Raw genomic sequence first — 56,953 nt, 5'->3', positions numbered from 1 at the left:
CACCGCCCGCGACCACCGCTCCCTGGTCCTGCTGGGCCGGCTCGTCGGGCACCGGCCGCGCCCCGGAGTGGCCGCCACCACCCATCTGGCGTACACCCTCGAACGCGACCCGCGCGCCGAGACCCTGCCGGTGCCGATCCCGCGCGGGGCCCGCAGCCACAGCGTGCCCGCCTCCGCCGACGAGCGGTCGCTGACCTTCGAGACCTCCCGGGACCTCACCGCCCGCTGGGACTGGAACGAACTGACGGTACGGCGCCGCCGGCCCTCCCTCCTCACCCCCGACGACCTCGCCCGCCGCTCCGAACTCTTCGTGGAGGGCACGGCCAACTCCCTGCGGACCGGCGACAAGCTCCTCTTCGTGTTCGGTGAACAGGCAGGCGGGGAACGGAAGCTGATCACCATCGCCGGCGTCCGCACCGACCCCGGGGAAGAGGTCACCGCACTCACCCTGCCCCAGTCGGCCCCGCCCACGCTGAAGGAGCTGGTGGCCGAGGTACGACGCTGGACCGCCGAGCCGGCCGCCCCCGGCGAACCCGGCGACGAACCGCCGACCCCGGAGGTTCCCAACCCGCGCCCGGTCAGCCGCTTGATCGAGGACTTCGACGACCAGGTCCTCGCCCCCCTGCGCACCGACCTGGACACCATCGACACACCGGAGAAGCTCGCCACCCGCCTCGGTGAGCCGGTGGCCCGCCTGCGTGAGGCCGAGGTCCTGGCGGAGCCGTACGAGGACGTCGCGGCGTGGTTCGAACAGCTGACGGCCATCCTCGCGGAACTGGCCGCGCGGGCGCGGGCGCTGGCACCCGCCCGGCCCGCCGCCGCCGCGGGCAGCCCCGCCGCCCAGGGCGACGGCACCCCGAGGACACGGGCGAGCCGCCACGCCGGCGCACAGCACGAGGCCCGGCCCGATCCCCGTGAAGCCGCCCTCCAGGCCCTGAACACGGTCCTCCCCGCCCTGCGCGCCGCCGCCCCCGCGCCCCGGCGGGAGACCCGCACCCGCCGTCCCGGCACCGACACCGCCCGCCTGCTGACCGCCCTCGACCCAGGGCTGGCCGGCCTCTACCCGGCCTGGCGCACCGCCGGCACCCCGGCCACCGGCCCTCTGCTGCGCGCCCTCCTCGCGATGCGCGTCACCGCCGCCCCCTTCGGCGCGAACGCCCCTCTCAAACCGGTCCAGGACGCCCGCGGCCGAGTCATCCGCACCGCCGACTGGCCGCTGACCGGCGCCGCGCTGGCGAGCATGCGCGTGGTGTACGACCCCGCGGGCAGGACGCCGGTCCGCGCCGAGTTCCAGTACGTCGAGGGCAGCGGCTCCGACCAGCGCGCCGAGAACCTGCCCGTCACCCAGCCGGTCACCTTCACCCTGGGACCCGGCCAGGTCGACCTGTCCGCACGGGCCCTCCGCGGCCAGGAGCCGATCCGCCCGGCCGCCGACGGCGAACCCGGTGTCACCGCCCGCCTCCACGCCGGCCTGCCCGAGGGCAGCCTGTTCGTCTCCCGGCCCGAGGACGACGGCACCGTACACATCGCCGTGACCGGCGGCACCACCGAGCGGTTCTCCCTGGAGCCCGGCGGCAGCAGGCAGTTCACCCACGGCGAGTACCAGGTGAGCGTCACCTACACGGTCGGCAGCACGGCACCCAACGTCGAGATCGTCATCGCGAGCAGGCCCGCCCCCCTCAACCGCCGCATCCTGCAACTGGACAGCGTCCACGACACCATCACGGCCGGCAGCTGGGTGGCGATCGAGCGCCCGGCCAAGGGCACGGGAGTCCCCGGCGACGCCGCACTCCGCCTCGTCACCACCCAGGTGGTGGCCGTCCGGACGGCGGCGTACTCCAACTACGGCATCACCGGCCGCGGCACCGAACTCACCCTGGCCGACCCCTGGCTGGACGAGTCCGACGTCCTGCTCTCCCACATCCGCGACACCACCGTGCACGCGGCGGGAGAGCCGCTGCGCCCGGCCGACGAGCCGCTCGGCGAGGACGTACACGGCAACGAGATCGAACTCGCCGAGCTCCACGACGGGCTACGGCCCGGCCGCACCCTCGTCGTGAGCGGCGAACGCACCGACGTACCCGGCGCGAGCGGGGTCACCGGGAGCGAGGTGGTCACCATCGCCGCAGCCGACCCGGCCATCGACCCCGACCTCCCCGGTGACCACGTCCACACCCGCCTCACCCTCACCACGAACCTGGTCCACCGCTACGACCGGGCGAGCGTGCGCGTCCTCGGCAACGTCGTCGAGGCCACCCACGGCGAGAGCCGCGAGGAGGCCATCGGCAGCGGTGACTCCGACCGCGTCAACCAGACCTTCGCCCTCTGGCAGTCCCCGCTGACCTGGCTCGCCGCGGACAACCCGCTCGGCGCCACCCCGGTCCTGGAGGTCCGCGTGGACGGCCTGCTCTGGCACGAGGTCGACAGCCTCGCCGGACGCGGCCCCACCGAACGCGTCTACATCACCGGCACCGCCGCCGACGGCCGCACCACCGTCACCTTCGGCGACGGCGTCCACGGCGCCCGGCTGCCCAGCGGACACGAGAACGTGCGCGCCCGCTACCGCTTCGGCACCGGCAAGGCCGCCGACGTGCCCGCCGAACGGATCACCCAGCCGCTCACCCGCCCACTCGGCGTCACCGCGGTCACCAACCCGCTCCCGGCGACGGGCGGTTCGGACGCGGACGGGCCGGGCCTGACCCGGCGCACGATCCCGCTCGCCGTCTCCGCCCTGGACCGGCTGGTCTCCCCGGCCGACTACGCGGACTTCGCCCGCTCCCGGGCCGGCATCGGCCGGGCCGCCGCCCGCGAACTGTTCGACGGACGGCGGCGCGTACTCCACGTGACGGTCGCCGGCACCGACGACGTGCCCCTCGCCGACGACGACCTCCGGCCGCTGCGCCGCGCCCTGACCGAGTACGGCGACCCCGGCCTGCCGGTCCGGGTCGACGCCCGCGAACTCGTCCTGCTGCTCATCGCCGCCAAGGTGAAACTCGCCCCGGACCACACCTGGGAGACCGTCGAACCCCGGCTGCGCCAGGCCCTGCTGCGCCGCCTCGGCTACGAGGGACGGGAGCTCGGCCGGCCCGCCCGCCTCTCCGAGGTGCTCGCCACCGCCCACTCCGTGCCCGGCGTCGACCACATGGACGTGGACGTCTTCACGGGCGTACCCGCCTGCGCCACCCCGGACCGGCTCACCGCCCTGCTCGCCGCCCCCGGTACCCCGCGGCCCACGGTCCCCGCGCACCCGGCGGCCTACGACGAGCGGACCTACACGGTCCGCGCCGCCGACGGCGAGACCCTGACGTCGGTCTGCGCCCGCCACGGCATCCCGCTCAGCCGGCTGCTGCACCTCAACCCGGACATCACCGACACCCGGCGCCTGGCCGAGGGCCGGACGGTGGTCGTCTTCCGCGGCATCCGCCCGGCCCAGCTCGCCATGCTGTCGGCGCGGGCCGCGGACACCCTGATCCTGACGGAGGTCAAGTGATGTCCCCCGACGCCGAACCGCGCACACCGGCCGACCGGCACCCCGACGAACTCGCCGAACTGCTGCCCCGCCGGCACCGGTTGCGCGACGCGGAGGAGGGCGAACCGCTGCGGGCCCTGCTCGCGGTCATCGGCGAACAACTGGACCGGGTCCGCGACGGCGTGCGCCAGGGCTACGAGGACCTGTTCGTGGAGACCGCCGCACCCTGGGTGCTGCCCTACCTCGGCGACCTCGTCGGCTACCGCACCCTGCCCGGCTACGAGCACGTCCTGACCCCCGGCCTGCACGGCGGTGGCCGGACAGCGCTCGCCGAAGCCGTCGCCCCCCGCCGGGACGTCGCCGCCACGGTCGCCCAACGGCGCCGCAAGGGCACCCTGCACCTGCTGGAGGAACTCTCCGACCGGGTCGCCGACTGGCCCGCCCGCGCCGTGGAACTGTCCCGGCACGTGGCCCACACCCAGCCGGTCAGGCTCCACGGCACCGGCCGGCGCACCGAACGCGGCCGGCTGCTCGACCTCAGGGACGGCTCGGCACTCGCCACCGCGGGCGGCCCCTTCGACACGACGTCCCGCACCGTCGACGTACGCCGCGCGAACTCCACCAGGAGACAAGGAGGCTGGACGCCGGCCGGGGTCGCTCTCTTCGTCTGGCGGCTCAAGCCGTACGCGCTCACCGCGTCACCGGCCTACTGCGTCGACCGCGCCCGCAACCTCTACACCTTCTCCATCCTCGGCAACGACACCCCGCTGCTCACCCGCCCGGTGCCCGAACCCTCGCCCGCGCACATCGCCGCCGTGGACAACGTGCCCGCGTTCATCACCCGCCGGCTGCTGCACGACCGGCTCGCCGACTACTACGGCCCCGGAAAGAGCCTGTGCATCCGGCGCGACGGCGAGGACCGGCCCGTGCCCCCGGCGGACATCGTCGTCGCCGACCTGTCCGACTGGCGCTACCGGCCCGGACGCGGGCAGATCGCCGTCGACCCGGAGCTCGGGCGGATCGCGTTCGGGGCCCGCCGCGCGCCCCGCCAGGGCGTCTGGGTCGACTACCACCACGCCTTCGGCGCCGACATGGGCGGCGGCCAGTACGAGCGCCCCGACCGTGGGGCCCGCCCCGACGCCGACCTCTACCGGGTCGGCCCCGGCGGTCCGTACCGGCGGATCATGGACGCCTACCGGGCCTGGCAGGACCACCGAGGCCCCGGCCGGACCGGCATCATCGAGATCACCCACAGCGGCGCCTACCAGGAGCAGCTGGACTTCGACCTCGTCCCCGGCGACCGCCTCGAACTGCGCGCCGCCGAGGGCACCCGGCCGGTGATCCGGCTCCTCGACTGGTACAGCAACCGTCCCGACGCCCTCAACATCCGTGCCGTGGAAGCCGATTGCGCCCCGCACGAACGGCCGCGCATCGTCCTGGACGGACTCCTCGTCGCCGGGCGCGGCATCAACGTCACCGGCCCCGTCGGTGCCGTCGTCGTGCGGCACTCCACGCTCGTGCCCGGCTGGTCGCTGGAGCCCGAGTGTGCGCCGCACTCGCCCGACGAACCCAGCGTCGTCCTCGAACGCACCACCGCCTGCCTCCGCGTCGAGTACAGCGTCCTCGGCACCATCGAGGTCATCGGCGACGAGGTGAGCCAGGACCCCCTCGTCATCCAGGTGCACGACAGCGTCCTGGACGCCACCGGCGACGACCGCGCGGCCCTGTCCGCCCCCGACTGCCGCCACGCGCACGCCGTGCTGCACCTGCGCCGCACCACCGTCATCGGGGAAGTGCACACACACGCCGTCGAGTTCGCCGAGAACTCGATCTTCACCGGCCGGCTGCACGTGGCCCGGCGCGGCATCGGCTGTCTGCGCCACTGCTACGTGCCGCCCGGCTCGCGCACCCCGCGCCGCCATCGCTGCCGGCCCGACCTCGTCGGCACCGGACAGGCGCAGACCGTACGGCCGTTGTTCGTGTCCACCCGCTACGGGACGCCCTGGTACGGCCAGTTGGCCGACCAGGGCCCCGAGCAGATCCGGCGCGGCGCCGACGACGGAGGTGAACTCGGCGCCTTCCACGACCTGTACCGCCCCCAGCGGGAGGACGCGCTCAGGGCGCGGCTCGCCGAGTACACCCCCGCGATCGCGGACGCCGGGATCTTCTTCGTGACGTGAGCGGTGCCGCCGTACGACCCACCCGCAGATTTCCGAACCAGGGGGACCCCCTTCATGCACGCCGACCTCTCCCGCGCCACCTTCCGCCCGGAGCGGCACTACTCCGCGGTCCTCGCCCAGCAGGGCCGGGTACAACTGGACGCCGACCTCAACGAACAGACCGCCATCCAGCTCCACCAGGCCCGCACCCTCGCCGCCGACCTCATCGGCCCGCACGGCGGACCCGCCGGCGCCTGCGGCTTCCGCATCGAGTACGTGGGCGGCAAGCACGACATCGACACCCTGCACATCCACGGCGGCCGCTACTACGTGGACGGCATCCTGTGCGACGCGGACCGCCCCGCGCCCGGCGTCCCCGTACCGGACGAGGGCACCGAACAGCGGCAGCCGGCCGGGACGGACGCCCACTGGGACTACTGGAACCAGCCCGACGGCTTCCGGGACCCGGAACGGCCCGGCGACCGGCTGCCCTCGCCCGCCCAGTCGCCCTTCCTCGTCTACCTCCAGGTGTGGGAGCGGGCGGTCTCGGCGGCCGAGGACCCGGCGCTGCGCGAGGTCGCCCTCGGCGCCGCGCTGCCCGACACCGCCGTGCGCACCAAGGTCGTCTGGCAGGTGCTGCCGCTGTCCCTGACCGCGCTGGACCTCGGGGACGCCGAACCGTCCCCGCGAGCCGTCCGCGAGGCCTTCGAGAGGTGGGCCAAGGCTCAGGCGGCGCCCTCCGCCCGGCTCGCCGCCCGCAGCGAACGGCCCGAGCACGCCGACGACGACCCCTGCCTGGTCCGCCCCGACGCCCGCTATCGGGGCCCGGAGAACCAGCTGTACCGGGTGGAGATCCACGCGGGCGGCGAGGCGGCCGACGCCACCTTCAAGTGGTCCCGCGAGAACGGCTCGGCCGTCTTCCCGGTGGACGAACTCGACGGCACCTGGGTGCGGCTGGCCACCCTGGGCCCCGACGCCAAGCTCGGTCTGGAGGTCGGCGACCACGTCGAGGTCACCGACACCGCGTACGCCTCCCGGCTGGAGGCGCTGCCCCTGCTGCGGGTCGAGGAACTGGACCTGCCCGGCCGCCGCGTCCGTCTCTCCGCCGAGCCGGACGCGCGCGTGGGACGCCTGCCGCACCTGCACCCCTTCCTGCGCCGCTGGGACCATCGCGAAGGGCCCCGGCGCAAGGGCCGCACCGGCTCCCTGAAGGGCGGCGCCGTGCCGCTCGCCGAGGGGCGGTGGCTGCCGCTGGAGGACGGCGTCGAGGTCTACTTCGCCGAGAACGGCACCTACCGCACCGGCGACCACTGGCTGATCCCCGCCCGCACCGCCACCGGTGGCGTCGAGTGGGACACGGACGCGGCCCGCCGCCCGCTGCTGAAGGCCCCGGCGGGCATCGACCGGCACCTCGCCCCGCTGGCACTGGTCACCGGCGAGGGCAGCACCGCCGACCTGCGCCGGGCCTTCGGCGCGCTCGCCACGGACATTCCTCCGGCCGACCAGGCGGCCCTGGACGCCGAGGCCCGCGCCGCGCACGAGGAACGGACCGCGGAGGCCGGTCCCTCCCCGACCACGGCGGCGGGGGCCGCCGCGGAAGGAGACGAGTGATGGCACAGCCGATGAGCGCGGCCAAGTTGCTGGCGGTCCTCCGCGCGGAGGGCCTGACGGTGCACGAGGTACGCGACTGGCGCAACCACAACCGCAACAGCAAGGGTCCCTGGGGCCCGGTGAACGGCGTGATGATCCACCACACCGTCACCTCGGGCACCCAGAACTCCGTGAACATCTGCTACGACGGCTACGCGGGCCTGCCCGGGCCCCTCTGCCACGGGGTCATCGACAAGGAAGGCCACGTCCACCTCGTCGGCAACGGCCGCGCCAACCACGCCGGTCTCGGTGACGGCGACGTGCTGCGGGCGGTGGTCGACGAGACCGCGCTTCCGCCGGACAATGAGGCCGACACCGACGGCAACCGGCACTTCTACGGCTTCGAGTGCGTCAACCTGGGCGACGGCAAGGACCCCTGGCCCGAGGTGCAGAAGGAGGCCATCGAGAAGGTGTCCGCCGCGATCTGCCGGCACCACGGGTGGTCGGAGCGCTCCGTCATCGGCCACAAGGAGTGGCAGCCCGGCAAGCAGGACCCGCGGGGCTTCACCATGGACGGCATGCGGCGCCGCATAGCCGACCGGCTCGCGGGCAAGGGCGGCAAGGAGCCGGGCGGCCCCAAGCCCGGACCCAAGCCCGAGTACGCGCCCTTCCCCGGCGCCGGTTTCTTCCACACCGGGCGGAAGTCCCCCCTGATCACCGCCATGGGCCGCCGCCTCGTCGCCGAGGGCTGCGGCCGCTACGAGAAGGGCCCGGGTCCCGAGTGGACCGAGGCCGACCGCAAGTCCTACGCGGCGTGGCAGCACAAGCTCGGCTACCGCGGCAAGGACGCGGACGGCATCCCGGGCCGCACCAGCTGGGACAGACTGAAGGTCCCGTCGGACGACTGACCACCTGCTGAGCGCGGACGCCGACGGACCCGGCGTCCGCGCTCGTGCCTAGAGCCGGGCCGCCTCGCTCGGGGCCGGGTACGGGGCGCGGAAGGTGAACGCCTGCGGGCCGGGGCCGTTCTCGCGCAGCATCGCGATCCGCTCCATCGCCTCGTCGACGGTCGGGCGGTGGCCGGCCGGGATCCACCACAGGGCCTGGTGTGCCTCGGTCATGCGGCGGAACCACTCCCGGCGGCGGCTCAGTACGCGAAGGTGATCGCTGTGGTACGTGAACCTCTGGAGCGCCTCGACCGATTCCCAGACCGAGCAGTTGAACAGCAGCAGGGCGTCGTTGCCGGCGGGACGGATGCCGGTCGCGTCCATGCCGTCGGCGTCCACCATCCGCCAGACGAACCCGGGGCTCTGGTCGGCAAGCGCGTTGATCTCCGGTTGCAGGGCGACGAAGTCGGCCAACTCGGGGCTGTCCAGCGGGGCGACGATGCGGCCGATGTTGACCTGTGCCAGGTGAGAGTCAGTCATGGGCACAGCATGGCCCCGCCGGGCTTCTATCGTCAATGAGTTTTCTTTTTAGAAAGAGCGACACAGCAGCCGCCGGGGCACGGATTCAACGCCGGTGACCACTGCCCGGGCGCCAGGCCCTCGATGAGCGCCAGGTTCATCCCGCAGATCAGGGCGGGGAACTCCGTGGCCAGCGCGTGATAAGGGCAGTTGCGCAGCCGCAGCGTCTCCCCGTCCCAGAAGGGTTCGTAGCCACGGGCCCGTAGCACCGCCTCCACGTCGTCGGCACGCCCGTCCGGTTGTGCCGCGCCCGCCGCCCTCGCCGCGGCCTGCAGCTCCCGGTCCAGCCCGGCGTTCTCCAGCACCTCGGCGAGCAGCCGGCCGACCGCCTCGTACGACCGCGGCGGCACGGAGACGGCATGTTCCCCCTCGGCGCGCCGGTACAGCTTCGCCGGCCGCCCCGCCCCGGGACCGGTGCGCCCGGACAGCCGCCGGAAGGAGACGGTGAGCAGCCCGGCCTCGACCAGCTTGTCCAGGTGGAAGGCGGCCAGCGACCGGGAGATCCCGGCCGCTTCCGCCGCCGCGTCCCGGCCCACTTCCTCGGGAGCGGCGGCGACGTATCGGTAGAGGCGGCGGCGCACGGGGTCGCTCAGCACGGCCAGCATGTCGAAGGTGGCGTCTTCGTCAGTCACACGCCGACTCTATGACCCGGCAAGGCTTGTCACCGATGTCGAGGAAGCCGGAAAGTACGGGCTGCCGGCCGGTCCGGACGCAAGGCTCCCGCGCGGACCGTCGCGTGGTGCGGGTGTGTCTCTCCGGTACCCGTCGCAACCGACCACTCCCCACGCCGCACCGGCACCGCCATCATGGGAGCGCTCTCGTACTCGTCGCACGCGCAGATCTCCCGACGACCGGAAGGACCGCTCATGCGTACCGCTCCCCATCTCTCCCGGCGGGCACTGCTGACGGCCGCCGCCGCGAGCGTCACCGCGGGCGTCACCACCGCGGCGGCCACCCCCTCCCAGGCGTCCGGCGCCCACCGCCACCCGCCGTCCCCCGCCTTCGCCGGGTTCCGGACGGTGGGCCGGGTCAAGGAGGCGGCCGACGGCTGGGTGCGGTACAGCTGGCCCGGCATCGTCTTCGAAGGCCGGTTCCGCGGCAGGGACGTCGGGATCGTGCTCGACGACTCCGCCAACGACTACGACGTCCGGATCGACGGGACGACCGTGAGCACCCTGGTGACTCCCGGGCGCTCCACGTCCTGGGTCACGGGCCTCGCCGACACCGAGCACACCGTGCACCTCGTCAAGCGGACGGAGTGCCCGTGGGCCGTCGGCCGCTTCGGCGGGTTCGTCGCCGCCCGGGGAGGAAAGATCCTCGCCGCCCCCGCGGCGCGCGGCAGGCAGATCGAGTTCATCGGCGACTCCTACACCGCCGGGTACGGCAACGCCTCGGACACGCGTGACTGCTCGGCCAACGGCGGAGTCGACCGGAACAGCGACGCGGGCCTCGCCTTCGGCGCCCTCACCGCCCGGAAGCTCGGCGCCGACTACCAGCAGAACGCCTTCTCCGGCCGCGGCATGGTCCGCAACTACAACGGCGGCGACCCCGGCACCGATTACCGCACCTACTACGACCGGGCCCTGCTGAACGTCGCCGGCGACGTCTGGCACCGGCCACGCGGCTGGCGGCCGCAGGTCGTCGTCATCGGCCTCGGCATCAACGACTTCTCGACCCCGCTCCACCCGGGCGAGCCGTGGGCCACGCAGAGCGAGCTGATCGCCGCCTACACCAGTGCCTACCACGGCTTCCTCGACAAGCTGCGGGCCCGCTACGGCAGCCGTACGTTCCTGGTGGTCAGCGCCACCGCGGTGTCCGGCTCCGCCTTCGCCGACACCGCCCAGGGCATCGTCCGGGACCGCAACGCGCGCGGGGACGACCGGGTGGGCTACTGGTACTACGACGACCCCCGCCTGGACCGGCTCGGGTGCGACTGGCACCCCTCACTCCGGGACCACGAGATCATCTCCGGCCTGCTCGACCGGTACCTCGCCACCGTGCCGCTGGACTGGTGACAGGGGGGGGCCGGGCCGGCCGGGTCGGTACCGTCCGCCGCAGTGCGCGTCGGCCGGGGAGGTCCCGGTGCGGCAGCGCGCACAGCAGCAAGACACGGAACCGCGCGGCCGCGTCGTAGGGCCTGCCCTGCGGAAAACCACAGGGCAGGCCCTATGGAGAACGGCATGTGGTCCGATGGCAACCCCCATACCGCGGCTGAACCGTGATTCCTAGGTTGGGAGCCGTCGGGGAGACAACCCGCCCCCGCGACCGCCACCTTGGAGACCGACCATGCCTCATCTGACCCTGGCCTTGTCCACGCAGCCCGCGGACGGGATCGCGGGATGGGCCGCCGACCTCGTGGACAAGATGGGCGGCCCCGGCGCCGGTCTGGCCATCGCCCTGGAGAACCTCTTCCCGCCGCTGCCGAGTGAGGTGATCCTGCCCCTGACCGGTTTCGCCGCGGGCCAGGGCGTGCTCAGCCTCGGGGCGGCACTGTTCTGGACGACGTTCGGCTCGGTGGCCGGCGCGGTCGCCCTGTACTGGATCGGCATGCTCTTCGGCCGGGAACGGATGTTCGCGCTGTGGGCGAGGCTGCCGCTGGTGAAGACCTCGGACCTGGAGCGCACCGAGGCGTGGTTCGCCAGGCACGGCACCAAGGCGGTCCTCCTCGGCAGAATGGTGCCGATCTTCCGCAGCCTGATCTCGGTGCCCGCCGGCCTGGAACGGATGCGGATGCCCCTCTTCATCATGCTCACCACGCTCGGCAGCCTGATCTGGAACAGCGTCCTGATCCTGGCCGGTTACTGGCTCGGCGACCAGTGGGGCGTGGTGGAGACCTCCATCGGCATCCTGAGCAAGGTCGTTGTGGCCCTGGTGGCCGCCGCCCTCGCCACGTACCTGGCCGTACGGCTCAAGGGCCGCCGCAAGGCCCGGCACCGCCGCGTCTGACGCGCCCCGGCCCGCTCCGAGAGGACTCCGTCGTGTCCCTGCCGACAGACCTGGGCGATCTTGTCCCGGGCCGTCCGGCCGCACTAGGCTCGGGGCCCGTGCACCAGGACCTGAGAGGCGCCGCGTCCCGCGGCCTTGCGGGAGCCCTCGGCACCCCGGGTCCCAGTGCCGGGACGAGCGCCGTCCCGACACCGTCCCGGTGGCGCCGCGGCACGGGCATCCTGCTCGGCTGCCTGACCGCGCTGCCCGCTTCCCTGTACTTCCTCGTCGCCGGTGCCGCCCTCGGCCCCTTCCTGCTGTGGCCGCGCACCCGGGCGGACGCCCTCGGCCTCCTCATGACCGGTGCGCGCACCCTGACGGCGCTCGAACGCGGCCGCCGCACACTGTTCTTCGCGGACCGCTTCCCCGAGCACTACACGGCGTCCGACCAGAAGATCCTGCGCTACCTCGCCGTCCGCTGCTACACCGGACTGCTGTGCGCGGTCGTCATCGCGCTGCTCGGCTTCGGCACCGTACTCGCCGGACTGCTGGCCGACGGCGTCTGGCGGGGCAGCCTCGGCTGGGAGGAACTGCTGACGCAGGCGGGGCTGGGCGGCGTCCTGCTCTTCCTCGATCTCCAGGGACTGCGCTCACTGGCCGCCCTCGACGCCCGCTCCGCCGTCGAGTGCTTCGGCCCCTCCGAGCGGGAACTGCTCCAGCGGCGCATCGACGAACTCGCCGCCAGCCGGGCCGCGGTGGTGCGGGCGGTGGACGCCGAGCGACGGCGGATCGAACGCGATCTGCACGACGGCGTCCAGCAACGCCTGGTCGCGCTCGCCATGCTGCTGGGGCGGGCCCGGCGCAGCCGTGACCCCGAACGCACCGACGCGCTGCTGCTGCAGGCGCACGAGGAGTCCCAGGGCGTGCTCACCGAACTACGCGAAGTGGCCTGGCGGGCCTACCCCTCGGCGCTGGACAGCCTGGGCCTGCGGGAGGCGCTGGGCGGCGTGGCCGAACGGTGCGGCATCCCGCTGCGCATCCGGTACGAGGTCGACACACCCTTGTCCCGGCCGGTGGAGACGGCCGCGTACTTCGTGGTGTCCGAGGCCGTCACCAATGCTGCCAAGCACTCCTGTGCCACCGCCGTCGAGGTGCGGGCCGCGGTCCACGGCGAGCGGCTCGTCCTGCGGATCGAGGACGACGGCAAGGGCGGCGCGGACCCCGCCGGCAGCGGGCTGAGCGGACTGCGCGGCCGGGTCGACGCACTCGACGGTGTCCTGGACGTCGAAAGCCCCCTCGGGGGACCCACCATCGTCACCGCGGAGCTGCCATGCGCGTGATCCTGGCCGAGGACTCCGCCCTGCTGCGGGAGGGGCTGGTACGCCTGCTCGCCGACGAAGGCCACGAGGTCGTCGCGGCTCTGGGCGACGCGGTGACGTTGCCGGAGCAGGTCGACGAACTCCGGCCGGACATCGTCGTCGTCGACATCCGGATGCCCCCCACTCACACGGTCGAGGGACTGCGCGCCGCGGTGGAGATCCGCGAGCGCCGGCCGGAGACCGGCGTGCTGGTGCTGTCACAGCACATCGAACGCACCTACGCGGTCCAGCTGCTGGCGTCCAACGCCGAGCGGGTCGGCTACCTGCTGAAGGACCGAGTGGCCCAAGTGGAGGAGTTCCTGGACGCCCTGGAACGCGTGCACTCGGGCGGAGCCGTGATCGACCCCGAGGTCGTACGGCAGTTGCTCGTCCGCACCACGCACGCCGATCCGCTCGCCCGGCTCACGCCGCGCGAGCGCAGCGTGCTGGAGGCACTGGCACAGGGATACACCAACACGGCCATCGCGGAGAAGCTGCACATCTCCGTCAGCGCGGTGGAGAAGAACCTCAACGCCGTCTTCGACAAACTCGACCTGAGCCACACCACCGGCTACAACCGGCGCATCCTCGCGGTGCTGCGCTATCTCCAGTCATGAAGAGCCCCGGCCCAGTGCCTGTCGGCGTCAACCTGCCGCGTTCACCTGACTCGTCGGAGGGACTTCACGGCCGACGGCACATATCCCGGGCCGCCCGCGGCAATTCAGGACGGCATGCGAAATTCTCGGGTACGAGGCCGACGGCGCCTCGCGGTCGCGACCGCCGCTGTGGCCGCCCTCTGCGGGGCCGGCCTCATGCAGGGCGGTGGCGCGCACGCACAGAGCGAGCCGGCGGAGACACCGTGGGTGGTGTCGTTGGGCGACAGCTTCATCTCCGGCGAGGCGGGCCGCTGGTCGGGCAACAGCAATGACAGCGACAGCGGCTACTCCGGCACCGACCGGGCCTTCGACCCCGCCACCGGCGTGACGGACGAGCACCGGGTGTACGGCGCGTCCTACGACAACGGGTGCAACCGCTCCGACAGCGCCGAGGTCAACTCCGCGCCCGTTCCGGCCGGGGCCCGTCGGCTCAACCTCGCCTGCTCGGGGGCCACCTCGACCGCGATCCTGCTGCCGGGACACGGCGGCAGCCCCTTCAAGTCCGAGCCGTCCCAGGCCCAGCAACTCCAGAAAGCCGTCACCGGTCACCCGGTACGGGCGGTCGTCGTCTCCATCGGCGGCAACGACCTCGGCTTCGAGGACGTCATCGTCTCCTGCGCCAAGGCCTTCCTCAGTCCCTTCGGCGCGACGCCCTGCGCCCCCACCCAGGCACCGGAGGTCAAGGGCCGGCTGCCCACGATGCGCACCGCGGCCGTCAACGCGCTCGCCGACGTCACCACCGCCATGGACCGGGCGGGCCACCCGGCGGGCAGCTACCGCCTGATCCTGCAGTCCTACCCCTCACCACTGCCCGACGGCGCACGGGTGCGCTATCCCGGCGAGAAGTACGACCGCCTGACCGAGGGCGGCTGCCCTTTCTTCGACAAGGACCTCACCTGGGCCCACGACCAACTCGTCCCCGACATCAGCGCCACCCTCGCCTCCGCCGCCCGTGCGTCCGGCGCCGAATTTCTCGACCTGTCGCGCGCCTTCGACGGCCGGGAGGTCTGTTCCACCGCCACCGTCCAGGCCGGACCCGGCCAGCGGCCCTCGGGGCGCACCAGCGAATGGGTCCGCTTCGTGACCACCGGTGCCGGCCAGGGACAGCGCCAGGAGTCCCTGCACCCCAACCACTACGGCCAGCTCGCCCTCGGCGCGTGCCTCGGCCTCCAGCTCGACCGGGCCCCCGGCGACCACCGCTGTGTCAACACCCCCGGAGAAGGCCCGCGCGCGATGCGCCTGAGGCCCGCGTCCACGACATGAACAACGGCATCGGATGTGGTGACCTGCCGGCGTGAGGACGAGGAAGCCCGGCTCGCTACGGCACGGTCTCCAAGCGTGCGGTCGGCCCAGCCGGCGCGTGCCGGCGTCCCGGTGATGCGGACATCGTCATCACCCGGATTCACCGCCGACGTCGTGCGACAGCGCTTCGGCGATCTCGTGCACACGGTCCATGGTGATGCCCGCGCGCTGTTCGACAGCGAGCGGATGGTCCGTGGGTTCGAGCTCCACGAGGGGACGCTCGCCGACCGGGCGGGTGTGGACGCGGGTCTTCAGGTCGAGGGTGCTGGGGGAGTAGAGCGGCAGGTCGGTGGTGAGCCAGCCGAAGTACGGCTTCTCCGCCTCGCGTCCCGGCGTGTCCCACAGGTCGGCCGCGCGGGAGAAGTTCTCACGGCTGAGAGAGACCCAGACGCCCCATGAGAACACCTCGTCGCTGCCTGTGACCGGTATTTCGATCAAGCCCTTGACGAAGTAGTGCTGCGCCTTGACGACGCACTGATCGGCTGAGAGGAGGCAGTCAGGGGCATCGGCGAAACTCGCGTCCCAGACGTAGGGGGCGGCGACGGAATAGTTCATCGGCAGCTCGCCGTGATGCCTGCCGCAACAGGTACAGGTGAATCCAAGATCGTTGGCCATGGGTGGCAGCCTAGGTGGCTTTGCCGTCAGTGACCCGGGACCCGCTTTCAGAAGGCGTGCGGTCATGTACCGCGGGCCGTCGCGCGGAAGGCCGTTGGCGTGGTGCCCGTGCGTTGCCGGAAGAACGTGGTGAAGTCGCTGGCGTCGGTGAAGCCGAGACGCGTGGCGAGGGCGGTGATGGTCAGCGAGCCGTGGGCGAGTTCCCGTTTGGCCTCCAGCACCACGCGTTCGTCGATGTAGCGTTTGGCCGGCATACCGGTGGCGGTTTGCGTGGCCCGGGTGAGGGTGCGGCGGCTGTAGCCCAGTGCCGCCGCGTAGTCCTCCACCCGGCGGGTGACCGCGAAGTCACGCTCCACGGCCGCGTGGAAACGGCGGAACGTCTCGTTCACGGCCGGCCCGCCGGGCTCTGACCCGTACCCCCTGGCCAGGCGCACCAGCAGTACCGCCAGCAGATGCCGCAGCACCTGCACATGGGACTCCAGGGGCAGCTCGGCCATGGCCCGGTACTCGTACCGCAGATGCTCCAGCGCCCGGCGCAGCCCTTCCGCGTGCGGGGCGTCCGGCTGGAGGGGCGCCCGGGCCGTCGCCAGGCCGGCGACCGAGGCGGTGGCCGTCTCGGTGTCGGGGAATCCCGGGGGGAAGGCGATCACCAGCCCCTGGGCCCGGGGGAGGTCCGTGCCCCAGCGCTGCACCTGTCCGGGGCGGATCCACAGCCAGGCACCGCCGGACAGCTCGTAGCAGGTGAAGTCCACCGAGACCGTCAGACGGCTGCCCGGCCGCACGGTGACGATCTGGTGGAAGGCCGGGCGCAGCGACGCGTACGGATCGTTGCCGTGCCGGCGGGCGCGCTCGGCCAGTCCCGCCAGCTCGACCAGCTCCAGTCCCGGCGGGGACCCGGCCGTACGCCGCAAGGCGAGGTCCCGGATGACCGACCGCCGCGCAACCTGTCCGTTTTTCCCCATGGCGAGTCCCGAGTGTACCGCCGCACCCCGTCACCGCGCTCCTAGCGTGAAGACGTAAGGGCAGATCAGCGCGGTGCGCGCGGGAAGGGAGGCCGGTATGAGACTGGTCGTGGGGATGACCGGAGCCACCGGAGCGGTGTTCGGTGTCCGGTTCCTCCAGGTGCTGGCCCAGATGCCGGACGTGGAGACCCATCTGGTCCTCAGCCGGTGGGCGCGCACGACGATCGAGCTGGAGACGGGCCTGTCCGTGAACGAGGTCGGTGACCTGGCCGACGTCGTGCACCAGCCGCAGGACCAGGGCGCCGCCATTTCCTCCGGGTCGTTCCGTACCGACGGCATGGTGATCGTTCCGTGCTCGATGAAGACCCTGGCCGCGATCCGCGCCGGCTACGCCGACACCCTGGTCGCTCGCGCCGCCGACGTGATCCTCAAGGAGCGCCGCAAGCTCGTCCTCGTCCCCCGCGAGACACCGCTGAGCGAGATCCATCTGGAGAACATGCTCGCGCTCAGCCGGATGGGAGCGCAGCTGGTGCCGCCCATGCCCGCCTTCTACAACCACCCGCGGTCGGTGGACGACATCGTCGATCACGTCGTGACCCGCGTCCTCGACCAGTTCGACCTGCCCGCCCCCGCCGCCAAGAGGTGGGAGGGCATGCGCGCCGCCCGCCAGTCGCGGCCTGCTTCCTGACGCCCGCCCGGCCGCGGTCCGCTTCCCGACGTCCCACCCTCCCCCCTTCGAATCCCACGGAGCACCCATGGCATACGACGACCTGCGCGGTTTCCTCAGCACGCTGGAGAAGGAAGGCCAGCTGCTGCGCATCACCGAGGAAGTCCTCCCCGAACCCGACCTGGCCGCGGCGGCCAACGCCGCCGGCCGCATCGGCGAAGGCGCGCCCGCCCTGTGGTTCGACAACGTCAAGGGCTTCACCGACGCCCGTATCGCCCTGAACGTCCACGGCTCCTGGGCCAACCACGCCCTCGCCCTCGGTCTGCCCAAGCACACCCCGGTCAAGGAGCAGGTGGCGGAGTTCGCCCGGCGCTGGGACGCCTTCCCCGTCGCTCCCGAGCGGCGCGAGGACGCCCCGTGGCGGGAGAACACCCAGGAAGGCGACGACGTCGACCTGTTCTCGGTACTTCCCCTGTTCCGCCTCAACGACGGCGACGGCGGCTTCTACCTCGACAAGGCGGCCGTCGTCTCCCGCGACCCCGAGGACCCCGGCCACTTCGGCAAGCAGAACGTCGGGACCTACCGTCTCCAGGTCATCGGCAGGAACCGGCTCGCGATACAGCCCGTCCCCGTGCACGACATCGCCCTCCACCTGCGCACGGCGGAGGAGAAGGGCGAGGACCTCCCCATCGCCATCACCCTCGGCAACGACCCGGTGATGGCCATCGTGGCCGGGATGCCCATGGGATACGACCAGAGCGAGTACGAGATGGCCGGCGCCCTGCGCGGCGCGCCCGCCCCGATCGCCACCGCCCCCCTCACCGGCTTCGACGTGCCCTGGGGGTCCGAGGTCGTCATCGAAGGCGTCATCGAGAGCCGCAAGCGGCAGATCGAGGGCCCGTTCGGCGAGTTCACCGGGCACTACTCCGGTGGCCGCCGGATGCCCGTCGTCCGCATCGACCGCATCTCCCACCGCACGAACCCCGTCTTCGAGTCCCTCTACCTGGGCATGCCGTGGACCGAGTGCGACTACCTCGTGGGCCCCAACACCTGTGTCCCGCTGCTGAAGCAGCTGCGCGCCGAGTTCCCCGAGGTCCAGGCCGTCAACGCCATGTACACGCACGGGCTGCTGGCCGTGATCTCCACCAGGAAGCGGTACGGCGGATTCGCCAAGGCCGTGGCCATGCGCGCCATGACGACCCCGCACGGCCTCGGCTACATCACCACGGTCATCGTCGTCGACGAGGACGTGGACCCCTTCGACCTGCCGCAGGTCATGTGGGCGATGTCGTCGAAGGTCAACCCGGCCGACGACGTCGTGGTCCTGCCCAACCTCTCCGTGGTGGAACTCGCACCCGCCGCCCAGCCGGCGGGCCTGACCAGCAAGATGATCATCGACGCCACCACGCCCGTGCACCCCGACGCGCGCGGCAACTTCTCCACGCCCACCAAGGACCTCCCCGAGGCCAAGGACTGGGCGGCGAGGCTCCAGCGCCTGCTGTCCGAAGCCCGCGGCTGACACCCGTCCGAGCACCCACCCGGCTTGAAGCAAGGCTCGTACCAAGGAAGGCATCCCCATGACCGACTGCTGCCCCCGCTGCGCCCACGAGAGCGTCGGGACCCTGTACTCCTCGCCCGTCCCCGGTGTCTGGGACGTCGTACAGTGCGCGCGTTGCCTGTACACCTGGCGGACCAGCGAGCCGGACCGGCGCACCCGGCGCGCCGCCTATCCGCAGGCGTTCCGGCTGACCGTGGAGGACCTGGCGAACGCGGCCGAGGTGCCGGCCGTCCCGCCCCTGCGCACCGACGGCCTCCAGGAGCGGACCGGACAGGCGACCGGACAGACCTCCGGCCCGGCGGCGGCCGAGGCGGACCGGCCGCGGTAGACCGTGCGCGGGCCGTGACCGCGACGACCGGAGTGCCGGAGTCCGGCAGGGCAGCCGACTGTCATGAGTTTGTCACACGCGGCCGGAATGCCGGTCCCAGGTGGGCCGGTTGCCCGTACATGACCATCGGAGTAGCGCTCTCTCATCTGCACTCGATCGAGACCACCGTGCGGCTCGCCCGGGAAGCCTCCGAAGCCGGGCTGACGTCCGCCTGGTTCGGGCAGACCTTCTCCTACGATTCCCCGACGCTGGCCGCGGTCGTCGGCCGTGAGGTGCCCGGCCTCCGGGTCGGCACGTCGGCGATCCCGGTCTTCGGCCGCCATCCGCTGATCGTCGCGAGCCAGGCGCAGACCGCCCAGGCCGCCACCGGGGGCCGCTACCGCCTCGGGCTCGCGCTCGGCACCAAGCACCTCACCGAGACCGGTTTCGGCATCCCGTACGAGCGTCCCATCGCCCGGCTCCGCGAGTTCCTGACCGCTCTGCGACCGCTGCTGGAGACGGGCAGCGCCGACTTCCACGGCGAACTGCTGACCGCCACCACCCCGCTGCCGGCCACCGTGCCGGGCGCCGAACCGCCGGTACCCGTCCTGGTGGCCGCCATGGGACCGCAGGCCCTGCGTGTCTCCGGCGCCCTCGCGGACGGCATCCTGCCGCTGCTGGCCGGGCCGCGCGCGCTGGCCGAGCACATCGTCCCCGCCGTCACCGCGGCGGCCGAGGCGGCGGGCCGGCCGGCGCCGCGGATCGTGGCCTTCGTGCCCGGCGTGGTCACCTCCGATGCCGAAAAGGTGCGGCAGACGGCGGCCGAGACGCTCTCCTTCTACGAGAGGTTCCCTTCCTACCAGCGGGTCATCGAACTGTCCGGCGGCACCCGGGCCGCCGACATCGCCGCCATCGGCGACGAGGAGACCGTCGCCGCCGAAGTACGCCGCTACCGCGAGGCCGGAGCGACGGAGGTGGTGTTCATGGCGACCGAACTGGGCGGGGAGGCCGACCAGCGCCGGACGTTCGCGCTGCTGGGCGAACTGGCCGGCGGCTGAGCCCGGGCCACCGTCCGGGGCCTGCCCGGCGCCCTGTTGCCGCACGAGGAACCGTACGGGCCGCCGGGGCCGGTGACCGGCCCGGCCCCGGCGTGCCCGTGTGCCGGGGGACGGACGCGCCAACACCCGTCGCAGGAGGTGCCGTCACCTCCTCGACCGGTGTCCTTCCTCGACCGGTGTCACCGGGTCACAGTCCCCGGGGGCGCCTCGTCGAGGGCGAGTTCGGTGAGTGTGGGCAGTCCTTCCCAGTCGCCGTCGGTGGCCACCGACCAGGCGGCGACACGGGTGGCCAGGGCCAGACAGCCGGTGGTGTCCCGGCCGTTCAGGCGGGCGGCGAGATAGCCGGCGACGAAGGAGTCGCCCGCGCCGACCGGGTCGATCTCCGGCACGGGGTGCGCGGCGGTCCGCGTGGTGCCCTCGGCCGACACCGCGACCGCGCCGTCGGCGGCCAGGGTGACCACGACGGTGTGGGGGCCCGCGTCGCGCAGCGCACGCGCGAGTTCCGCGGCCGGCGGCGGGGGATCGCCGGGGCCGTGGCCCAGCAGCATCGCGGCCTCCTCCAGGGAGGCGAAGAGTATGCCGACGCGCGGCAGCAGGGCGCCGACGGCGGCTGCCGCCTTCCCGGTGGTCCACAGGCGGGAGCGGTGGTTGACGTCGAGGCAGACCGTGGTGCCGCTTGCGGCGGCGCGGTCGACGGCCGCGTGCACGGTGGCGGCGGCGCCGGCGGACAGGGCGAGGGTGATGCCGGTGACGTGCAGGATGCCGGCGGTCTCGACGAGGCCGTCGGGCAGGTCGGCGGGGCGCAGGCGGGAACCGGCCGAGGCATCGCGGTAGTAGTGCACGCGGCGCAGCACGGCGGTGCGCCGCTCCTTGATCAGCAGGCCGGTGGGGGCGCCCGGATCGATGACGGCGTGCACGTCGACGTCCTCGGCGCGCAGCCGGCCGGTGACCAGGGTGCCGAATTCGTCCGCGCCGACCCGCCCCACCCATGCGGCGCGGTGGCCGAGCCTGCGGACACCGACGGCGACGGTGGACTCGGAACCGGCCGTGGTCAGGGCGAGGGAGCGGGCGTGGCGCAGCGGGCCGATCCGGTCGGGCACCAGGGCGGCCATGGTCTCGCCGAGGGTGACCAGACGGGCCGGCCCGGTGGGCGGGGTTCCGGCCGGGGCGCTCATACGGCCGCGTCCTCGGTCGTGGCGCGGGTCGCGAGGCGGACGAACCGCTCGGCCCGGCCGCGCAGTTCGGTGAGCGGGCCGCCGTCGAGAGCGTCGCCGAGCAGCGGGGAGCCGACGCCGCAGGCGAGTGCCCCGGCCGCCAGGTACCGGGGCAGTGCGTCGAGGCCGATGCCGCCGGTGGGGACCAGGGGTATGTCCGGCAGGGGCGCGGTGAGGGCTCGTACCGCCCGGGGACCGAGCGCCTCGGCGGGGAAGAGTTTCACCGCGCTCGCCCCGCGCCGCCAGGCGGCGAACGCCTCGGTCGGCGTGAGGCAGCCGGGCAGCGAGCCCAGCCCGGCCGCTCGGGAGGCGTCGACGACGGCGGGCTCGTACACCGGGCCGACGGTGAAACGGGCACCGGCGGCGGCAGCCCGGGCCACGTCACCGGGGTCGGTGACCGTGCCCACTCCCAGCAGGGTGCCGGGCGGGAGTTCGCCGGCCCGGTACCCGGTCAGCTCGCGCAGTGCCTCCAGCGCGCCGGGCGTGGGCAGGGTGATCTCCACACAGCGCACTCCTGCCTCCAGCAGGGTCAGCACGACGGGCACCAGGGGTGCCGGACGGCGGGCGCGCAGGATCGCGATCAGGCCCTGGCGGGCCAGGGAGTGGAGCAGGGCCGCGTCGGCGGGGCTCGGCTCGGGACGGTTCTTCCCGCGGGGCGCGTCCACGGCGGGCGGGTCCCAGCCGGGGGCGGGGGAGGGGGCCGGATCGGTCATGGTGCCTTCCCTGGGTCACGGTCACGGTTTCGGAGAGAGGGGCGGGCAGACGGGGTCAGGGGATGTTGGTCTCGGGCAGGACGGCGAGCGCGCCTCCGTCGACGGGCACGGCCACTCCGTTGACGTACGAGGAACGCGGCCCGGCCAGGAAGGCCGCGACCTCGGCGATCTCCTCCGGCACGCACAGCCGGCCGAGCGGATAGGCGGCGAGGACGCGCCGGCGTTCGGCCGGGTCCCGCCAGCGGTGCGCGTTGCGGTCGACGGCGACGAATCCGGGTTCCAGCACGTTGCAGCGCACGCCCGCCGGGCCCCACTCGGTCGCCGCCGCGCGCGCCAGCGCGGTCAGGCCCGCCTTGGCCACCGCGTACGGGGCCATGCCGGGGGCGGCTCCGTGGGCGTGCACGGAGCCGATGAGGACGATGGACGCCGGACCGGCGCACCGGCGCACCAGTTCCGCGCCCCACTGCCAGGCCGACACCAGACCCAGGTCCAGGACCTCACGCCACTGCTGCGGGGCGAGTTCGGACAGCGGGGCACGGGCCTCGGCCAGCAGGGCGTGGACGAGCACGGCAGGGCGGGCGGCGCAGGTGTCGTAGGCGCGGGCGAGCAGCGACGGGTCGGTGGCATCGCCCACCACGGCTGCCACGCCCGGCAGGTCGCGTACCGCCGTATCCCGGTCGACGGCGACGACCTGGGCTCCGCAGGCGGCCAGGCGCACGGCACAGGCACTGCCGATCCCGCCCGCCGCACCGAGCACGACAGCGGAGACCCCGGCGAGCTCCGCGGACGAGGCGCGGGGGTGGGGCGGCGTCCCGCCGGGGCCGGGAGCACCGGGTGCGTTCCCGTCACCGGGGGTGTCCGGTGGACGGTGGGCGGTCTCGGCCGGGGGGCGGGTGGTCACGGCGTCACACCCCCGTCGGCCGACAGATCCCGTGGAGCGGGGAGGGGGGCCAGGCCGAGACCGGGGCCGGACGGCAGCACGTACGCGCCGTCCACGAGGAGGTGCGGGGGCGTGCCCCAGCCCGCGGGGCCGTTCCGCTCGCCGAACATCACCTCCAGGGGCAGAGCGCTCCCGGCGAGCAGCGTGAGATGGGCGGCGGCGGCCGTGGCGACGGGGCCACTGGGGTTGTGGAAGGAGACGTCCGCTCCGTACCGCTGCGCGAGGCGGGCCAGCCGCAGGGCGGGCAGGGGCCCGCCGGCGTGCTTGACGTCGGGCAGGAGGACATCGAGGACCCCGCCGCGCAGCGCCGGCAGCACCTGCTGTTCCCGCCCGGTGAACTCGCCGCCCGCCAGGGGGACACCGAGTGCGTCCCGCAGGCGCCGCAGTCCGGTGACGTCGTCCAGCGGGGCCGCGTCCTCCAGCCAGCCCGGTCGCAGCGCCGCGAACTCCTCGGACCGGCTGAGCATGTCGGCGACCGTCACCAGATGGTGGGCGTCGAGCAGGACATCCACCTCGGTGCCTACGGCGTCGCGGACGGCACGCGCGATCTCCAGTCCCGCGCCGAGCCGGTCACCCGCCGGCAGGCCGTCGAACGGCGCACACTTGACGGCGCGGAAGCCCGCGGCGACCGCACGGGCGGCGAGCCGTGCCGCGGCTTGCGGGGTGCGGGTGGTCATGGCCCGGTTGATGTTGGCGTACAGGGCCACCCGGGGTGCTCCGGCCGGCGGGGCGGCGCATGCGGGTGACGGGGGCGGGGCGGCCCGGTCCGGTGGTCCTGCCGGGGCCGGCGGGGGTGCGGCCGCCCGCCGGATCCAGTGGCCCAGCGGCAGGGCCGCCCGGCGTGCGGCGGCGTCCGCGACCGCGGTGGCCAGGCCGCCCAGTACGGTGCGCCGGGCGAGGCGGGCCGTGGCACCGGCCGGTGCGTCGGCCCAGCGCTGCCCGTGCGTGTCCAGCCATGTGACGGCCCGCCCCCAGGTCGTGCCGGTGATCCCGGTGGCGAGCTCGGACAGCGGGGCGGCCGGATCTCCGCCCGGCAGGTCGGACAGTTCGCCCCAGCCGGTGGTGCCGTCGCTGCCCCGCACTTCGGCCAGCAGCCAGGTGGTGCGCCGGGTGACGGCAACGGTGTGCAGCCGGACCGCGGTGACGCGCTCGCTGCCGGTGGCGCGCTCACTCCACGTGCCGCGCCCGGCCGGGGAAGGCCGTGCGGCAGGGGCCGGCGGCACCGCGGATGACGCCGCCTCGGTCACGGCGGCCGGTGTCACGGTCGGTTCTGAGGTCACGAGCGGTCCCTTCGTGTGGGAGCGGTCCCTTCGTGTGGGAGCGGTGCCTTCGTGTGGGAGCGGTGGTGCCCTGCCACGGCCGGGCACCCAGCGCACCCCGCAGGGCGCGTGGGACGCACCGTCGCCGCGGCCGAGGGCACCGGAACGACGGGCCCCGGCGCATCGGCGGCTCGGGCGGCGGTCAGCCGAAGTCCTCGAAGGACAGCGGGTCGTCGTAGTAGGCGCGCAGCAGCAGCGCGGCCGAGGCGGCGGCCAGGCTGTGCGGGCCGAGGGCGGTCGGCTGCACGTGCGCGGGGTCCCAGGAGGGGCCCAGGCGGGCCGCGGCGGCCCGTCGTACCTCCGACAGGTGAGCGGCGACGGCCAGTACACCGCCGGACAGCACCACCAGGTCGGGGTCGAGCAGGTCCACGAGGTGGGCGACGGCGCCGCCGATGTGCCGGGCGCGGGCGCGCAGCAGGCCGTCGGCGCCCTCGTCGCCCGCTTCGGCCAGCGCGGCCAGGCGTGCCAGCCCGTCACCGGTGCCTTCCGTGCCGCCGGGCAGCAGCCCCTGGCGGGCGGCCGAGGCGAGGACCGCGCGGTCGGTCGCCACCGCCTGCAGCACACCGCGCCGTCCGCAGGCGCAGGCGGCACGGAGGTCGTCCGGGGCCGAGGAGTCCAGGGGCGTCGTGACCGGAAGATGCGCCACGTTCCCGGCGGCGGACCGGGCGCCCACATGGACCCGCCGGCCGATGGCGACGGCGGCGTCGATGACGTTGCCGGTGAACAGGTGTACCGAGCAGCCGGCGGTACGGGCGCTGCCGAACCAGACCTCGGCGGTGGCGTGGGCGCGCGCGCCGGAGTCGACGCGTACGGGCAGTCCGGTGGCCTGGGTGAGGAGCGTCCCCAGGGGAACGTTCCGCCATCCGAGCGCCTCGTTGTCGATGACCGTGCCGCGCTCCGGATCGACCCAGCCTCCGGCAGCCGCGCCGATGCCCAGCACCGGTGTGCCGCCCGCCTCGGCCAGCAGCCGGCGCACCAGGCCGGCGGCGCCCGGGAGCAGGTCGGCGGGGGCGGCGGGACCCCGTTCATGCGTGGACCATGCCTGTACGGTGCCGCGCAGGTCGACCAGTCCGGCACTGGTGCGCTGACGGCCGATGTGCAGGCCGATGGTGAGCCGGGCGGCGGGGTCGAGATCGAGCGGCACCCGGGGACGTCCGCCGCCGCCGCTCCGGGCGGGCAGCTCGCGCAGGACGCCCGCGGCGACGACAGGGCCCACGATCCGGCTGATGGTGCCCTGTGCCAGGCCGAGCCGCGCGGCGAGGTCGGCGCGCGGGATCGGCCCTTCGTCCAGTACGGCCCTCAGCGCCGCGGCGGTGTTGGCCCGCCGCAGGTCCCGGGGAGCGCCGGAGCGCGGGTGCTCGGTCACGTGGTGCGTCCTCACTGTCTCTTCGGGTGCCGTACGCGGGTGTGCGGCTCAGGTTTTCACGGGCCGCTGCGCGTGGATCTCCTCCAGCTCGCGACCGCTGGTGGCGAGGAACGGGGAGAGCGCCACGATGAGGGCGCAGACCAGGTAGGAGCAGGCGTACAGGACGATGGTGCGCAGCCCGAACCGGTCGAGGAGGGTGGGCACCAGAACGACGTTCAGCGCGATCATCAGACGCGTGACGGCCTGGGCGATGCCCGAACCGAGGCCGCGCACCTGCGTGGGGAACGCCTCCGAACTCCACACCCAGGCGAGCACGCCGGGCCCGAACCAGGTGAGGAAGGAGTAGGCGACGTAGGCGATCAGCAGGACCACGGAGCTCCGGCCGCCGAACAGGCCGAGGACGACACCGGCGGCGAACACGCCGAGGCAGGCCCGGATGCCGAGGGCGCGGCGGTTGATCCGGTCGATGACCGTGGCGCCGAGCGCGACGGCGACGAAGCCGACGGCGAACCCGGCGAGGGAGAAGTACAGGGAGTTCCCGGTGCCGATGCCGGTGGACTCGATGACGAGGGGACCGGCGACGGTGGCGACCGCGCCGCCGAAGGACTGGAGGGCGAAGAAGCACGTGACAGCGGCGAGCCGGATGGCGGCGCGCCTGGTGAACAGGTCACGGTAGCTGCGTGTGCCGTGCGCGACCGCGGTGCCGGGCTCCTCGACACCGAGGGCCTCGAACACTGCCTTAGCGTCCTCGTGGCGGCCCTGGGCCTTGAGCCAGCGCGGCGACTCGGGCAGGAACTGACGGGCGATCAGTACGCCGAGGGCGGGCACGGCTGCCAGGCCGAACAGCCAGCGCCAGGTGTCCTGTCCGGTCAGGGGGCGCAGGGCCAGGGCGATGACGACGCTGGTCATGGCACCACCGAGCCACATCAGGTTGGGCAGGCTGCCGGCCACCCTGCCGCGCCGGGCCTTCGGGGCGATCTCGGCGAGGAAGGCGTGCGAGGTGGGTATGTCCATGCCGACCGCGACGCCGATGAGGAAGCGGGCGATCATCAGCTGCCAGACCTCGGTGACGAACGCGGAGGCCACCGAGGCCACCACGAAGAAGACCAGGTTGACGACGAAGATGACCTTCCGGCCGAAGCGGTCGGACAGATCACCGAAGACGACCAGGCCGACCGCGGTGCCGATGAAGGCGATCGCCCCGAGCCAGCCCACTTCGAAGGAGGTCAGTGCGAAGGCCGGCTTGAGGAACAGCAGCGCGGCGCCCATGACGAGAAGGTCGTATCCGTCGATGAACTCGCCGAAGGCGACGAGCCGGGGCGTCCAGACACGGGTGAACGCGGCTCTGACACCCGGCTGGGCCGACGGCGGCGCGGGCGCGGCGTCGTGCTCCTGGCTGGTGCTGGTCATGAGATGACCTCGTCCTTCCGGGGAAGAGCGGGCAACGGCCCACGAGATGGGGACGGGAGGGAGCCACCGGCCGCCTGGCAGAAGCGCGGTTTCGGCGGTCCGTACGGTCTCAGTGGTCGTGGAAGCCGATGCCCGGCGGCGTGCCGATCGCGTTGCCGAAGAAGTCCCGGCCGCCGTTGTCGGTGACCGGGGTGCCCGCACCGCGAGCGGGGGAGCCCGCACCCAACCGGTAGTCGGCGGGGTCGTCGGTGCCGGGCCCGGGGGCCGTGAGCAACGGCGCGGTGCTCAGCGTCGCGGTGGCCCGGGCGGGAGCCGGGACGCCGTACAACAGGTTGTGGTCGACGACGAAGGAGGAGTCGTCCAGGACCCAGTCCACGGTTCCGGCCGTGCCACCGGTCCTGACGATGTTGTTGCGGAATCCCACGTCCAGTGCGCCGTCCTTGGTGGCGCTCTCCAGGACGACGTGGTGCGCGGTGCCCGCGGGAACCTCCGGCAGCTGGATCGTGTTGTTGTGGATCCGGCCGCCCCGCAGACCGCCGCCGCACACCTGGAAGGTACGGGCGCGGTCGTCGACCGACAGGTTGTAGCGGATCGTGAAGTCCTTCACGTTGCCGGGGACGTCCGCGCCGTAGGGGCACAGCAGGAAGAACCCGCCGTCGTTGTGGGAGGAGACGTTGTACTGGAACGTCACGTGGTTCGTGGAGTGGTCGACGTCGTAACCCTGCCCGTCCCGGGTGGTGTTGCCGCCTGAGGAACGGTTGTACTGGAAGGTGACGTAGTCGCTGTTGGCCGTCCACATGCCCGCGTTGACCGACCCGGCGCGCATGTTGAAGCCGTCCAGGGTGTTGTGCTGGACCAGGACGTCACTGCTGCTCTTGACGACCAGCCCGTCTCCGCCCACGTCGGACAGGGTGTTGTTCTCGATGAGCAGCCCGGTGTGCGGGTGCCAGGCGGCGGTGCAGTAGTTGTTCCAGAAGGTGGCGAGGTCGGGGCGGCGGCACCAGTTGGACCACAAGTAGATCCCGGCCCGGTCGACGGAGCGCACGGTGTTGTCCCGGATGGTCAGCCCGTGGAAGGCCGACGGCGTCGTGCTGCCGAGGGCTTCTACGACGATGCCGCCGGAGGCCCCCGCGTACTTGCCGTTGCCCGCCGCGCCGCCGGTGGCGGAGGGCAGCACACCGCGCACGTCGTGGATGTCGAGCCGCTCCAGTGTGACGCCGTTCAGGTCACCCGAGTCCACGGCCTGAAGCCACACGCCGCGCCGGGCGGTGGTGTTGTCGCCCGGGGCACTCAGTTCCAGGTCGGTGACGTGGACGTACGAAGCGTTCTTCAGCCATACGGCGGCGAGGTTGCCGTGTGCGTCGATCCGGGGCCTGGCGTCGCCGGCGCCGTACGCGCCGACGGTGATCGGTGCGCCGGCGGTCCCGGAGGTGTGCAGATACAGCTGCCCCGTGCAGGTGGTTCCCCGCCGGAACAGCACGCGGTCGCCGGGGCCGAGGACGCGGGCGTTGACGGCGGGCAGGGAATTGAGGGGCGAGGCGCTGGTGCCGGTACCGGCCGAAGCGCGCGAACAGTCGACGTAGTAGGTGCCGGGCATGGCGTCCTCGGCGGTCGCCACCGCGGCCGGCGTGAGGAGCCCCGCGATTACACAGGGTGCGAGTACGGAGGTGATGCGGCGTATCGGGAGGATGAACACCTGCGCTCCTTACTTTCGTTCCGCAAGAAACTAATGGAGCCGGGCGGGGAGTCAAGGGTGTGCGGGCCCGAGTCCACAGAGCCGTCATGCCGCTGAAACAGTCCGGCAGAGAACGCGCTCGGGCGTTGGCGCTGCGCCGGGCCACCCTGCGTGCCGCGTTCGAGACCGCGGTCACATTCGACCGTCCCGGACGCTGACCCAGCGCGCGAACCCACGCACGCGTCGTGAGCGAGCCGGTGAAGGACCCCACATGACGCACGTCACCTACGACCCGACGCCGTAGCACCTTCTGCCGGATTCACCCCATCCCGTACCCCCTGTGACCTGCGGATTGAGACGCACGCCACATACTTCGCGTCCCTCATGAATCTGGCCACCACTAGTAAAGGGGGTCATTGCGGGCCCCCGGCGGGCCTGCTTATCTGGATGACGTCGCCAGGCGCCACGAGCCCGAAGCGGGCCGCGGCGCCCACGCATGCCGGCCACACCACGTGGCCCACCACATGCGGGCGATCCCCTGCCCCCGACGCAAGAGGTACTTCGTGACCGTCTCCATCATCCGCCGCATCGCCTCCCCGAAGAAGGCCCTCACCACCGCCGCCGTGGCCGCCGCCACCGCCGGGATGGCGCTCACCGCCGCTCCGGCTCACGCCGCCCCGGCCTCGGCCTCCTCCGCCCAGGCGATCGCGCACAAGATGATCCCGGACGCCGCGCAGTTCAACGCCTTCAGCAAGATCGTCTCCCACGAGAGCGGCTGGAACCCCCACGCCACCAACAGCTCCTCCGGCGCCTACGGCCTCGTCCAGGCCCTCCCGGCCTCCAAGATGGCCTCCGCCGGCGCCGACTGGAAGACCAACCCGGCCACCCAGATCAAGTGGGGCCTCAACTACATGAACTCCCGCTACGGCAGCCCCGTCAAGGCCTGGGACTTCTGGCAGGCCAACGGCTGGTACTAAGCCCGGCCGACAGCACCCCATAACGCTTCCGCGCCCCCGCCCACCCGGCGGGGGCGCACGCGTATATGCACGGAAACGCACCCACCACCCGCCAGGGGCCGCTGCACGCTGAAGTAGTCGTCCTGGCGGACGCGCGTTCCATCTTCCAGCGGACCAGGATGTTGTACGCCTTGCAGCTGTGCGTCTTCATCGTGGTGCAGAAGGCGTTGTCGGTGTTCGACTTCTTGCTGCGGTCCAGGTGGTACTTGTAGCCCTTGTACGTGTTGCCGATCAGGCCGTAACCGTAGTCGTGGGTGTCGCACGCGGCCCGGAAGTTGAAGCCGCCCGGGCGTGCGGCAGAAATCTCCCATGCCAGGAGCGGCACCGCGCCCCGCTTGGCCCACCGGCCGGACCGGACACCCGGCCGTCGGCGAGGGGTGCTCGGCGCACGCGTCACCGGATCTGCTTAGCTGGCGCAATGAGCAACTCAACTTCCCCGTCGAGGCCGGCCGTTGACCCGGGTGAGCTGTTCGAGGACCCCTATGGCGTCTACGGCCGGCTGCGAGAGGAGGGGTCGGTCCACCGGATCGCCGGCACGGACGGGCTTCCCGCGTGGCTGGTCACACGGTACGACGACGTCCGCCAGGCGCTCGCCGATCCCCGGCTGTCGCTGGACAAGCGCAACGCGACGGCGGGCGGCTACCGGGGCATGGCCCTGCCACCCGCGCTGGACGCCAACCTCCTCAACATGGACCCGCCGGACCACACACGCATCCGGCGCATGGTGTCCAAGGCCTTCACTCCCCGGCGCGTCGAAGCGCTCAGGGAGCCGATCCGGCGCACCGCGGACCGACTGCTCGACTCCCTGTCGGGGCAGGACGAGGTCGACCTGATCCCCTCCTACGCCGCTCCGCTGCCGATCATCGTGATCTGCGACCTCCTCGGCGTGCCCCAGACCCGGCGCGCCGATTTCCGCGCCTGGACGGACGCCCTGGTCGTGCCCGACCCGACGCGGCCGGAACGGGCCAGGGAAGCGGTCGGCGACCTGCTGTCCTTCTTCACCCGACTGATCGCCGACAAGCGCGCCCATCCGGCCGACGACCTGCTGTCCGCCCTGATCGCCGTACGCGACCAGGAGGACCGGCTCAGCGAGGACGAGCTGATGTCACTGGCCTTCCTCATCCTGGTCGCGGGGTACGAGAACACGGTGCACCTGATCGGCAACGCGGTCGCGGCACTGCTCGCCCACCCGGAACAGCTGGCCGCGCTCCGGGCCGATGCCGCTCTGCTGGACCGGGCGATCGACGAACTGGCCCGCTACGACGGGCCGGTACCCCTGGCGATCCGCCGCTTCCCCACCGAGGACATCGTCATCGGCGGCGTCACCGTCCCAGCCGGTGAGACGGTCCTGCTGTCGCTCGCCGCGGCGCACCGCGACCCGCGCCGCTTCCCCGACCCCGACCGGCTCGACATCGGACGTGACGCCGGCGGACACCTGGCACTGGGACACGGCATCCACTACTGTCTCGGCGCCCCGCTCGCCAGGATGGAGACGGGCATCGCACTCACCGCCCTCTTCGAGCGCTTCCCCGGCCTGTCGCTCGCCGTCCCCCCGCACGACCTGCGCCGACGACCGTCCATGCGCTCCCGTGGCCTGCTCGCGCTCCCCGTACGCCCAGCGGGCCGGCCGGGGCGGTCCGACGCCCTCACTCCGGCCGGATGACCGACGCCGGGACGGCGAGGGAGAGCCGGCCCGTCACCATGTGCGACGGGCCACGGGCTGCCGGGGCCCGTCGGTGGTGACCGGCTCAGAAGCCGGTGAGGATGATCTTGCCGATCGTGGTGCCGGACTCCATGACGCGGTGCGCCTCGCGGAGATTCACCGCGTTGATCCTGCCGAAGTCCTTCACGGCGGTGCTGGTGACGATGCCCGCGTCGACCAGGCGGGCGAGCTGGGTCAGGATGTGCCGCTGCCGCTGCCGCTGCCGCTGCCGCTGCCGCTGCCGCTGCCGCTGCCGCTGCCGCTGCCGGTCCTGGCCGGCCGTCCGGAACATGGAGCGGGTGAACAGGAACTCCCCGTGGAAGGAGATGCTCTTGGCCTTCAGCACGCCGATGGGCAGGGAGTCGAAGTCGTCGATGGCGACGATCCGGCCGAAGGGGCGCAGGGCCTGGGCGTAGGCGTCGAGGTTGCCGACGGCGTGGACGGTGCTGAACACGTGCGTCAGGCCCCGGACAGCGGCCTGTCCGACAGCCTCGAACGGGCCTGTAAGGCCACCGGTTTCCGCCCCGGGTCGCGGTACGCACCGAACAGGCCCCATCGCCCATCGGGTACGCGGCGGCCGGGCTCGGTCCCACACTGGTGCCCGCGAACACCATCCCGTCGCATTTCCCCGGCGCCTTCCTGCGCCCCGACCCGCCCCTGCGCCGACAACTGACCGGATACACCCGCACCAGCCCGGACCCGGTCACCGCATCCTTCCTGGAAACCCTCGGGCAACACGCCCCGCTGATGCCGGCACACGTCACCAGACGCCTGCGCACCGCCGAGCGTTCCTCCCACCACCCGCCGACGGACCCGGAGGTGAGCCGCCGGACGGGGCAGGGCGGACGACGCCCCGCCCCGGGAACGTCCCGGCCGGATCGGGCGGGGCGACACCGGTCGTCCGGCGATGTCTGCGGCAGCGGTGAATGGGCCGCGCCGCGCGCTGGGAGCCACTTGCGGACTTGCCGCGACCTCTCAGGAAACCGGCGGCCAGAGTCCGGATGGCTTCGGCCGCGAGGACAGGCCCGAGGCCGAAACCCCGCCATCCGCGTCTCCTTCTACGGACCATGTCCTGCGTGTCCTGGTGGAGACCACCGGCACACCCGTCCAGCAGGCACAGGGCGCCGGCCGCCGCATGATCGAGGACGTGGCGGCGCCGGCCCCCGTCCTGCTGCACGGCGTCGACGACACCGCTTGGCCGGTGCTCGAAACCGCAGTCCCCCCGGGCGTGGACACCCGAGTAGGTTCGGAGGGCACGCTGTACCTCCCGGACGGATGACCCGCGCGGGAACCGCGCCACTGTCCGGACCGCCCGCCGGGAGGCACGTTCCCGGAGCTGACCGGCACCGTCCGGCAGGTTCCCATCCCGCCGACGAGTCGTTCGCGTAGTTGCTCGTACGCGCGGGCATTTTCGGCTTGACGAATTATGTGAGCACGGGTTCGCTGTGGTGTTCTCCTCGGGAGGCCCTGACGGAATCGACGCGTGGCGGCGGCATCGGACTGGAGCGGGACGGTACCTGGACCGAGCGCGTCAGCGTCCCGGTCGACGCGGTCCGCGAGGTCCCCCGGGAAGCCGACGCAGCGCTCGCCGCCACCTGTTACTCACCGATGACCACCGCGTGGGCCGCCGTGGAGCCGGTGGGCCGGATCAGCGGGGGGAGCGGGTACTGGTCACCGGCGCGGCCGGCGCGGTCGGTTCGCTCTGCGTCCAGTGCGCAGGGCGAGTGTGTACGACGCGTGCAGACGCGTGCAGTCGGTCGGCGCGGGCTGCGCCGAGCTCGGCGCGGGCTGCGCCGAGCGGAACTCGGTCACGCAGCCGGGCACACACTGGCGTACACCCCGGTTACCGCCCGCCGCCTCTCCGGTCCTCTGCCACGGGGGGAGGCGCACGGCCACGGCGTCTTTGGCCACGGAGATCCAGCACCGGCTGCCCTCTTCGCCACCGGCGGCGCCGGCGAACCGGACCCGCTCCGTTGTCGACAGTCGATGCTTCGGCACTCACCGAACGACCCGTGCGGCACCGGGACTGTGTCCACCGAGACGTCGCCGTTCCGCTACTCGGTGATACCGTATAGCAGTACTCGTTATCACGGAGTACCGGAAGGGCTGAGGAGCACCCGCGTTGGACGACCTGACGGAGATGTTGAAGGGCACGCTCGAAGGGTGCGTGCTCGAAATCATCGGCAGCGAGGAAACCTACGGGTACGCCATCACTCGCCGGCTGAACGAGCTCGGCTTCGCCGACGTCATCGAGGGGACGGTGTACACGATCTTGCTGCGGCTGGAGAGGAACGGGCTCGTCCAAGTGACGAAACGTCCGTCCGAGGTCGGTCCGCCGCGCAAGTTCTACGCGCTCAATGACGCCGGGCGTGAAGAACTCGCCAAGTTCTGGGCGAAATGGCAGTACCTCTCGTCACGCATCGACAGGCTCAGGGAGGGCGGAAGATGAACTTCTGGGAGAAGGTCACAGGCAGCGATCTCACCAGGGACTGGAAGGCGTTCGGAGCCCGGGTCGAGGCTCTGCCGGACGACTACCAGGAGGCGTGGAACCAGATCATCGCCCACCTCTTCCCCTACGGGGACTTCACCGGCCGCAACCTGACACCGATCCTCGACTCCGCCCTGGGGCTGCTCGAAGTGTCGGCAGCGGACGGGCAGAGCGTCCACGAGGTGCTCGGTGACGACATCCAGGGCTTCTGCACGGCGCTGGCCGGCGCAGCCGGGGCCCGGGCTCAACGCGACCGCTGGCGCGAGCAGTTGAACAGGACCGTCGCAAGGAAATTGAGCCGGTTGGGAGGCTGACGTGAGCATCCAGGACATCATCGAAGGCAAGAAACAGTGGCGGGCGCACGTCGCCCGGATCAAGGCACTCCCGCCGGACTACCAGATCGTCTACAAGGAGATGCAGAAGTACCTGTTCAAGGTCGGACCGGTCAGCCTGTCCGACGGGTCTCTCCTCCCCGGCATCGTGGACTTCTTCGAGGAGGGCGTCGCCGCGGGCAAGGGAGTTCTGGAACTCATCGGCACCGACGTCGCCGCGTTCTGCGACGGCTTGATCAAGGACACTCCCACCTACGCGGATGTCTACCAGGCATCCATCAGCGGAGAACCCGGCGCGGCCGGGAAGTGACAGCCGCCGGACCGGTTCGCGACACTTCCGTGTTCCATCAGGCGGATAACCCTCGGTGTCCGGGCAGTTCGCGCAGCGGGTCTCGCCGGGGCCGCAGGTCACCGACTCCTACGGAGACCGAAGACCCGCCTGCGGCAGCCTACTTCGGCTTCGTCACCGAGCCGGCCGGCGATGGGCTCGATGAGGTCGTCCGGGGTGTGCAGTCGGGCGCTCAGTCGTCCGGCTCGAAGATGTACGGCCGGGTGGAGGTGACCACCTCGAAGCCGCGCTTGCGCAGGATGGGTGCGGAGGTGGGCAGCGCATCGGTGACCAGCAACCCGCGGCCGCGCTCCCTGGCCTGCCGCAGCCGGGAGCCGACCACTGCGGTGAAGAAACCCTGCCGACGGTGGGTCGTCTTGGTCCGGGCGCCCGCCAGCTCGGCGAACGGGCTGCCGGCCTGGAAGTGAACCCGTCCGCAGGAGACCGGCTCACTCTGGTCGTACGCGATGTGCACGCTCATCGCGTCAGGCTGCTCTTCGAGCAGCCGGGCCAGCTGCCGACGCTCATCGTCCGCGTTACGCCGACCGATCTGGCGGGAGATCTCGGCGTAGTCGTCGAGCCCGGCGCCATCGGTCACCCGCCGCACCTCATAGCCCGAGGTGTCGAAGAGGTCCGATGACGCCTCGGCGACCGGGAGCATCAGCACCTGCTCCTCCTCGTCGGGCTCGAAGCCCGCCGCTTCGAGCGCGGCAGCCAGGCCCTGCTGTCTGTCGTGGCCGTAGACCTTCCACTCCAGGGTGTAGCCACCGGACCGTGCTAGCTCCCGCTCACCGCGGACCAGTTCCACGACCTCGCCGTCCGCCGGATCGGCGAAGACGATCCGGCACTCCGAGCCGTCCACCGAGTATTCGCGCACCAGGCCGGCGTGGCCGGCGGCGACACCACTCGCGCGCCGTAGCGCGTCGAGTTCCGCCAGAGCCTCGGTCTTGTCTGCTTCGTTCATATCGGTTCTTCCTCGTCAGACGCCGGCGAAGGCCGGGGTCAGGGTTTCGCCCGAGGCAGTGTCCATGAAGTCGTTGCCGACGTGCGTGTAGATGGCCGTGGAGCATGGCCCGTAATCTGCTCGAACGCCCGCAGTCCCGGCCAGACGCTCCCGGCGGCTTCATCACCCGGAACGGGCCCCGCCCTCAACGTCCCCACATCTCCTGACCAGCCCGAAGTAAGTCAGATAATGCGGTGCGATTCGCCGGATGACAGGAGACGCTGGTGCGGTGAATCAGGTTCGGGAGATCGTGAGGCTGGTCGACGGTGTGCTGGGCCGGGACGTCATCGGCACCTACCTCCACGGCTCCTCCGTACTCGGTGGTCTCAGGCCGGCCAGCGACGTGGACGTGCTGGTCGTCTCCCGGCGGCGAATGGACGAGCGGGATCGACGGACACTCCTCGGTGGACTGCTCCGGATCTCCGGTTCCCGAAACAGGGCCCGCCCGGTCGAACTCACCGTGGTCGTTCAGACCGAGGTCCGGCCGTGGCGGTACCCGCCGACCGGTGATTTCCTCTACGGCGAGTGGCTGCGTGCGGAGTACGAGGCCGGGGAGATCCCCCGGCCCGAGCCGATGCCCGATCTGGCCCTGCTGATCACCATGGCGCTGGCCGGCGACTCCCCCCTCACCGGCCCACGCCCGGCGCAGATCCTCGACCCGGTTCCGCGGGCCGACCTGCTCCGGGCGAGCGTGGCGGGCATCCCCGGCCTGCTCGACGACCTGGACAGCGACACCCGCAACGTCCTGTTGACCTTTGCCCGCATCTGGACCACGCTCGCCACGGGCGTGATCAAGTCGAAGGACGCCGCCGCCGACTGGGCCCTCGCCCACCTCCCGCCCGAGCACCGCGCCGCCCTCGCACACGCCAGACAGCTCTATCTCACGTGCCCCTACTCGGAGGAGAGCTGGAGCGATGCATTGCGCGCACAGGTTCGTCCGCACGTGGACCACGTGCTCGCCGAGATCGATCGGCTGCGCACCCGAACCACATTCGACGGCCCCGGACGGTGACCCGGCGCGCGAATCCAAGCACGCGTCGTGAGCGAGCCGGTGAAGGACCCCACATGACGCACGTCACCTACGACCCGACGCCGTAGCACCTTCTGCCGGATTCACCCCATCCCGCACCCCCTGCGACCTGCGGATTGAGACGCACGCCACATACTTCGCGTCCCTCACGAATCTGGCCACCACTAGTAAAGGGGGTCATTGCGGGCCCCCGGCGGGCCTGCTTATCTGGATGACGTCGCCAGGCGCCACGAGCCCCAAGCGGGCCGCGGCGCCCACGCATGCCGGCCACACCACGTGGCCCACCACATGCGGGCGATCCCCTTATCCCCGACGCAAGAGGTACTTCGTGACCGTCTCCATCATCCGCCGCATCGCCTCCCCGAAGAAGGCCCTCACCACCGCCGCCGTGGCCGCCGCCACCGCCGGCATGGCGCTCACCGCCGCTCCGGCTCACGCCGCCCCGGCCCAGGCCTCCTCCGCCCAGGCGATCGCGCACAAGATGATCCCGGACGCCGCGCAGTTCAACGCCTTCAGCAAGATCGTCTCCCACGAGAGCGGCTGGAACCCCCACGCCACCAACAGCTCCTCCGGCGCCTACGGCCTCGTCCAGGCCCTCCCGGCCTCCAAGATGGCCTCCGCCGGCGCCGACTGGAAGACCAACCCGGCCACCCAGATCAAGTGGGGCCTCAACTACATGAACTCCCGCTACGGCAGCCCCGTCAAGGCCTGGGACTTCTGGCAGGCCAACGGCTGGTACTAAGCCGACAGCACCCCATAACGCTTCCGCGCCCCCGCCCACCCGGCGGGGGCGCACGCGTATATCCACGGAAAGACCACTGACTAAGGGAGCGGGTTGCGTCTGTGTGGGACCGGCAGCCTCGTCCGTACGATGAGACAGCGCCAGGTGTACCGGGTATCGCTACAGGGTCGACACGTCGTTGACGGCAAACGACCGGTGTACGGCGCGAACCGGATCCGAGGCGTTCGAACCCGCTACCCTGGGCGCCCCGAGATTCAGGGGGTTCCGGGGGTGCAGCGGTGCTCGGGTCCGGGTATCCCCATCGAACCTCAATGTCCGATGAGGCCGATGCGACGGGGGCGGAGCACATGGGCAGACGGGTCTGGACAGGCAGCGCGGGGGTGGAGGCCGCCGACGCGGTCTTCGCGCTGATGAGACGGCTGATCGACGGTTTCAGGGCGAACCCGCCGGTGACCCCGCTGGTGGTGCTGCAAGCCACCGAGGAGGACGAAACCGGCACCCTCGACCGACGGGTCGCCCAGGTGGTGGAGTTCGTCCGCCAGAGCCAGCAGCCGCGGGGGCTGATCGCCAAGCGGCTCGACGGCGGGGGCGCCCCGGACCCGTACTCCTCGGCCATCGACATGGTGCGCCAGCTGTGCGAGCACTCCTGGGACAACGCACGGCAGTCGCAGTACAAACCCTTCAGCTTCCCGCGCTCGCGCCTGCTGCGGGCCATCGAACAGGCCGCGCCCGAGGTCGGCGCCGAGGTGACGACGGTGTGGACGGCGGCCGAGCGTCGCGAACGCCTGATGCGCCGGCTGGCCGAGCTGCGCTGGCGTCCCGACGGTGGCTCCAGCGGCGAGGAGGGCCGGCGCCGCGTTCCGGCACTCGCGGAGGCCGTCGGCGCCGTCGTCAACCCCTCCGGATTCGCGGGGGCCACGTTCATCGCCTGCCTCAGCGTGCTGCTGGGCGCGGGCGGTTGGCGTACGGCGTTAGGGGGCGGCGCCCTGGCCCTGACGGTGTTCTGCCTGCTGCACCTGCTCGCGCGCAGCGCGCCGCCGCTGCTGTGGTTGCGCCGGGCCACCCGCTGGTTCGCGACGACCACCTTCCTGGCCCCGCTCAGCGACCGGCCGGCCGCCGCCGACTGGTCGCGCTGGCGGCCGACGAAGTCCTGGGAGACCATCCGGGGCCGCGCCTTCGCCGTCGCCCAGCAGGTGGTCGCGGCACAGGCGGGCGACTCGACGGCACGTCAGTTCCACCTCGAACTGCGCGTGCTGGCGCTGCTGGAGGACCTGCGCGAGAACTTCCGCCCGCGGGCGTTGGACCTGCGCCGCCGCAAGCGCACCGTGCCGCCCGTGGTGTATCTGCCCAGGGCCACCGAGGAGGACGGCGGTCTGCTCCTGCTGCGCACCATCAGCGACGTGCGCAGCCGCCGCAGCGAGGTCGATCCCCTGCTCGTGCTGGCCGCGGTCCCGGCGGCCGAACGCCTGCGGCCGCAGATTCCCGCCGCCCCGGTGCCGGCCACCGCACCCGGCCACCCCGACGCCGACGACGAGGCATTCGGAGCGGACACCAGGTACCAGCGGTGGGTGACCAACCTCAGCGCCGGCCAGTCCCCGGGCCGGGCCGCCACCCTGCCGTGGATCCTGCACATCCCGATATCCGGCGACGCGCTGCGCCACCGGCACTCCGCACAGCACTCCACGGACCGCATCCGCCGCACGCCCGCCTGGCTCCTGTGGTCCCGGCCCTGCCTCGCCGTGGTCCTCGCCCTCGGCCTGGCCGCGGGCTTTCTCGGCAACCACTACCTCGCCGGACGCTACTGCGAGGGCCGGCTGCTCGGCTCCAACACCGACTCCGGCCTCTACGACGGTCAGTGCGTCGGCGTCGCCACCGGGAACGTACGGCTCGCGCAGGGCAACACACTGAGTCTGTCCGGCGCCGGCAAGGGCGTCACCTTCGACGCGGTGGAGCGGGCGATCAAGGCCGAGAACGCGGCCATCGGCCCGAGCGACGCGTATGTGACGATCGTCTACGCCGGTCCGGTCACCGCCGCCAGGCAGGCCGACACCCGCAAGGGGCTGGAGGAGGTCACGGGGGTGTACCTCTTCCAGCACTACGCCAACGTCAGCACCGATCAGCCGACCAAGATCAAGGTCCTGCTCGCCAACGCCGACGAGGACATGCTGCACGTGGTCCCCATGGCCCGGCACATCGCGGACCTCGCGCGCCGCGACCGCTCCGTCGTCGGCGTGGTGGGCATGGGACGCGACACCACCGAGACCGAGCAGGCCGTCCGGATCCTCAAGGGGGCCGGTCTGCCCGTCGTGGGCACCACCAACTCCGGCAGCCACCTGGCGCGCAGGCTGTCCAACTGGTTCGGGCTGGCCGCCACCGACGAGGAGGAGGCGGACGCCCTGCTGGTCGTCGCCCGTCAGCTGGCCGCTCGGGAGAAGGGCGCCCAGGGCGCCGTGCTGTCCCGGTCCGTCGGCAGTGAGAAGGACTTCTACACCACCGAACAGGCCAGGGTGGGCAAGCAGATGCTGGCCGAGGCGGGCTTCGCCCCGGCGCCCTCGCGGACGTACCGGCTCAGTGCCAAGGGTGAACCCGAACTGACGACCCCCATCGGCGACATCTGCGGCAGCCGGCCCGTGCCGAAGGCCCTCTACTTCGCCGGCCGGGTCGAGGACGTCCCCAACCTGATGTCCCAGCTCGGCTCCACCCCCGGCTGTTCGGGACACCGCATCACCGTGTTCACCGGCGACGACCTCACCAAGAGCAACTACGAGGAGGGAGAGTCCCTCCGCATCCCCGACGAGGTCACCCTCTACCACTTCGCCCTCGCGCCCATGGACTGGCGGCGAGGACCGGTTTCTACATCGACGCCCACCGCGTCCTCACGCGTTTGCTGCCGGCCGGAGCACGGCGGACGGCGCTCGCCGATGCCACCCGGCCCTGGACCGACGCGCTGTTCTCCAGCGGCCAGACGGTGCTGTCCTACAGCGCCACGGCCGTCCTGTACCGGGCCGCGCGGAACGGTGACGTCCCGCAGACCGCCGCGGAGACCTGGGCCGACCTGCGCTGGCACCCCGTCCCGAACCTGCCGGTCGGTACGGTCGGCTTCGCCGGCAGCCGGCCCTACGCCGACCAGCGCGGTCACGCTCACGCGATCGTGCGGGTGAGCTACGACGACGGTGAGGTGCGGTCGGTGAACGTGTGCGGGCGGCCCGCGGGCAGCGAGGCGCCGCTCGTCGCACCCCCCGGCCCCAAGGGAGCCGACCCGGACACGATCTGCCGCCTGCGTTGACCCTGGTCGGCTTCAGCGGTTCACGGGCGGTGCGGTGACGCCGGGGCGGTGCGGTGGACGGAGACGCGGTGGATGGAGTGCGAGCGCGCCCTGCCCGCGGTGACCGCCCACGGCGTCACAGATCCCTGCGCATGCACACGCGCGGCCACCGGTCCAGGCCGTGGGCCGCCTCCCGCTCACGGATCTCCCGCAGACCAGGCGTGAGCATGCTGTCGGCCAGGACCCGGAAGCCGCAGCGCGTGTAGTAGGAGGCGTTCCACGGGACGTCGGCGAACGTGGTGAGGGTCAGGGCGGGCGCCTGCCGGCTCCTGGCATGGCCGGCCAGATGCTCCAGCAGGGACCTGCCCACCCCGCGCCGCGCACTGCCCGGATGCACCGAGACCTGCTCGACATGGAAACTGCCGTCGACGAGGTCGGCGATCAGGTAGCCGACCGGGACGCCGGCCGCGTCGACCGCCACCCAGGCCCTCCCGTCACGCTGGTACCGGGCGAGCGCGTCCAGCGGCAGCGGCTCGTCCTCGGCGATCTCCGGCATGCCTATGTCGTGGTACCGCTGACCGGCGGCCCTCTCGATGTCCTGGAGAACGGGCAGCTCGCTCACACGAGGGGATCGAATATCCATACGCTCATTGTCCGAAACGGAGCGTCCTGTGTGGGCAGATCCCTGTCACGCAGCGCATCCGACGCGGCCTCCGTCCCCTGTGCGGCCCCGGGTTCGAGGTGAACGGCTGAACCGGGCGGGCGGCTGTCGGACACGCCGGGCTCTTCCACGTCGGACCGCGGACGGGTGGCGCATCGTGTTCGCAGACCGTAGTCCTCCAGGAGGTGCGTAATGCGTCGAAGTGTATTGGTCACGGGCGCGACGAGTGGCGTGGGCCGGGGGGCCGCGCTGAAGCTGGCGAAGGCGGGATTCGAGGTCTTCGCGACAGCGCGGGACGAGGAGAAGGCCGAGAAGCTCCGGGCCGAGGCAGCCGAACGGGACGTGACGTTGCGGACGGTCCTGCTGGACGTCGCCGACGCCGACTCCTGCCGTGACGCGTGCGCACAGGTCGCGGAGGCGACCGAGGGCGGCCCCTGGGCGCTGGTGAACAACGCCGGCATCCCGCTGGCGGGCGCGGTGGAGGACATCGACGACGTGGCCGCGCGGCATCTGCTGGAGGTCAATGTGGTGGGCGCGGCGCGGATGGCCCGCTTGGTGCTGCCCGGCATGCGGAAGCGCGGCGACGGGCGCATCGTCAACGTCTCTTCCCTCGCGGGCCGTGTCACGGCGCCTGCGATGGGATGGTACTGCGCCGGCAAATCGGCGTTGGGAGCCTTGAACGACGCGCTGAGGATGGAGGCGGGGCCCGGCGGCGTCCAGGTGGTCGTCGTCGAGGCGGGCGCCTACGCGAGCGCGATCCAGAACCGCGCGGCTGACGCTCTGGCGGCACTGGCGGCCCGCGGGCAGACGGTGTTCGGTGACATGTACCGGGTGGCGGAGGCGGGGCTCAGGGAGTCCGCCACCCGTCTGCCGGGCTCGGAAGCCGTGGCGTCGGCCGTGTGCCAGGCACTCTTCGCCGCCCGGCCGCGCCCCAGGTATGTCGTCGGCCGGCAGGCGAGACTGGGGCCGGTCGCCGACGCGTTGGCGCCGGTACGGGTCAAGGACCACGTCAAGCGGGCGGCGATGGGCGCCGAGGCGCATCCGCTGGTCGCGTACGCGGCCCGGCGCTGGTGCACTCCTTGGTGAGGGTCAGGCCATCAGGCCCGCTCGGCGCCAGAGATGGTGCTGAGCGGGCCTGATCAGGTCCACCTCGGTGAGGAAGGCGAGCAGTTTCTCGCCGGACCAGCGCATGGTCTCGCGGTGGTGCGGGTTGTGGAGTGCCTGGCGCCGGGCTTCCTTGACGGGCAGCCCCACGTCGCCGTAGCGGTCGGGACGCAGGAGCGGCGGCACGGTGTAGTAGGCGACCAGAGCGGTCAGGACCCGGTGGCGGGCCAGGTGACCGCGGGAAGCGAGGCGGACCGCTTCGCGCAGCTCGGCGCGGGCGAAGCTGACGTGCCGGGCCTCTTCGCTGACGTGCAGTCGGCACACCGCCCGGAGCAGGGGCTGGACGCGTTCGTCCTGGGCGACCTCGCGTTGGAGTCTGTCGAGCACCTCTTCGATGACCAGGGCGCTGGCGAAGGTCGTGATGCCCTGGAAGAGCGGGTCGACCAGCGGGAAGGGGTACCGGACCCGGGCGGGGACACCGTGGTAGGGGCGGTCGAGTCTGTTCAGCAGCCGCCCGAACATGGTGATGTGCCGGGTCTCGTCGGCCATCTCGGTCAGGGCGTAGAAGGCGCGGGCGTCCAGGCCGCCTTGGGACATCAGGTACCGGGAGAACATGCGGATGATGGCCAGTTCGAACCAGTGGCCCAGCTCGGCCAGGTGTGCCGCCTCGTGGCGGGAGAGCTCGACGCGCTGGCGGTGGTTCATGCGTTCCCACAGCGGGGTGCCGTAGAGGGTGAGGCGCTCGGGCGGCCAGAACCAGGTGTCGGCCGGCAGGGGTGCGTCCCAGTCGATCTCGGTGCCGGGATCGTAGGAGCGGGCCGCGGTGGCGGTCAGGAGCCGCCGGGCGACGGCGTCGGGGGTCCGGGAAGAGGGCGGGGCCTGGTGGGTCATCAGCGATCACTCCTGGGGTGCTCGGCGCCCGTCAGCCCTGCCGGAGCGAGGGCCGGGCTTGCGGCAGGGGGCGGGGCGGGGGACTTGCGGCGGGGCCACGGACTCCACCATGTGGCGCGTCCGGCCAGGGTCAGTACGGCGGGGGCGAGCAGGCCGCGGACGACGGTGGCGTCGAGTACGACCGCGAGCGCGAGGCCGACGCCGATGATCTTCAGCAGGATCAGTTCCGAGGCGGCCAGGGCGGCCATGACGACGGCCAGCGTGAGGGCGGCCCAGGTGAACAGCCGCGCGGTGCGGTCCAGTCCGCGGACGATGGCGGCGGCGCCGTCGGGGGCGGTGTGCCGGTATTCCTCGCAGATACGCGCGAGCAGGAGGATCTCGTAGTCCATGGACAGCCCGAACGCGATGCCGAAGACGAGTACGGGCGTGAGCGCGTCGGTGGTGCCGGTGACGGGGAAGCCACCCAGCAGGCCGGCCAGGTGTCCTTCCTGGAAGACGAAGACCAGGGCGCCGAAACTGGCCGCCAGGCTCAGCGCGTTGAGCAGCAGTGCCGTGAGGGCCATGACCGGTCTCCGGGTCAGCGCCAGGGTGAGGGCGAACAGCGCGGCGCCCGCCAGGAACAGGCACAGCGGCAGGCGTGTGAACAGCGCTTGCCGCACGTCGTTCAGGACGGCTCCGGGGCCGCCGACGAGGACGGGGGCGGGAGCGGGAAGCTCGCGCAGGGTCCGGGCGAGATCGCGGTTGGCGCTGGAGTAGGGCTCGCCGGAGGTGGCCACCGACAGCCACACGCCGCGGGAGGAAGCGAAGGCCGAGGCGGTGGCGTCCGGTGGCCTCTTGTGTCCGTCCGCGGTGTACGTTCCCGTCGCCGTCTCCACCTTGTCCACGCCCGCCTGAAGGGCGACACGCCGGGCGTAGGCATCGAGGGCCGCGGCTTGCCGTCGCAGGTCGAAGCGCGGCAGGACAATGGTCGTCGGCGCGATGACGGCGTTGAGCTGATAGCCCTCGCGCAGCAGCGCGCCGGCCTCGGCGACGGTGGAGGACGCGGGCGCGACCCGGTCGTCGAACAGGCTGATCTGCACGCGCGTGAAGGGGGCGGCGAGCAGCAGCAGCGCGGCGGTGAGGGTGACGGTCACCAGACCCGGGCGTCGCATGGCGGCGCGGGCCGTTCGCCCCCACCGTCCCAGTGCCTCCGCCCGGTGCCCGGCGAGCCGGCGGGCGCGGTGCCGGCGGGGACGGATGCCGAACCGGTCGATGCGGTCTCCCAGCACCACGAGGAGAGCCGGCAGCACGACCAGGCTGCCGACGGCCGCGAAGGCGGTGACCGCCATACCGCCATAGGCGACCGAGCGCAGGATGGTGTGAGGGAAGACCAGCAGCGCGGCCAGAGAGAGGATGACGGTCCCCGCGGAGAACGCTACCGCCCGGCCTGCGGTGCGCAGTGTCGTACGAAGGGCTTCCTCGGTGCCGGTGGCGGCTTTCTCCTCCCGGTAGCGGGCGAGCAGGAAGAGGCTGTAGTCGACGGCGAGGGCGAAACCGAGCGCGGAGGAGACGTTGGCGGCACTCACCGCCACCTCGGTGAAGGAGGTGAGCAGCCGCAGCACGGCCGTGGTGCCCAGCACCGCCAGCACACCCACGGCCACCGGCAGCAGAGCCGCCACCACCGACCCGAACACCACGACCAGCAGCAGCGCGGTCAGCGGCAGGGCCAGCAGTTCCGCGCGCACCTGGTCCTCGCGCGCGGTGCGCAGCGCCTCGGCGCGTGAGGCCGCCTCGCCGGTGACCGCGACGTCCAGCGGGCCGTGGTGCCCGGCCAGCCGCGGCAACAGCCGCTCGGCCGTCCGGGTCGTCTCCTGCTCGCCCCCTCGAAGCCGTACCAGCACAAGGGCGCTGCGTCCGTCGGCCGCACGGAGCGACGGTGCCCCGGTGCGCCAGTAGGAGATCACTTGTGAGACCGAGCGATCGGCCGACAGGCGCTGTGCCAGCCGTTCCGCCTCGGCCGCCGCGCCAGGGTCCGCCACGGTCCGGGCGCCCGTTACGCGGGCGACGAGCACGAGTTGGGGCGGGGTGGCGCTGAATCCCCGCTGCAGGGCCCGGTCCGCGCGGGCCGCCTCGGTCGTGGTCGGCACGATGCCTCCGGGAGACAGCCGCGCGTGCGCCGAGACACCGAACCAGGCGCACACCGCCGCCAGCCCCGCGGCCATCGCCAAGACCACCCACTGCCTGGAGCCACGGGATCCACGCACCATCGCGACCGCCCTTCGCCAGGCAGGCATCGTCACCTTGTCGGGGCTCATGTGTAGCCACGGACGGAAGGCGGCAACATGCTGCCACCCCGTTGGGCGACCACCGCACCACCAAAACGGTCATGTATCAACACTAATGACGCATCAACAGAATAAAGGCGTCTCTATCGGCCCATTGTGGTCACATGAGTAACGTTCGAGCCCACCTGGCAGGGGCTGCCGTCCATCTGCCCGAGCGCTGGGTAAGCATGGAGGAAAGGGAAGCCCAGATCGCGGCCGCCAGCGACGGCTTCGTCCCGCCCCCTGGGCTGATCACCCAACTGACCGGGGTTCAGGGCGTACACCTCAGCGACGACGACGAGCAGGCGTCCGACCTCGCGGTGAGCGCCGCGCGCAAGCTCCTGGCCGACAGCGGAGTCCAGCCCGCCGAGATCGACCTGATGATCTTCGCCGCGGCCAGCCAGGACATGATCGAGCCGGCCACGTCGCACATCGTGGCCGCCAAACTCTCGCTGTCCTGCCCGGTGTTCGACGTGAAGAACGCCTGCAACAGTGTCCTCAACGCCCTGGAGATCACCCAGGCCCTGATCGCGTCCGGGTGCTACCGCACCGTCCTGATCACCTGCGGGGAGGCCCCCTCGGTCTCCGCCCGGCTCCGGGTCCCCGACGGCTCCGCGTTCGCCCGATCGCTGCCGGCCTACGGATTCTCCGACGCCGGCGCCGCTCTCCTGCTGACAGCGGACGAGACTCCCGGGGACCAGCCGCCCCGGGGCATCCTCGGCTGCCGCTTCGCCGCCGACTCCGCGGCCTGGCCCTCGGCCACCGTCCCGCACGGCGGCATCGCCTCGTTGCGCAGACGATCGGGACCGGAGGCGCCTGCCTTCTTCCGCATGGACAGCATGCGCATGCGCGAGAGCCTGCGGGCCCTCGGGCGTGACCATCTGCATCGCGCGCTGGGCGAACTCGGTCTCGGCTTCGATGACTTCGCGTTCATCGGTGTTCACCAAGTCGCCCTCGCCGACCTGGACGAACTCTGCGGACCGGAGATCGGCGTCCCCCGCGACAAACTGATCGTCACCCTCCCCCGGCACGGAAACGTCGCCTCCGCCTCCCTGCCCCTCCAGCTGACCCGCGCCATCGAGACCGGCAAGGCCCACCCCGGCGACCTCGTCGCCCTCATCGGCCTCGCCGCCGGCAGCAGTGCCGGCCTCCTGGCGCTCCGCCTGTGAAAGCCCGCCCTCCACGCCGAAGGATCTCGCGATGACCTCTACCTACGACACCGTGAAAACCGCGCTGACCAGCCACTTCAACATCCCCGCCGACACGGTCCGCGCCGATTCGACCTTGGAGGACCTGGGCCTGGACTCGCTCGCTGTCGTCGAACTGCTCTGCGTGCTCCAGGACGAGTTGGGCATGACCGTCCCCACGGGTCACGAAAACCTCAAGTCCCTCCAGCTCACGCTCGCCGAGACCGTGGCCATCATCGACGAAGCGCAGCCTTCCGCCCGCGCGGCCGAAGTCCTGGCATGACCACCCGTGACATCGCCGTCACCGGCATCGGCCTGGTCACGCCGGCCGGAACCGACGCGGACAGCACGTGGCGCACGGTGTGCGCCGGAACTCCCACGGCCGCGATCGATCCGGCTCTGGGCGACGTCCCCATCCCGCTCAGTTGCCGGGTGCCCCCGTTCGACGCCCAGGCATTGATCGGGCCCCAGGTGTGGCGGATGGACCGGTTCACCCACCTGGCCCTGATCGCCGCTCACGAGGCGGTGCGCAACGCCGGGCTGGACCCGGCGACCTGGGACGGAGCCCGGGTCGCGGTGGTCATCGGCGTCGGCTACGACAGCAAGGACCTCGTCGTCCCGGCAGTCCGCAAACTCATGGACGGCGCCTACCACAGCCTGTCACCGCTCCTGGTGCCCCGTACCACCACCAACGCGGCACCGGCGGAGATCTGCATCGCACTGGGCGCCCACGGCCCCAGCATGGCCGTCACCACCGCCTGTGCGTCGGGGGCGACCGCTCTCGGCACCGCCCGCGACCTCCTCCTGGCAGACCGCTGCGACATCGCGCTGGCCGGCGGTGCCGAGGCCCCTTGCCATCCTCTCCCCTCGGCGTGCTTCGCCCAGATGGGAGCTCTCTCCGGCCGCCTGCACGATCCGCAGGGCGCCAGCCGCCCCTTCGACGTGGACCGCGACGGGTTCGTGCTCGCGGAAGGCGCCGGTGTGATGGTCCTCGAACGCGCGGCGGACGCCCGTGCACGCGGAGCCCGTACCCGCGCCTATTTCAGCGGCTACGGTTCCTCCACCGACGGTTACCACTACGCGGCTCCGCGTCCCGACGGTACCGGCATCGAGCGTGCCTTCACGGCGGCCCTCCGCGACGCCGGCCTCGGTACCGCCGACATCGGGCACGTCAATGCCCACGGGACCGGCACCCCGATCAATGACCGCATCGAAGGCGCCGCCCTTGCGCGCTTGTTCGACAGGCACCCACTCGCTGTCACCTCCACCAAAGGGGTGACCGGTCACACGCTCGGCGCGGCGGGCGCCATCGAGGCGGTGCTGGCCGCCCTGACCCTCGAGCACCAGACCGTCCCGCCCACGGCCAACCTCGATCAGCTCGACCCCGATATCGACCTGGACGTCGTCGCCAAGGTGCCGCGCCCCCACCGCATGGAGGCCGTGGCCAGCAACTCCTGCGGTTTCGGCGGGCACAACAACGTCGTCCTCCTCCGACGCGCCTGAGGGGACGGGCCCTTCCGAGGCAGGCGCCGGTCACCAGACCGCGTGCGCCTGCCTCGGAGTCTGTCCGCGAGCCCCGGTCAGCCGGCCTCGCGCAGCGGATGGACGGTGCCGGTGAGGGTGCCGTCCTGCTGCTCGTAGTGGGACAGGGCGAGGCCGAGGCCGAAGAAGGTGGGTGCCCATTCGCCGACGAAGAGGCCCCAGCGGTCGGCGCGGGCCAGCCCGGTGCCCGGCTCCATCTTGAGGGAGCCGACCCAGGAGGCGACGCTCAGGCCGATGGAGGCGAAGGCGGCCATGTAGGCGTGTTCGCTGCGGATGCCCATGTCGTGCATCTTCTGGATGATCATCGGGCGTCTCCGTTCTTTCGGGTGTCCCCCCTGGAGTAACCCCCCATTTTCGTCTTATTCATCACTTATGTCCGTTTCAGCCTGGGAAGCGGCCCGTGGACCGCAGGTGCCAGCGCCGTTCCGCGTAAGCCAGGTCGTCCCGCCACAGGCGGCCCGCCGTGGCGCGTACCAGGGGGCGCAGCAGCGGCGCGGCCCGGCGGGCGACCGCGAAGCCCGGACGGGCGGAGGCGGCGACCACCGCCTCGATCACGGCGGTGCGGGGCCGCCCGGCCCCGTCCGCGCCGAGCGGGGTGGCGTGGGTCTCCACGACGGACCCCGCGCCCTCGCCCTCGCAGACGCGCATGACGACCGTACGGGGACCGGGCGCGGTGAACACGGCGCGGACCGGTACGACGATGCGGCCCGCAACCTTGAAGGACACGTCCACGGTGAGGGCGTCCGGACCGGCCGGGTCGGCGGGGGAGTCCACCACGGTCAGATCGACGAACGAGTACGGGTGCAGCCACGCCCCGTGCCACGGGTCGAGCCGGTTGGCCACCACGTCCTCCGGCTCGCAGACACCCACCCCGGTGTAGACGGCCGTCAGAGCGCGCGCGGGCTCGGGCCGGGGCGGTACGACCGGTGCGTCCAGGGGTTCCTCACCGCCCACCGCGTCCAGCCGCACCCACACCAGCACCCCGTCGTCGTGCACCGGCAGCGGCGTCCAGCCCGCGTACGGGCCGCCGTCCAGGGCCAGCCCGTGCCAGTGGCACACCAGCGTGCCGCAGCGCACCGGACTGTCCCGCAGCGGCGCCCCCAGGTGCGGGCAGCTCCCCGGGCCGGCGACGGGCCGGCCGTCGGGCCCCCGCCACACGACGACCTCCTGCCCCGCCACGGTCCGCGCCAGTTTGCCGTCCCCGCGCAGGGCCCGGGAGGCACCGACGACGTACCAGTTCCCGGACGGCCGCGCCTGCGCCCGCTTCAGCGCCCCGGCGATCAGCGCGGGCCGCGCCTCGCGCCACGTGGGCCGCTGCTCCTCCCAGGGCACGGCGCGGCGGCGCAGCGACAGCGGCAGGCGACGGCGGCTCACGCGACGCCTTCGGCAGCGGCGGCGGCCGTCGTCGGCGCGAGCGGGGCCGCGGGCAGCGCGCGGGCACGAGCGTCCGGCCGGTGCGGCAGGGCGGTCCGCGCCCGCAGCCGGACCGCCGCCACCCGGACCAGTCCGTCGGCGGCGACCACCGCCCTGCGCCGCCGCGACACCGCGGACCGCCGGTGCAGCACGGCATAGCCGTCCCGGGCGACGGCCTCCAGGATGCCGCCGTACAGGACGGCCGCGGTGCGGATGCAGGGCCGGGCCACCGGTTCGAGCAGCCCGATGCCGGGCACCGCCTCCCGGTACACCCCGCGGGTCAGCTCCGCGAACTCCCGGAGCGCGGCGGTGATCCGGCGGTCCGGGCGGCTCGTCGCGCGGCTCCAGGCCAGCAGGTCCCGGTCGACGCCGTGCCCGGCGAGCAGGTCTGTGGGCAGGTAGACGCGCCCACGGTCCAGGTCCTCGCCGACGTCCCGCAGGAAGTTGCTGAGCTGGAAGGCGACGCCGAGCGCGGCGGCGTACGGCTCGGCCTCCTCCCGCGGCGCCACCGTGCCCAGCACGGGCAGCATCTGGAGCCCGATCACCGCGGCCGAGCCGTGCATGTACGCGCGCAGGTCGGCGTAGGTGGGATAGTCCGTCACGACCAGGTCGGAGCGCATGGCGGTCATGAAGTCCCGGAAGTGGGCGTGGTCGATGGCGTAGCGGCGGGCGGTGTCGGCGAGCGCGCGCACCACCGGCTCGTCGCTGCCGCCCTGCCGCAGTCCCTCCGCCAGTTCCTCCTGGAGCCGGGCCAGGGCCCGCACCCGTACGTCCGTTCCGGTGCCGGGGTCGAGGGAGTCGACGATGTCGTCGGCCCAGCGGGCGAAGCCGTACAGGGCGTGCACGGCGGGCCGGCGCGCGACGGGCAGCAACCGGGTGGCGAGGAAGTAGGTCCTGCCGTGGCGGGCGTTGAGGGCCCGGCAGCGGTGGTAGGCCGCGCGCAGCGCCGGATCGCCGATTCCCGCCGCGTCCAGCTCCCGATCGGTCATCCGGTCCTGCCTTCGGTCGCGGGGGCCGCGGGGGCTGCGGGGGCCGCGGGGTCGGCCGGGAGGCTTCCCGGCGGCGGGGACTGCCGTGCGGAAGCCGGACAGTCCGGTGCGGCGGCCGGAGAGTCCGGTGAGGAGGCCGACGGTTCCCGCGTGGGGGCGAGGCGGTGGGGAGGCTCGTCATGCGGCCGTGGGGCGGCAGCCGCCTCCCGCCGGGCGGCCCGTGAGTTCGTGGGGGCCTGGGCGCCGGCCCGTTGCGGAAGACCGGCAGCGGGCGGAGAGGAGCGCGGGCGGCCGCCGCCACGCCCGGATACGCCCGTGACGCGGGCCGCCGCCAGTTTCCCCGACAGCAGTACGGTCGGCACGCCGACGCCGGGCGTGGTGCCGCAGCCGGCCAGGACCGCGTTCTGCGTGCCGCGTACCAGGTTGCGCGGCCGGAACGGCCCGGTCTGCGCGAACGTGTGCGCGGCCGAGAACGGGGTGCCGGCGGCGTGTCCCCGCGCGTGCCAGTCGGCCGGGGTGACCAGGCACTCCTCCTCGATGGCGGCCTCGATGCCGTCCAGTCCGCGCCGCTCCAGCTCCCGCAGCAGCGCATCCCGGTAGCGCGGACCGAGGTCGGACCAGGCCGCGGGGCCCGGGCCGATGTCGGTGTTGGGGCAGGGGGCGAGGATGTAGTGCAGGTGGCGGCCGGGCGGCGCGAGACCGGGATCGGTCGTGGTGGGACGGGTGACGAGCAGCGACGGGTCGCTCATCAGGCTTCCCGAGCGGGTGAGTTCGTCGAAAGTGGTGTGCCACGCCGCGCCGAAGGAGATCGTGTGGTGGGCGAGGTGCGGCCAGGTGCGGTCCGTGCCGGCGTGCAGCACGACCGCGGAGGGGGAGTGGCGCAGCCCGAGCGGCCGGCGCGGCCGGCGGCCGAGCAGCCGGTAGGCGACGGGCAGGTCCGGGGTGAGGACGACCGCGTCGCACGGGATGCGGCCGGCGTCGGTGACGACGGCCGTGACGCGCTCGCCCGACCGCTCCAGGCGGGTCACCGGTCGCCCGTACCGCAGATCGGCGCCGGCCTCGGTGGCCGCCTCCGCCATCGCCCGCGGCAGGGCGTGCATGCCGCCCCGGGGAAAGTACACGCCGGCGACGGTGTCCATGTAGGCGATCACCGCGTAGGCGGCCAGCGCCCGCGCCGGGGGCACACCCGCGTACAGGGCCTGGAAGGAGAACACCCGGCGCAGCCGCTCGTCGCTCAGGAAACGGCCGATCCGGGCGTCCAGGCGGCCGAAGCCGCCGAGGGCGGCCAGCCGGGCGAGATCGGTGTGCAGCAGACCGAGCGGCGAGTCGAAGTTGGCGTCGATGAACCGGCGTAGCTGCGCCCGGTACAGCCGCTGGAGCCAGTCGCGCAGCCGCCGGTAGCCCGCCGCCTCCGCCGCCCCGGCGAACCGCTCCACCTCCGCGGCCATCGCCTCCGCACCGCTGTGCACGTCGAGGGTGCTGCCGTCCGCGAAGCAGGCCCGGTAGGCGGGGTGCAGGGGGATCAGCTCCACCCGCTCGTACAGGCTGGTCCCGACGGCGGCGAACGCCTCGTCGGCCAGGTCGGGCATGGTCAGTACGGTCGGCCCGGTGTCGATCCGGTAACCGGCCAGGTCCATGCGTCCGGCCCGGCCGCCGGGCAGCTCCTCGCGCTCGACGACCGTGACCCGGCGCCCGGAGCCCAGCAGGTGCAGCGCCGCCGACAGCCCGGCGAGTCCGGCACCCACGACCACCACGTGGTCCGTGGGACCGGGCACGGTACGCGTCACCGGTCACCCTCCGCGCCACCGCGGGCACGGGCGGCGCGATGTACGGCGGCGTCCGTCTCCGGCCGCGCCCCCGCCGTCGCGAGCAGCAGATCGCGCAGCGGCCCGGCGCCCTCCAGATCGAGGACGGCGCCGTCGAAGTGCCGCAGCCCCCGCGCGGCCAGCCGGTCCACCTCGGCCTCCACAGTGGCGCGCGCACCCGTCGCGACCAGCACGTCCCGCACCTCCTCCAGGCCGCGCCCGGTGAGGGCCGGGTCACCGAGCCACCGGTCCAGCACGGCGAGCGCGGCACCGTCACCGGCGGCCTCGGCCCGCGCGCGGGCGACCGCGACCAGATAGGTGGGCTTGCCCTCCCGGATGTCGTCGCCGCACACCCCGCCGGTCACCCGCGGGTCCCCGAAGACGTCGTCCAAGTCGTCGCGCAGCTGGAACGCCATGCCGACACAGCGTCCGGCGTCGCCCAGCCGGCGCAGCGTCACGCGGTCGGCGCCCGCCACGGCGGCCCCCAGGGCGAGGGGCCGCTCGACCGAGTACAGGGCGCTCTTCAGGCAGGCGGCGCGCAGCACACGGGGCAGCGACCGCGCCTCGGCGGCGACCTGCCCCTGTACGTCCAGGTACTGGCCCGCCACCATCTCCGTGCGCATGTCGCTCCACAGCCGCCGCACCACCTCCCCGGTCCCCGGCGCCAGCGGTGTCTCGGCCATCAGATCGTCGGCCCAGGCCAGCGCGAGGTCCCCGGCGAGGACCGCCGCCGACTGCCCGAACCGCCCGGCCCGCTCGGGCCCGACCCGGTCGGCATACCGGTGGGCCAGGTCCGTGTGCAGTGAGGGCCGGCCACGCCGCAGTACGGCCCGGTCCATCACGTCGTCGTGGACGAGCGCGCACGTCTGGAGCAGTTCCAGGGCGGCCCCGATCCGCAGGGCCGCCCCCGCGGACGCCGCATCCCGGCCGGCGCAGGCCCGGCAGGCCCACCACAGCAGCCGCGCGCGCGTGCGCTTGCCACCCTGGAGAGTGAAATGCGCCACCCGTTCGGCCAGTTCCCCGCCGAACAGCGGATCCGTCAGCACTGCGCGGCGCAGCCTCTCGGCCAGCACCTGGCCGAGCACCCGGCCGACGGCGCCGGGCACGTCGGCGTCGATGTGCCGCACCTCGGCGGGCCCGGCCGGCAGGGGAACGGTCTCGCGGACGCGATGTCCCTCCCCGTCGTCGGCCACCGCCCCGTACGGCAGCGGCCCCACGGGCCCCGCCGCGCCCGGCGGCGCCGTCGCCGGGTGGTCCTTCGCGTGGCCAGGCCGCATCCCGGTTTCCCTCCGTCGTGTCCGTACCCGTCGTCCCGTCACCCGTTCGCCCGCACGCGCACGGACACGTGAACGCCCCGCGCGATCGCCGGGAACACCGGGGACCCGCCCCCTCAGCGTGCCGTGTCCGGCGCTCGGCCGCTCGCCACCAGGGGGTGCCCTGCATCCGCCGGGGTACACAATCCGCGATACCGGGCCGGGACGACGTGTCCTCGGCGGCCGGTCCGGGCACTCGCCGGGGCTGCGCCGGTCCGCCACCGGAGGAAGTACACGCAGGACCGGAGGAAGTACACGAAGGAGAGGAGACGCCGTGCCGGACACGGACGTGGCCGTCGTGGGCGCGGGCGCCGCCGGGCTGTCGCTGGCCCACCGGCTCGCCGGACACGTCCCCGGCCTGCGGACACCGACCGTGGTGCTGGTCGACGCGCCGCCCGGCCCGCTCCGGCCGCCCCCGCGGACGTGGTGCTACTGGACGGCGGGCACGGGACGGTTCGACGCGGCGGTGCGGGCCGAGTGGCGGCGGCTGAGGGTGCGTCCGCGCACCGGGGCCCCGGTCGAGGGCGACATCGACCCGCTGCGGTACCGCATGATCCGCTCCGACGACTTCGAGCGCCTCGTCTCCCGGGACCTGGCCCGCAGTCCCAACGTGCGGCGCCTCGAAGCGACCGTCGAAACGGTGGAGGACGTCCCCGGTGGCGCGCACGTCCACCTGAGGGACGCCGACGGCCGGGCGGCGGTGCTCAGCGCCCGCTGGGTGTTCGACTCCCGCCCCCTGGGCAGCCTCCCGGCCGCCCGTACCACCCTGCTCCAGCACTTCCACGGCTGGTTCGTGCGCACCGCCCGGCCCGTCTTCGACCCGGCCGCCGCCGAACTGATGGACTTCCGCACCCCGCAGCCCGCCCACGGCCTCTCCTTCGGCTACGTCCTGCCGACCGGGCCGTGCGAGGCGCTCGTGGAATACACCGAGTTCTCCCGGCGCACCCTCGAACCGGACCGCTACGAGGCCGCCGTGCGGCACTACGCCGACGAGGTGCTGCGGCTCGGCGAACGGCAGGTCCTGGCCACCGAGACCGGTGTCATCCCGATGACCGACGCGCCGATCGCCCGGCGGACCGGGGCCTCGGTCTTCCGTATCGGCGCCGCCGGCGGAGCGACCCGCCCCGCCACCGGTTACACCTTCGCCGGACTGCAACGCCAGACCCGGGCGGTCGCCGACGCCCTGCGCCGCGGCCGACGCCCCGTGCCGCCCGCCGCCCACCTGGCGCGCCACCGCGGCATGGACGCCGTCCTGCTGCGCGCCCTGGACAGCGGCCGGGCCGACGGCCCGGACCTGTTCGGCCGCCTCTTCACCCGCGTGCCCATGGCACGAGTGCTGCGCTTCCTCGACGGTGACACCCGCCCGCACGAGGACCTGTCCATCGGCCTGCGCGTCCCCGTGAAACCGATGCTGCGCTCCGCGCTGGAACTGCCCCGCCTGCCCCGCCGCCCCCACGACCTGCCCCCGGCACCGCGTCCGCCGGCGCCTGGCGCCACCCCGCACCTCCCCCCGACGGAGACCGCATGACACTGCTGCGCGACGAGCGACTCGCCGCCGCCTTCGACCACGCCGCCCGCGGCTACGACACGCTCGTGGCCGCCAACCCCGGCTACCACGCCCACCTGCGCCGCTCGGCGCGCCGGCTCGGCCTGCCCGCAAAGGGCCAGGGGCTGCGCCTGCTCGACCTCGGCTGCGGTACCGGGGCCTCGACGGCCGCGCTGCGATCCGTCCTGCCCGCCGCCCGCATCACGGCCGTGGACGCCTCGGCCGGCATGCTCCGGCGGGCCGCGGCCAAACCGTGGGCGGGCGGGGTGACCTTCGTGCACGCCCCCGCCGAGCGGCTGGGCGAGGCCGGGGTGACCGGCCCGTTCGACGCGGTGTTCGCGGCCTATCTCCTCCGCAACGTCACCGACCCCGACGCGGTGCTCGCCACCGTGCGCGGACTGCTGCGGCCGGGCGGCCGGCTCGGCGTGCACGAGTACACCCTCAGCGGGCGGCGCACGGACCGCGCGGTGTGGACGCTGGTGTGCCGGTGTGTCGTACAACCCGCCGCGACCCTGCTGGGGGACGGGCTGCTGTACCGGCACCTGTGGCGCAGCGTCGTGGACTTCGACACCGCCGGGCGGTTCGCGCGGCGGCTCGGCGCGGCCGGCTTCGACCGAGTCCGCGCCCTGCCGCTGCCGGGCTGGCAGACCGGCATCACCCACACCTTCGTCGCCCGCCGGGCGCACGCCCCGGAGCAGGACGCGTGAGGACCCAGGGCCGGCGCGCCGCGCGCCCAGGCCGCGACCGGCGAGCCCGCGTCCTGCCCGCCCCGCCCGGCACCCCCCGCGTGCAGGGGGCTCCGCCGTCGGTGGCGGTGGTGGGCGCGGGGATCGCGGGCCTGGCCGCCGCGACCGTCCTCGCCGAGCGCGGGGTGAGCGTCACCCTGTACGAGAAGCGGCCCTACCTCGGCGGGCGGGTCGGAGGATGGCCGGCGGAACTGCGCGACGGCACCACGGTGACCCTGAGCCGCGGCTTCCACGCGTTCTTCCGCCAGTACTACAACCTGCGCGGGCTGCTGCGCCGGACCGACCCCGGCCTGGAGCGGCTCACCGGCCTTCCGGACTACCCTTTGCGCCACGCCACCGGCCTGCGCGACAGTTTCCGGCACGTCCCGCGCACCCCGCCGCTCAGCGCGCTCGGCTTCGTCGCACTCAGCCCCTCCTTCCGGTTCGCGGACCTGCGCGCGCTGGCCCCGCGGGCGGCCCTGCCCCTGCTCGACGTGCGCGTGCCGGAGGTGTACGACCGTCTGGACGGCACCAGCGCCCACGCCTTCCTGGACGCCGTGGGCTTCCCCGAAAGCGCCCGCCACCTGGCCTTCGAGGTGTTCTCCCGCAGCTTCTTCGCCGACCCGCGGGAGCTGTCGGCGGCGGAGATGGCGCTGATGTTCCACATCTACTTCCTGGGCTCCGCCGAGGGACTGCTGTTCGACGTGCCCCGCGCCCCCTTCCCCGCCGCGCTGTGGGACCCGCTCGCCCGCCACTTGGCCCGGCACCGTGCCGAGGTGCGCACCGCGACAGCCGTCGAGCACGTCGCGCCCACCCGGGACGGCGGCTTCATGGCCGCC

50 protein-coding genes and 1 pseudogene (2 of these 51 running past the window's edge) are annotated in these 56,953 nt (G+C 73.0%); 30 read left to right on the top strand and 21 right to left on the bottom strand.

Annotation, left to right across the window (positions count from 1 at the left end):
* The 4 genes in view from Srubr_RS10330 to Srubr_RS10315 are tightly spaced (at most 54 nt apart) and all read left to right on the top strand, a layout consistent with a single transcriptional unit that may run on beyond the window.
* Positions 1-3,490, top strand: the 3' portion of a protein-coding gene (locus tag Srubr_RS10330; RefSeq protein ID WP_189999617.1) for a putative baseplate assembly protein. It extends 293 nt beyond the left edge of the window; 3,490 of the gene's 3,783 nt are visible here — the last part of the coding sequence; its start codon lies beyond the left edge, outside the window; its stop codon occupies positions 3,488-3,490.
* Entirely contained in the window at positions 3,490-5,649 is a 2,160-nt protein-coding gene (locus Srubr_RS10325; protein ID WP_189999618.1) for a hypothetical protein, read from the top strand. The genes Srubr_RS10330 and Srubr_RS10325 overlap by 1 nt, the downstream gene beginning before the upstream one ends.
* Before the next feature lie 54 nt (positions 5,650-5,703).
* Positions 5,704-7,239, top strand: a complete 1,536-nt coding sequence (locus Srubr_RS10320; RefSeq protein ID WP_189999619.1) for a DUF6519 domain-containing protein — start codon at positions 5,704-5,706, stop codon at positions 7,237-7,239.
* Positions 7,239-8,126 carry a peptidoglycan-binding protein gene (locus Srubr_RS10315; RefSeq protein WP_189999620.1) on the top strand — a complete coding sequence of 296 codons (888 nt, stop codon included), beginning with the start codon at positions 7,239-7,241 and terminating at the stop codon, positions 8,124-8,126. The genes Srubr_RS10320 and Srubr_RS10315 overlap by 1 nt, the downstream gene beginning before the upstream one ends.
* 48 nt (positions 8,127-8,174) lie before the next feature.
* Here the strand turns inward: Srubr_RS10315 and Srubr_RS10310 are convergent, their stop codons facing one another.
* Both Srubr_RS10310 and Srubr_RS10305 read right to left on the bottom strand, forming a co-directional pair.
* Positions 8,175-8,645 carry a DUF3291 domain-containing protein gene (locus tag Srubr_RS10310; protein WP_189999621.1) on the bottom strand — a complete coding sequence of 157 codons (471 nt, stop codon included), beginning with the start codon at positions 8,643-8,645 and terminating at the stop codon, positions 8,175-8,177.
* A gap of 32 nt (positions 8,646-8,677) precedes the next feature.
* Entirely contained in the window at positions 8,678-9,316 is a 639-nt protein-coding gene (locus Srubr_RS10305) for a helix-turn-helix transcriptional regulator (protein WP_189999622.1), read from the bottom strand.
* A 234-nt stretch (positions 9,317-9,550) separates the two neighbouring features.
* Here Srubr_RS10305 and Srubr_RS10300 point away from each other — a divergent pair, with 234 nt between their 5' ends.
* The 5 genes from Srubr_RS10300 (at position 9,551) to Srubr_RS10280 (ending at position 14,886) form a co-directional block, all read left to right on the top strand.
* Positions 9,551-10,699 carry an SGNH/GDSL hydrolase family protein gene (locus Srubr_RS10300; protein ID WP_189999623.1) on the top strand — a complete coding sequence of 383 codons (1,149 nt, stop codon included), beginning with the start codon at positions 9,551-9,553 and terminating at the stop codon, positions 10,697-10,699.
* A gap of 271 nt (positions 10,700-10,970) precedes the next feature.
* Positions 10,971-11,630 carry a DedA family protein gene (locus Srubr_RS10295; protein ID WP_189999624.1) on the top strand — a complete coding sequence of 220 codons (660 nt, stop codon included), beginning with the start codon at positions 10,971-10,973 and terminating at the stop codon, positions 11,628-11,630.
* 98 nt (positions 11,631-11,728) lie between these two features.
* Positions 11,729-12,949, top strand: coding sequence for a sensor histidine kinase (locus Srubr_RS10290; protein WP_373313654.1), 1,221 nt, complete (start codon positions 11,729-11,731; stop codon positions 12,947-12,949).
* Complete coding sequence (locus Srubr_RS10285) at positions 12,940-13,584, top strand: response regulator (RefSeq protein WP_189999625.1); 645 nt, start codon at positions 12,940-12,942, stop codon at positions 13,582-13,584. The genes Srubr_RS10290 and Srubr_RS10285 overlap by 10 nt, the downstream gene beginning before the upstream one ends.
* A 114-nt stretch (positions 13,585-13,698) precedes the next feature.
* Positions 13,699-14,886: an SGNH/GDSL hydrolase family protein gene (locus Srubr_RS10280; RefSeq protein ID WP_229926999.1), complete on the top strand. Its 1,188-nt coding sequence runs from the start codon at positions 13,699-13,701 to the stop codon at positions 14,884-14,886.
* Between the two features lie 129 nt (positions 14,887-15,015).
* Here Srubr_RS10280 and Srubr_RS10275 read toward each other — a convergent pair whose 3' ends face one another.
* Both Srubr_RS10275 and Srubr_RS10270 read right to left on the bottom strand, forming a co-directional pair.
* Positions 15,016-15,480: a DUF2199 domain-containing protein gene (locus Srubr_RS10275; RefSeq protein WP_229927001.1), complete on the bottom strand. Its 465-nt coding sequence runs from the start codon at positions 15,478-15,480 to the stop codon at positions 15,016-15,018.
* 122 nt (positions 15,481-15,602) lie between these two features.
* The gene (locus tag Srubr_RS10270) at positions 15,603-16,502 is read right to left on the bottom strand and encodes a helix-turn-helix domain-containing protein (protein ID WP_189999627.1); all 900 of its coding nucleotides are present in this window, start codon (positions 16,500-16,502) and stop codon (positions 15,603-15,605) included.
* 97 nt (positions 16,503-16,599) lie between these two features.
* Between Srubr_RS10270 and Srubr_RS10265 the strand changes: the two genes are divergently transcribed.
* The 4 genes from Srubr_RS10265 to Srubr_RS10250 all read left to right on the top strand — a co-directional run bounded on the left by Srubr_RS10265 (position 16,600) and on the right by Srubr_RS10250 (position 20,092).
* Positions 16,600-17,190, top strand: coding sequence for a non-oxidative hydroxyarylic acid decarboxylases subunit B (locus Srubr_RS10265; RefSeq protein WP_189999628.1), 591 nt, complete (start codon positions 16,600-16,602; stop codon positions 17,188-17,190).
* A gap of 67 nt (positions 17,191-17,257) precedes the next feature.
* Entirely contained in the window at positions 17,258-18,688 is a 1,431-nt protein-coding gene (locus Srubr_RS10260) for a non-oxidative hydroxyarylic acid decarboxylases subunit C (protein WP_189999629.1), read from the top strand.
* A gap of 58 nt (positions 18,689-18,746) precedes the next feature.
* Entirely contained in the window at positions 18,747-19,055 is a 309-nt protein-coding gene (locus tag Srubr_RS10255; protein WP_189999630.1) for a non-oxidative hydroxyarylic acid decarboxylases subunit D, read from the top strand.
* A gap of 119 nt (positions 19,056-19,174) precedes the next feature.
* Entirely contained in the window at positions 19,175-20,092 is a 918-nt protein-coding gene (locus tag Srubr_RS10250) for a TIGR03564 family F420-dependent LLM class oxidoreductase (protein ID WP_189999631.1), read from the top strand.
* Positions 20,093-20,271: 179 nt separating this feature from the next.
* On the opposite strand, the gene Srubr_RS10245 is transcribed toward Srubr_RS10250, so the two are convergent.
* From Srubr_RS10245 to Srubr_RS10215, 7 genes are all read right to left on the bottom strand, one after another.
* The gene (locus Srubr_RS10245) at positions 20,272-21,267 is read right to left on the bottom strand and encodes a sugar kinase (RefSeq protein ID WP_189999632.1); all 996 of its coding nucleotides are present in this window, start codon (positions 21,265-21,267) and stop codon (positions 20,272-20,274) included.
* Positions 21,264-22,019, bottom strand: coding sequence for a bifunctional 4-hydroxy-2-oxoglutarate aldolase/2-dehydro-3-deoxy-phosphogluconate aldolase (locus Srubr_RS10240; protein ID WP_189999633.1), 756 nt, complete (start codon positions 22,017-22,019; stop codon positions 21,264-21,266). Before Srubr_RS10240 ends, Srubr_RS10245 begins: the two co-directional genes overlap by 4 nt.
* A gap of 55 nt (positions 22,020-22,074) precedes the next feature.
* Positions 22,075-22,920 carry an SDR family NAD(P)-dependent oxidoreductase gene (locus tag Srubr_RS10235; protein ID WP_203854964.1) on the bottom strand — a complete coding sequence of 282 codons (846 nt, stop codon included), beginning with the start codon at positions 22,918-22,920 and terminating at the stop codon, positions 22,075-22,077.
* Entirely contained in the window at positions 22,917-24,239 is a 1,323-nt protein-coding gene (locus Srubr_RS10230) for an enolase C-terminal domain-like protein (RefSeq protein ID WP_189999634.1), read from the bottom strand. The genes Srubr_RS10235 and Srubr_RS10230 overlap by 4 nt, the downstream gene beginning before the upstream one ends.
* 181 nt (positions 24,240-24,420) lie before the next feature.
* Positions 24,421-25,644, bottom strand: a complete 1,224-nt coding sequence (locus Srubr_RS10225) for an ROK family transcriptional regulator (RefSeq protein WP_189999635.1) — start codon at positions 25,642-25,644, stop codon at positions 24,421-24,423.
* Between the two features lie 48 nt (positions 25,645-25,692).
* Positions 25,693-27,054 (bottom strand): MFS transporter, encoded by a 1,362-nt coding sequence (locus Srubr_RS10220; RefSeq protein WP_189999636.1) that lies wholly within the window; start codon positions 27,052-27,054, stop codon positions 25,693-25,695.
* A gap of 109 nt (positions 27,055-27,163) precedes the next feature.
* On the bottom strand, positions 27,164-28,750 hold the full coding sequence (locus Srubr_RS10215) for a right-handed parallel beta-helix repeat-containing protein (RefSeq protein WP_189999637.1): 1,587 nt from the start codon (positions 28,748-28,750) through the stop codon (positions 27,164-27,166).
* Positions 28,751-29,292: 542 nt separating this feature from the next.
* On the opposite strand from Srubr_RS10215, the gene Srubr_RS10210 reads away from it, so the two are divergent.
* From Srubr_RS10210 to Srubr_RS10200, 3 genes are all read left to right on the top strand, one after another.
* Positions 29,293-29,706, top strand: coding sequence for a lytic transglycosylase domain-containing protein (locus Srubr_RS10210; protein ID WP_203854963.1), 414 nt, complete (start codon positions 29,293-29,295; stop codon positions 29,704-29,706).
* A gap of 65 nt (positions 29,707-29,771) precedes the next feature.
* Complete coding sequence (locus tag Srubr_RS10205) at positions 29,772-29,957, top strand: hypothetical protein (RefSeq protein WP_203854962.1); 186 nt, start codon at positions 29,772-29,774, stop codon at positions 29,955-29,957.
* 206 nt (positions 29,958-30,163) lie between these two features.
* Positions 30,164-31,408 (top strand): cytochrome P450 family protein, encoded by a 1,245-nt coding sequence (locus Srubr_RS10200; RefSeq protein ID WP_189999954.1) that lies wholly within the window; start codon positions 30,164-30,166, stop codon positions 31,406-31,408.
* 85 nt (positions 31,409-31,493) lie between these two features.
* Here Srubr_RS10200 and Srubr_RS10195 read toward each other — a convergent pair whose 3' ends face one another.
* On the bottom strand, positions 31,494-31,901 hold the full coding sequence (locus tag Srubr_RS10195) for a zinc-binding dehydrogenase (protein WP_229927034.1): 408 nt from the start codon (positions 31,899-31,901) through the stop codon (positions 31,494-31,496).
* 630 nt (positions 31,902-32,531) lie between these two features.
* Between Srubr_RS10195 and Srubr_RS10190 the strand changes: the two genes are divergently transcribed.
* The 4 genes from Srubr_RS10190 (at position 32,532) to Srubr_RS10175 (ending at position 34,577) form a co-directional block, all read left to right on the top strand.
* Complete coding sequence (locus Srubr_RS10190) at positions 32,532-32,726, top strand: hypothetical protein (protein ID WP_189999955.1); 195 nt, start codon at positions 32,532-32,534, stop codon at positions 32,724-32,726.
* Between the two features lie 843 nt (positions 32,727-33,569).
* Positions 33,570-33,896 carry a PadR family transcriptional regulator gene (locus tag Srubr_RS10185; RefSeq protein WP_189999956.1) on the top strand — a complete coding sequence of 109 codons (327 nt, stop codon included), beginning with the start codon at positions 33,570-33,572 and terminating at the stop codon, positions 33,894-33,896.
* Positions 33,893-34,249: a DUF1048 domain-containing protein gene (locus tag Srubr_RS10180; protein ID WP_189999957.1), complete on the top strand. Its 357-nt coding sequence runs from the start codon at positions 33,893-33,895 to the stop codon at positions 34,247-34,249. The genes Srubr_RS10185 and Srubr_RS10180 overlap by 4 nt, the downstream gene beginning before the upstream one ends.
* 1 nt (position 34,250) lies before the next feature.
* Entirely contained in the window at positions 34,251-34,577 is a 327-nt protein-coding gene (locus Srubr_RS10175; protein WP_189999958.1) for a DUF1048 domain-containing protein, read from the top strand.
* Positions 34,578-34,788: 211 nt separating this feature from the next.
* Here the strand turns inward: Srubr_RS10175 and Srubr_RS10170 are convergent, their stop codons facing one another.
* Positions 34,789-35,559 carry a GNAT family protein gene (locus Srubr_RS10170; RefSeq protein WP_203854961.1) on the bottom strand — a complete coding sequence of 257 codons (771 nt, stop codon included), beginning with the start codon at positions 35,557-35,559 and terminating at the stop codon, positions 34,789-34,791.
* A gap of 268 nt (positions 35,560-35,827) precedes the next feature.
* On the opposite strand from Srubr_RS10170, the gene Srubr_RS10165 reads away from it, so the two are divergent.
* The 3 genes and pseudogenes from Srubr_RS10165 to Srubr_RS10155 all read left to right on the top strand — a co-directional run bounded on the left by Srubr_RS10165 (position 35,828) and on the right by Srubr_RS10155 (position 40,656).
* The gene (locus tag Srubr_RS10165) at positions 35,828-36,610 is read left to right on the top strand and encodes an aminoglycoside adenylyltransferase family protein (protein ID WP_189999959.1); all 783 of its coding nucleotides are present in this window, start codon (positions 35,828-35,830) and stop codon (positions 36,608-36,610) included.
* 346 nt (positions 36,611-36,956) lie between these two features.
* Complete coding sequence (locus tag Srubr_RS10160) at positions 36,957-37,370, top strand: lytic transglycosylase domain-containing protein (RefSeq protein WP_203854960.1); 414 nt, start codon at positions 36,957-36,959, stop codon at positions 37,368-37,370.
* 347 nt (positions 37,371-37,717) lie between these two features.
* A pseudogene (locus Srubr_RS10155) lies at positions 37,718-40,656 on the top strand (type 1 periplasmic-binding domain-containing protein).
* 115 nt (positions 40,657-40,771) lie between these two features.
* On the opposite strand, the gene Srubr_RS10150 reads toward Srubr_RS10155, so the two are convergent.
* Positions 40,772-41,278, bottom strand: coding sequence for a GNAT family N-acetyltransferase (locus tag Srubr_RS10150; protein ID WP_189997790.1), 507 nt, complete (start codon positions 41,276-41,278; stop codon positions 40,772-40,774).
* A 210-nt stretch (positions 41,279-41,488) separates the two neighbouring features.
* Between Srubr_RS10150 and Srubr_RS10145 the strand changes: the two genes are divergently transcribed.
* A complete protein-coding gene (locus Srubr_RS10145; RefSeq protein WP_189997789.1) occupies positions 41,489-42,382 on the top strand; it encodes an SDR family NAD(P)-dependent oxidoreductase in 894 nt (297 codons plus the stop codon).
* A gap of 3 nt (positions 42,383-42,385) precedes the next feature.
* Here Srubr_RS10145 and Srubr_RS10140 read toward each other — a convergent pair whose 3' ends face one another.
* Together Srubr_RS10140 and Srubr_RS10135 are read right to left on the bottom strand one after the other, a co-directional pair.
* On the bottom strand, positions 42,386-43,291 hold the full coding sequence (locus Srubr_RS10140; RefSeq protein ID WP_189997788.1) for an AurF N-oxygenase family protein: 906 nt from the start codon (positions 43,289-43,291) through the stop codon (positions 42,386-42,388).
* The gene (locus Srubr_RS10135; protein ID WP_189997787.1) at positions 43,291-45,492 is read right to left on the bottom strand and encodes an MMPL family transporter; all 2,202 of its coding nucleotides are present in this window, start codon (positions 45,490-45,492) and stop codon (positions 43,291-43,293) included. Before Srubr_RS10135 ends, Srubr_RS10140 begins: the two co-directional genes overlap by 1 nt.
* Before the next feature lie 227 nt (positions 45,493-45,719).
* Here Srubr_RS10135 and Srubr_RS10130 point away from each other — a divergent pair, with 227 nt between their 5' ends.
* The 3 genes from Srubr_RS10130 to Srubr_RS10120 are packed head-to-tail and all read left to right on the top strand — an operon-like array spanning position 45,720 to position 48,284.
* Positions 45,720-46,763 (top strand): 3-oxoacyl-ACP synthase III family protein, encoded by a 1,044-nt coding sequence (locus Srubr_RS10130; protein ID WP_189997786.1) that lies wholly within the window; start codon positions 45,720-45,722, stop codon positions 46,761-46,763.
* 31 nt (positions 46,764-46,794) lie between these two features.
* Positions 46,795-47,064, top strand: coding sequence for an acyl carrier protein (locus Srubr_RS10125; RefSeq protein ID WP_189997785.1), 270 nt, complete (start codon positions 46,795-46,797; stop codon positions 47,062-47,064).
* Complete coding sequence (locus tag Srubr_RS10120; RefSeq protein WP_189997784.1) at positions 47,061-48,284, top strand: beta-ketoacyl-[acyl-carrier-protein] synthase family protein; 1,224 nt, start codon at positions 47,061-47,063, stop codon at positions 48,282-48,284. The genes Srubr_RS10125 and Srubr_RS10120 overlap by 4 nt, the downstream gene beginning before the upstream one ends.
* A 77-nt stretch (positions 48,285-48,361) precedes the next feature.
* On the opposite strand, the gene Srubr_RS10115 is transcribed toward Srubr_RS10120, so the two are convergent.
* From Srubr_RS10115 to Srubr_RS10095, 5 genes are all read right to left on the bottom strand, one after another.
* Complete coding sequence (locus tag Srubr_RS10115) at positions 48,362-48,628, bottom strand: hypothetical protein (RefSeq protein ID WP_094375375.1); 267 nt, start codon at positions 48,626-48,628, stop codon at positions 48,362-48,364.
* 76 nt (positions 48,629-48,704) lie between these two features.
* Entirely contained in the window at positions 48,705-49,697 is a 993-nt protein-coding gene (locus tag Srubr_RS10110) for a DUF5914 domain-containing protein (RefSeq protein ID WP_189997783.1), read from the bottom strand.
* Positions 49,694-50,725 carry a phytoene/squalene synthase family protein gene (locus Srubr_RS10105; RefSeq protein ID WP_189997782.1) on the bottom strand — a complete coding sequence of 344 codons (1,032 nt, stop codon included), beginning with the start codon at positions 50,723-50,725 and terminating at the stop codon, positions 49,694-49,696. The genes Srubr_RS10110 and Srubr_RS10105 overlap by 4 nt, the downstream gene beginning before the upstream one ends.
* A complete protein-coding gene (locus tag Srubr_RS10100; protein ID WP_189997781.1) occupies positions 50,722-52,512 on the bottom strand; it encodes a phytoene desaturase in 1,791 nt (596 codons plus the stop codon). Before Srubr_RS10100 ends, Srubr_RS10105 begins: the two co-directional genes overlap by 4 nt.
* Positions 52,509-53,807, bottom strand: coding sequence for a polyprenyl synthetase family protein (locus tag Srubr_RS10095; protein WP_189997780.1), 1,299 nt, complete (start codon positions 53,805-53,807; stop codon positions 52,509-52,511). The genes Srubr_RS10100 and Srubr_RS10095 overlap by 4 nt, the downstream gene beginning before the upstream one ends.
* Positions 53,808-54,117: 310 nt before the next feature.
* Between Srubr_RS10095 and Srubr_RS10090 the strand changes: the two genes are divergently transcribed.
* The 3 genes in view from Srubr_RS10090 to Srubr_RS10080 are tightly spaced (each overlapping or abutting the next) and all read left to right on the top strand, a layout consistent with a single transcriptional unit that may run on beyond the window.
* Positions 54,118-55,371, top strand: coding sequence for a lycopene cyclase family protein (locus tag Srubr_RS10090; protein ID WP_189997779.1), 1,254 nt, complete (start codon positions 54,118-54,120; stop codon positions 55,369-55,371).
* On the top strand, positions 55,368-56,096 hold the full coding sequence (locus tag Srubr_RS10085; protein ID WP_189997778.1) for a class I SAM-dependent methyltransferase: 729 nt from the start codon (positions 55,368-55,370) through the stop codon (positions 56,094-56,096). The genes Srubr_RS10090 and Srubr_RS10085 overlap by 4 nt, the downstream gene beginning before the upstream one ends.
* A protein-coding gene (locus tag Srubr_RS10080) for an FAD-dependent oxidoreductase (protein WP_189997777.1) crosses the window boundary here: on the top strand, positions 56,093-56,953 show its 5' portion. The gene runs 738 nt beyond the window's last position; only the first 861 of its 1,599 coding nucleotides appear in the window; it begins with the start codon at positions 56,093-56,095; its stop codon lies beyond the right edge, outside the window. The genes Srubr_RS10085 and Srubr_RS10080 overlap by 4 nt, the downstream gene beginning before the upstream one ends.

Origin of the sequence: Streptomyces rubradiris, assembly GCF_016860525.1 — a bacterium.
GTDB lineage: Bacteria > Actinomycetota > Actinomycetes > Streptomycetales > Streptomycetaceae > Streptomyces > Streptomyces rubradiris.
Note: the sequence above shows the minus strand (reverse complement) of the source record. Positions and strands in the feature narration are given on the sequence as shown.

Bases quoted from the DNA above. Each gene is read 5' to 3' on its own strand.
- Srubr_RS10115 (WP_094375375.1), bottom strand. From the start codon at position 48,628: ATGATCATCCAGAAGATGCACGACATGGGCATCCGCAGCGAACACGCC.
- Srubr_RS10260 (WP_189999629.1), top strand. From the start codon at position 17,258: ATGGCATACGACGACCTGCGCGGTTTCCTCAGCACGCTGGAGAAGGAA.
- Srubr_RS10270 (WP_189999627.1), bottom strand. From the start codon at position 16,502: ATGGGGAAAAACGGACAGGTTGCGCGGCGGTCGGTCATCCGGGACCTC.
- Srubr_RS10200 (WP_189999954.1), top strand. From the start codon at position 30,164: ATGAGCAACTCAACTTCCCCGTCGAGGCCGGCCGTTGACCCGGGTGAG.
- Srubr_RS10255 (WP_189999630.1), top strand. From the start codon at position 18,747: ATGACCGACTGCTGCCCCCGCTGCGCCCACGAGAGCGTCGGGACCCTG.
- Srubr_RS10095 (WP_189997780.1), bottom strand. From the start codon at position 53,807: ATGCGGCCTGGCCACGCGAAGGACCACCCGGCGACGGCGCCGCCGGGC.
- Srubr_RS10275 (WP_229927001.1), bottom strand. From the start codon at position 15,480: ATGAACTATTCCGTCGCCGCCCCCTACGTCTGGGACGCGAGTTTCGCC.
- Srubr_RS10265 (WP_189999628.1), top strand. From the start codon at position 16,600: ATGAGACTGGTCGTGGGGATGACCGGAGCCACCGGAGCGGTGTTCGGT.
- Srubr_RS10145 (WP_189997789.1), top strand. From the start codon at position 41,489: ATGCGTCGAAGTGTATTGGTCACGGGCGCGACGAGTGGCGTGGGCCGG.
- Srubr_RS10325 (WP_189999618.1), top strand. From the start codon at position 3,490: ATGTCCCCCGACGCCGAACCGCGCACACCGGCCGACCGGCACCCCGAC.
- Srubr_RS10170 (WP_203854961.1), bottom strand. From the start codon at position 35,559: ATGAACGAAGCAGACAAGACCGAGGCTCTGGCGGAACTCGACGCGCTA.
- Srubr_RS10105 (WP_189997782.1), bottom strand. From the start codon at position 50,725: ATGACCGATCGGGAGCTGGACGCGGCGGGAATCGGCGATCCGGCGCTG.
- Srubr_RS10250 (WP_189999631.1), top strand. From the start codon at position 19,175: ATGACCATCGGAGTAGCGCTCTCTCATCTGCACTCGATCGAGACCACC.
- Srubr_RS10240 (WP_189999633.1), bottom strand. From the start codon at position 22,019: ATGACCGATCCGGCCCCCTCCCCCGCCCCCGGCTGGGACCCGCCCGCC.
- Srubr_RS10125 (WP_189997785.1), top strand. From the start codon at position 46,795: ATGACCTCTACCTACGACACCGTGAAAACCGCGCTGACCAGCCACTTC.
- Srubr_RS10315 (WP_189999620.1), top strand. From the start codon at position 7,239: ATGGCACAGCCGATGAGCGCGGCCAAGTTGCTGGCGGTCCTCCGCGCG.
- Srubr_RS10320 (WP_189999619.1), top strand. From the start codon at position 5,704: ATGCACGCCGACCTCTCCCGCGCCACCTTCCGCCCGGAGCGGCACTAC.
- Srubr_RS10220 (WP_189999636.1), bottom strand. From the start codon at position 27,054: ATGACCAGCACCAGCCAGGAGCACGACGCCGCGCCCGCGCCGCCGTCG.
- Srubr_RS10280 (WP_229926999.1), top strand. From the start codon at position 13,699: ATGCGAAATTCTCGGGTACGAGGCCGACGGCGCCTCGCGGTCGCGACC.
- Srubr_RS10150 (WP_189997790.1), bottom strand. From the start codon at position 41,278: ATGGATATTCGATCCCCTCGTGTGAGCGAGCTGCCCGTTCTCCAGGAC.
- Srubr_RS10295 (WP_189999624.1), top strand. From the start codon at position 10,971: ATGCCTCATCTGACCCTGGCCTTGTCCACGCAGCCCGCGGACGGGATC.
- Srubr_RS10085 (WP_189997778.1), top strand. From the start codon at position 55,368: ATGACACTGCTGCGCGACGAGCGACTCGCCGCCGCCTTCGACCACGCC.
- Srubr_RS10285 (WP_189999625.1), top strand. From the start codon at position 12,940: ATGCGCGTGATCCTGGCCGAGGACTCCGCCCTGCTGCGGGAGGGGCTG.
- Srubr_RS10180 (WP_189999957.1), top strand. From the start codon at position 33,893: ATGAACTTCTGGGAGAAGGTCACAGGCAGCGATCTCACCAGGGACTGG.
- Srubr_RS10135 (WP_189997787.1), bottom strand. From the start codon at position 45,492: ATGGCCGCGGGGCTGGCGGCGGTGTGCGCCTGGTTCGGTGTCTCGGCG.
- Srubr_RS10140 (WP_189997788.1), bottom strand. From the start codon at position 43,291: ATGACCCACCAGGCCCCGCCCTCTTCCCGGACCCCCGACGCCGTCGCC.
- Srubr_RS10130 (WP_189997786.1), top strand. From the start codon at position 45,720: ATGAGTAACGTTCGAGCCCACCTGGCAGGGGCTGCCGTCCATCTGCCC.
- Srubr_RS10300 (WP_189999623.1), top strand. From the start codon at position 9,551: ATGCGTACCGCTCCCCATCTCTCCCGGCGGGCACTGCTGACGGCCGCC.
- Srubr_RS10120 (WP_189997784.1), top strand. From the start codon at position 47,061: ATGACCACCCGTGACATCGCCGTCACCGGCATCGGCCTGGTCACGCCG.
- Srubr_RS10245 (WP_189999632.1), bottom strand. From the start codon at position 21,267: ATGAGCGCCCCGGCCGGAACCCCGCCCACCGGGCCGGCCCGTCTGGTC.
- Srubr_RS10310 (WP_189999621.1), bottom strand. From the start codon at position 8,645: ATGACTGACTCTCACCTGGCACAGGTCAACATCGGCCGCATCGTCGCC.
- Srubr_RS10205 (WP_203854962.1), top strand. From the start codon at position 29,772: ATGCACGGAAACGCACCCACCACCCGCCAGGGGCCGCTGCACGCTGAA.